Origin of the sequence: Hoeflea sp., from assembly GCF_039975035.1 — a bacterium.
Classification (GTDB): Bacteria; Pseudomonadota; Alphaproteobacteria; order Rhizobiales; family Rhizobiaceae; genus Hoeflea.
The window spans coordinates 1-44,445 of the sequence record NZ_JBDWHW010000130.1; the positions used below are offsets into that span (position 1 = coordinate 1).

At 59.9% G+C, this 44,445-nt stretch carries 37 protein-coding genes and 2 pseudogenes; 17 read left to right on the plus strand and 22 right to left on the minus strand.

The features are described from left to right. A pseudogene (locus ABJN75_RS11005) lies at positions 1-611 on the plus strand (hypothetical protein); the annotation flags it as partial. Positions 612-631: 20 nt separating this feature from the next. Here ABJN75_RS11005 and ABJN75_RS11010 read toward each other — a convergent pair. The 11 genes from ABJN75_RS11010 to ABJN75_RS11060 form a co-directional block, all read right to left on the minus strand. Continuing rightward, positions 632-1,471, minus strand: coding sequence for a fumarylacetoacetate hydrolase family protein (locus ABJN75_RS11010; protein ID WP_348439634.1), 840 nt, complete (start codon positions 1,469-1,471; stop codon positions 632-634). 31 nt (positions 1,472-1,502) lie between these two features. Next, complete coding sequence (locus ABJN75_RS11015) at positions 1,503-2,798, minus strand: L-fuconate dehydratase (protein ID WP_348439636.1); 1,296 nt, start codon at positions 2,796-2,798, stop codon at positions 1,503-1,505. A gap of 23 nt (positions 2,799-2,821) precedes the next feature. Next, positions 2,822-3,556, minus strand: coding sequence for an SDR family oxidoreductase (locus ABJN75_RS11020; protein WP_348439638.1), 735 nt, complete (start codon positions 3,554-3,556; stop codon positions 2,822-2,824). A 22-nt stretch (positions 3,557-3,578) separates the two neighbouring features. Continuing rightward, positions 3,579-4,025, minus strand: a complete 447-nt coding sequence (locus ABJN75_RS11025; RefSeq protein WP_348439640.1) for a MaoC/PaaZ C-terminal domain-containing protein — start codon at positions 4,023-4,025, stop codon at positions 3,579-3,581. A 2-nt stretch (positions 4,026-4,027) separates the two neighbouring features. After that, the gene (locus ABJN75_RS11030; RefSeq protein ID WP_348439642.1) at positions 4,028-5,095 is read right to left on the minus strand and encodes a Gfo/Idh/MocA family oxidoreductase; all 1,068 of its coding nucleotides are present in this window, start codon (positions 5,093-5,095) and stop codon (positions 4,028-4,030) included. A gap of 234 nt (positions 5,096-5,329) precedes the next feature. Then, on the minus strand, positions 5,330-5,659 hold the full coding sequence (locus ABJN75_RS11035) for an L-rhamnose mutarotase (protein WP_348439644.1): 330 nt from the start codon (positions 5,657-5,659) through the stop codon (positions 5,330-5,332). Positions 5,660-5,662: 3 nt separating this feature from the next. Next, the gene (locus ABJN75_RS11040) at positions 5,663-6,784 is read right to left on the minus strand and encodes a mandelate racemase/muconate lactonizing enzyme family protein (protein WP_348439645.1); all 1,122 of its coding nucleotides are present in this window, start codon (positions 6,782-6,784) and stop codon (positions 5,663-5,665) included. 2 nt (positions 6,785-6,786) lie between these two features. Continuing rightward, the gene (gene ugpC / locus ABJN75_RS11045; protein ID WP_348439646.1) at positions 6,787-7,884 is read right to left on the minus strand and encodes a sn-glycerol-3-phosphate ABC transporter ATP-binding protein UgpC; all 1,098 of its coding nucleotides are present in this window, start codon (positions 7,882-7,884) and stop codon (positions 6,787-6,789) included. Between the two features lie 2 nt (positions 7,885-7,886). Continuing rightward, entirely contained in the window at positions 7,887-8,753 is an 867-nt protein-coding gene (locus tag ABJN75_RS11050) for a carbohydrate ABC transporter permease (protein ID WP_348439647.1), read from the minus strand. A gap of 2 nt (positions 8,754-8,755) precedes the next feature. After that, complete coding sequence (locus ABJN75_RS11055; RefSeq protein ID WP_348439648.1) at positions 8,756-9,652, minus strand: sugar ABC transporter permease; 897 nt, start codon at positions 9,650-9,652, stop codon at positions 8,756-8,758. Between the two features lie 113 nt (positions 9,653-9,765). Continuing rightward, positions 9,766-11,082, minus strand: coding sequence for a sugar ABC transporter substrate-binding protein (locus tag ABJN75_RS11060; RefSeq protein WP_348439649.1), 1,317 nt, complete (start codon positions 11,080-11,082; stop codon positions 9,766-9,768). Positions 11,083-11,265: 183 nt separating this feature from the next. On the opposite strand from ABJN75_RS11060, the gene ABJN75_RS11065 reads away from it, so the two are divergent. Beyond that, positions 11,266-12,048, plus strand: a complete 783-nt coding sequence (locus ABJN75_RS11065) for an IclR family transcriptional regulator (protein WP_348439650.1) — start codon at positions 11,266-11,268, stop codon at positions 12,046-12,048. Positions 12,049-12,136: 88 nt separating this feature from the next. Further along, the gene (locus tag ABJN75_RS11070; RefSeq protein WP_348439651.1) at positions 12,137-12,976 is read left to right on the plus strand and encodes an amidohydrolase; all 840 of its coding nucleotides are present in this window, start codon (positions 12,137-12,139) and stop codon (positions 12,974-12,976) included. On the opposite strand, the gene ABJN75_RS11075 is transcribed toward ABJN75_RS11070, so the two are convergent. Genes ABJN75_RS11075 through ABJN75_RS11085 form a run of 3 tightly spaced genes read right to left on the minus strand, consistent with a single transcriptional unit; the run spans position 12,969 to position 15,819 of the window. Further along, positions 12,969-14,105 carry a carbohydrate ABC transporter substrate-binding protein gene (locus tag ABJN75_RS11075; RefSeq protein ID WP_348439652.1) on the minus strand — a complete coding sequence of 379 codons (1,137 nt, stop codon included), beginning with the start codon at positions 14,103-14,105 and terminating at the stop codon, positions 12,969-12,971. The genes ABJN75_RS11070 and ABJN75_RS11075 overlap by 8 nt on opposite strands. Beyond that, positions 14,102-15,262 (minus strand): CaiB/BaiF CoA-transferase family protein, encoded by a 1,161-nt coding sequence (locus ABJN75_RS11080; protein ID WP_348439653.1) that lies wholly within the window; start codon positions 15,260-15,262, stop codon positions 14,102-14,104. The genes ABJN75_RS11075 and ABJN75_RS11080 overlap by 4 nt, the downstream gene beginning before the upstream one ends. Continuing rightward, positions 15,259-15,819, minus strand: coding sequence for a MaoC family dehydratase (locus ABJN75_RS11085; protein ID WP_348439654.1), 561 nt, complete (start codon positions 15,817-15,819; stop codon positions 15,259-15,261). The genes ABJN75_RS11080 and ABJN75_RS11085 overlap by 4 nt, the downstream gene beginning before the upstream one ends. Positions 15,820-16,150: 331 nt before the next feature. Between ABJN75_RS11085 and ABJN75_RS11090 the strand changes: the two genes are divergently transcribed. The 3 genes from ABJN75_RS11090 to ABJN75_RS11100 are packed head-to-tail and all read left to right on the plus strand — an operon-like array spanning position 16,151 to position 17,369. After that, entirely contained in the window at positions 16,151-16,690 is a 540-nt protein-coding gene (locus ABJN75_RS11090; RefSeq protein WP_348439655.1) for an invasion associated locus B family protein, read from the plus strand. A gap of 5 nt (positions 16,691-16,695) precedes the next feature. Continuing rightward, complete coding sequence (locus ABJN75_RS11095; protein ID WP_348439656.1) at positions 16,696-17,079, plus strand: hypothetical protein; 384 nt, start codon at positions 16,696-16,698, stop codon at positions 17,077-17,079. 2 nt (positions 17,080-17,081) lie between these two features. Then, positions 17,082-17,369 carry a hypothetical protein gene (locus tag ABJN75_RS11100; RefSeq protein WP_348439657.1) on the plus strand — a complete coding sequence of 96 codons (288 nt, stop codon included), beginning with the start codon at positions 17,082-17,084 and terminating at the stop codon, positions 17,367-17,369. Between the two features lie 36 nt (positions 17,370-17,405). Here the strand turns inward: ABJN75_RS11100 and ABJN75_RS11105 are convergent, their stop codons facing one another. The 6 genes from ABJN75_RS11105 to ABJN75_RS11130 form a co-directional block, all read right to left on the minus strand. Then, on the minus strand, positions 17,406-17,960 hold the full coding sequence (locus ABJN75_RS11105; protein ID WP_348439658.1) for a GNAT family N-acetyltransferase: 555 nt from the start codon (positions 17,958-17,960) through the stop codon (positions 17,406-17,408). A gap of 10 nt (positions 17,961-17,970) precedes the next feature. Next, complete coding sequence (locus tag ABJN75_RS11110) at positions 17,971-19,248, minus strand: hypothetical protein (RefSeq protein WP_348439659.1); 1,278 nt, start codon at positions 19,246-19,248, stop codon at positions 17,971-17,973. 42 nt (positions 19,249-19,290) lie between these two features. After that, positions 19,291-19,812 (minus strand): tail fiber protein, encoded by a 522-nt coding sequence (locus ABJN75_RS11115; protein WP_348439660.1) that lies wholly within the window; start codon positions 19,810-19,812, stop codon positions 19,291-19,293. An 11-nt stretch (positions 19,813-19,823) separates the two neighbouring features. Then, on the minus strand, positions 19,824-20,345 hold the full coding sequence (locus ABJN75_RS11120) for a tail fiber protein (protein WP_348439661.1): 522 nt from the start codon (positions 20,343-20,345) through the stop codon (positions 19,824-19,826). A gap of 44 nt (positions 20,346-20,389) precedes the next feature. Beyond that, positions 20,390-20,908 carry a tail fiber protein gene (locus ABJN75_RS11125; RefSeq protein WP_348439662.1) on the minus strand — a complete coding sequence of 173 codons (519 nt, stop codon included), beginning with the start codon at positions 20,906-20,908 and terminating at the stop codon, positions 20,390-20,392. 367 nt (positions 20,909-21,275) lie between these two features. Continuing rightward, entirely contained in the window at positions 21,276-32,801 is an 11,526-nt protein-coding gene (locus ABJN75_RS11130; RefSeq protein ID WP_348439663.1) for an inverse autotransporter beta domain-containing protein, read from the minus strand. Positions 32,802-33,473: 672 nt separating this feature from the next. Between ABJN75_RS11130 and ABJN75_RS11135 the strand changes: the two genes are divergently transcribed. Further along, entirely contained in the window at positions 33,474-34,262 is a 789-nt protein-coding gene (locus ABJN75_RS11135; protein ID WP_348439664.1) for a MipA/OmpV family protein, read from the plus strand. A 92-nt stretch (positions 34,263-34,354) separates the two neighbouring features. Here ABJN75_RS11135 and ABJN75_RS11140 read toward each other — a convergent pair whose 3' ends face one another. Next, positions 34,355-34,603 (minus strand): hypothetical protein, encoded by a 249-nt coding sequence (locus ABJN75_RS11140; protein ID WP_348439665.1) that lies wholly within the window; start codon positions 34,601-34,603, stop codon positions 34,355-34,357. A 288-nt stretch (positions 34,604-34,891) separates the two neighbouring features. On the opposite strand from ABJN75_RS11140, the gene ABJN75_RS11145 reads away from it, so the two are divergent. Genes ABJN75_RS11145 through ABJN75_RS11165 form a run of 5 tightly spaced genes read left to right on the plus strand, consistent with a single transcriptional unit; the run spans position 34,892 to position 39,301 of the window. Then, positions 34,892-35,731 carry a phytanoyl-CoA dioxygenase family protein gene (locus ABJN75_RS11145; RefSeq protein WP_348439666.1) on the plus strand — a complete coding sequence of 280 codons (840 nt, stop codon included), beginning with the start codon at positions 34,892-34,894 and terminating at the stop codon, positions 35,729-35,731. Between the two features lie 2 nt (positions 35,732-35,733). After that, positions 35,734-36,882, plus strand: coding sequence for a methyltransferase domain-containing protein (locus ABJN75_RS11150; RefSeq protein WP_348439667.1), 1,149 nt, complete (start codon positions 35,734-35,736; stop codon positions 36,880-36,882). A 23-nt stretch (positions 36,883-36,905) separates the two neighbouring features. Further along, a complete protein-coding gene (locus ABJN75_RS11155; RefSeq protein ID WP_348439668.1) occupies positions 36,906-37,631 on the plus strand; it encodes a class I SAM-dependent methyltransferase in 726 nt (241 codons plus the stop codon). After that, a complete protein-coding gene (locus ABJN75_RS11160) occupies positions 37,624-38,634 on the plus strand; it encodes an ATP-grasp domain-containing protein (protein ID WP_348439669.1) in 1,011 nt (336 codons plus the stop codon). Before ABJN75_RS11155 ends, ABJN75_RS11160 begins: the two co-directional genes overlap by 8 nt. Next, positions 38,615-39,301 carry a metallophosphoesterase family protein gene (locus tag ABJN75_RS11165; RefSeq protein ID WP_348439670.1) on the plus strand — a complete coding sequence of 229 codons (687 nt, stop codon included), beginning with the start codon at positions 38,615-38,617 and terminating at the stop codon, positions 39,299-39,301. The genes ABJN75_RS11160 and ABJN75_RS11165 overlap by 20 nt, the downstream gene beginning before the upstream one ends. Before the next feature lie 25 nt (positions 39,302-39,326). Here the strand turns inward: ABJN75_RS11165 and ABJN75_RS11170 are convergent, their stop codons facing one another. After that, positions 39,327-39,761, minus strand: a complete 435-nt coding sequence (locus ABJN75_RS11170; protein ID WP_348439675.1) for an Lrp/AsnC family transcriptional regulator — start codon at positions 39,759-39,761, stop codon at positions 39,327-39,329. 261 nt (positions 39,762-40,022) lie between these two features. On the opposite strand from ABJN75_RS11170, the gene rocF reads away from it, so the two are divergent. The 5 genes and pseudogenes from rocF to ABJN75_RS11195 all read left to right on the plus strand — a co-directional run. Then, positions 40,023-40,946, plus strand: a complete 924-nt coding sequence (gene rocF, locus ABJN75_RS11175) for an arginase (RefSeq protein WP_348439671.1) — start codon at positions 40,023-40,025, stop codon at positions 40,944-40,946. 37 nt (positions 40,947-40,983) lie between these two features. Further along, entirely contained in the window at positions 40,984-42,036 is a 1,053-nt protein-coding gene (locus ABJN75_RS11180) for an ornithine cyclodeaminase (RefSeq protein WP_348439672.1), read from the plus strand. Positions 42,037-42,106: 70 nt separating this feature from the next. Beyond that, on the plus strand, positions 42,107-42,589 hold the full coding sequence (locus tag ABJN75_RS11185) for a YaiI/YqxD family protein (RefSeq protein WP_348439673.1): 483 nt from the start codon (positions 42,107-42,109) through the stop codon (positions 42,587-42,589). 229 nt (positions 42,590-42,818) lie between these two features. Beyond that, complete coding sequence (locus ABJN75_RS11190; RefSeq protein ID WP_348439674.1) at positions 42,819-43,754, plus strand: LysR family transcriptional regulator; 936 nt, start codon at positions 42,819-42,821, stop codon at positions 43,752-43,754. Between the two features lie 81 nt (positions 43,755-43,835). Next, positions 43,836-44,445: pseudogene (locus tag ABJN75_RS11195) on the plus strand (allantoicase); the annotation flags it as partial.

Genomic DNA, 44,445 nt, shown 5'->3' on the forward strand with positions numbered 1-44,445 from the left:
CGAAGAAAGACAACCGCTTCGCCAACCGCATCACACTCCACCACCACATCATCCATCGTCGTCCTCCTTCCAAATCAGAGGATCACGACAGATTCAGCTTATTACCCCTTTGTCACGCATTTCTTCACCCGATTGCCCTGCACCCGGAGGCCACAGGGCTTGAAAACATTTATCTGCGCGGATTACAAATGGGCTTGCGGCTGAAAGAGATTCGGGCGCTGATTCCCACCGTTTTAGATTTCTCCGAGCTCAAAGACGACATCGAAAAGCCGCTTGCCACCTATTCCACTGGCATGCGGTTGAGGCTTGCCGTGGCGGTGTCCACAATGATCGAGCCGGATATCCTGCTGCTCGATGAATGGATCGGCGCCGGCGACGCGGCTTTCAACGCCAAAGTCAAAGAGCGGATGATGAGCCTGGTTGAAGGTAGCCGAGGGTTGGTACTCGCCACCCACAATACAGGCCTGATGAAGTCGCTGTGCACCCACGGAATGGTGCTTGAGAAAGGCCGGTCGATCTTCATCGGCCCGGTTGACGATGCGCTTGCGTTTTACCGGGAAAAGGTGGCCAAAGCGCAACAGTCCCAGCCTCCCCGGAGCGGGAAGGCGTGAAGCTGTTGCGGAGATGAACCTCAGGCCTTGCCGACGCTCTGGCGTTGCTGGCCCAGGCCCTCGATGCCGAGTTCGATTGTCTCGCCGCCCTTGAGGTAGGTCTGCGGCTTCTGGCCCATGCCGACACCGGGGGGCGTGCCGGTCGAGATCACGTCGCCGGGCTGCAGGCTCATGAACTGGCTGACATAGCTCACCAGATACTGCACGCCGAAGACCATGGTCCTGGTGGAACCATCCTGATAGCGATGGCCATCGACTTCCAGCCACATCTTGAGATCTTGCGGATCCGCAATCTCGTCGCGCGTCACCAGCCAGGGACCGATCGGGCCGAAGGTGTCGCAGCCCTTGCCCTTGTCCCAGGTGCCGCTGCGCTCGATCTGGAATTCGCGTTCGGAGACATCATTGACGACGCAATAACCGGCGACATGGTCCATGGCATCGGCCTCGTCGATATAGACACCACCCTTGCCGATGATGACGCCGAGTTCGACCTCCCAATCGGTCTTGACCGATTTGCGCGGGATCAGCACGGTGTCGTTGGGGCCGCAGATGGCGCTGGTGGCCTTCATGAAGATGACCGGTTCGCTTGGCACTTCGGCGCCGGTTTCCGCGGCATGGTCGGAATAATTGAGTCCGATGCAGATAAATTTTCCAACCTGACCTACGCAGGGGCCGATCCTGCCGGCCGCAAGTTCGGGCAGGCTCTGAGGATCAATGGCGGCGATCTTGGCCAGGCTTTCGGGCAACAGCGCATCACCGGCAATATCGCCGACAACCGACGACAGGTCGCGGGGTTTGCCCGCGGCATCGAGAATGGCAGGTTTTTCCTGTCCGGGAGCGCCAATGCGAAGCAGTTTCATGTGGTCTTTTCCTCGTGTCTTGATTGGCCGGTCAGGCCGCTGCCGTGCGGGACGGCGTGAAAATATGCTGTTCAATTGATAGCGGTTTCATCTCGATTGAGAAACCCGCTTTTGCCGGAGGCATGTAGGCCGCGCCGCGGATCACGCACGGATCGATGAAATGCTCATGCAGGTGATCGACATACTCGATCACACGGCCCTCCATTGTGCCGGAGACGGCGACAAAGTCGATCATCGAAAGATGCTGGACATATTCGCACAGGCCAACGCCGCCGGCATGCGGCCACACCGGAAGCCGGTACTTCGCCGCCATCAGCAAAACCCCCAGCACCTCGTTGAGGCCGCCCATCCGGCAGGCGTCAATCTGCACCACGTCAATGGCACCGCCGGCAATCATCTGCTTGAAGATGATGCGGTTCTGACACATCTCGCCGGTGGCGACCTTGACCGGGGCAATCGCTTCACGGATACGCTTGTGACCGGCAATGTCGTCGGGACTGGTCGGCTCCTCGATGAAATAGGGATTGGCGAAGGCCAGTTTGCCGACCCAGTCGATGGCTTCGCCTACTTCCCAGACCTGATTGGCGTCAATCATCAGAACCCGGTCCGGTCCGAGTTCCTCGCGTGCAATGCGCAATCGCCGTAAGTCGTCGTCCAGATCGCGGCCGACCTTGAGCTTGAGATGATTGAACCCGGCATCCACCGCCTGCCGGCACAGCCGCCGCAGTTTGTCGTCAGGGTAGCCCAGCCAACCCGCCGATGTGGTGTAGCAGGGATAACCGCTTTCATCGAGCCGGGCGATCCGCTCCGCCTTGCCGGGTTCGGCCCGCTTCAGCATCGCAAGCGCCTCGTCGCGAGTGATCGCATCGGTAAGGTAGCGGAAATCGACAATACTGACGATCTCCTCGGGCGTCATCTCCGCGACCAGCCGCCAAACCGGTTTGCCCGCCTGTTTGGCGAGCAGGTCCCACACAGCGTTGACCACGGCGCCGGTCGCCAGATGGATCGCTCCCTTGTCGGGACCGATCCAGCGCAACTGGCTGTCCGACGTCACATGCCGCCAGAACCTTCCCGGATCGTCACGGATCCAGTCGAGATCGAGCCCGACGACCAGATGGCGCATCGCCTTGATCGCCGCACAGCAGATCTCGTTGCCACGTCCGATGGTAAACGTCAGGCCATGCCCTTCCAGCCCCGTCTCGCCGGTCTCAAGAACCACATAGGCCGCCGAATAATCCGGGTCAGCATTCATTGCGTCGGAGCCGTCGAGGCTTTGCGATGTCGGGAACCTGAGATCGTAGGTCTTGAGGCCGGTGATTGTGGTCACGGTGCTTTGTCCCGTTGCAAACGTCAGATCGACCAGCCGCCATCGATGGCGTAGGCCTGACCCGTGGTGAAGGTCGCGTTGGCGAGATGGACCGCGAGATCAGCGATCTCTTCGGGCTTGCCGATGCGGCCCATCGGCTGGCGCGCGACGAAGGCGGCGCGGGCGGTGTCGTAGTCTCCCTGCGCACGCATACGATCCTGCAGCGACGGGCTTTCGACCGTGCCGGGACAGATGGCGTTGCAGCGGATCCCCTGCCCGACATAATCAGCGGCAACGGATTTGGTCAGGCCGATGACCGCTGCCTTGGAGGTGGAATAGGCGAAGCGGTTGGGCACACCCGTGATCGAGCTTGCGACCGACGACATGTTGATGATCGCCCCGCCGCCGCGCTCCAGCATGGACGGCAACACCACGCGTATGGTGCGGATCATCGAGCGTACGTTGAGATCCATGGCGAAGTCGAAATCCTCGTCGCTCATTTCGAGGATCGTGCCTGCATGGACGAAGCCCGCGCCGTTGAACAGCACGTCGACCGGGCCAATCGCGGCCACGGCTGCGGCGATATCGGCGGCATCCAGCACATCGAGCCTGCGCGTCTTGATGCCCGCTTCACCGGATAATTCCGAAAGCGTCGTTTCATTGATGTCGGTGGCAAACACCCGCGCCCCGCGCGCCGCGAAGGCAAGTGCTGTGGCACGCCCGATGCCCTGGCCCGCGGCGGTTACGAGGACGGTTTTGTCTTTGACCCAGTCTGCCATTTTTCACTCCGTTCGGTTCCGCTCAGGCGGGTTTGCGCTCGACAATGTAGATGTGGTCGGCAACGAGCACGACCTCACCCTTCTGGTTGATCACCTCGGTGCGCTCGACCACCCGCCCCATTTCAGCCCGCTTCGGATCGTCTTGCTTGGAGGCAATGGTGGTGCGGGTGTGGATCGTGTCACCGATGAACACCGGTCTTACAAAACGCAGCCGGTCATAACCATAGGAAAACGCCACCGGGTTGATCACGCTGGCTGTCAGCCCGACGCCGATGGAGAATACCATGGTGCCGTGGGCGATGCGCTGGCCGAACCCTTGCGTCTTCATGAACTCGGCATCCATGTGATGGGGGAAGAAATCGCCGGTATGGCCGGCATGCACGACGAAATCCGTCTCGGTGATCGTCCGTCCATAGGTGACGCGCTCACTGCCGATCTCGTAATCTTCGAAATAGGTTGTCTGTTCCATTCTCAGGGTCTCTTTTGCAACTGCGTCGCGGGTGCTGCCGATGATTGGTAGGCGGCCTCGACCAGCGCCATGGTATTCCAGGCATCCTCGACCGAACTGACCAGTTCTGTGTCTTCTCCGGCGGCAAAGCGCTGCAGATTGGCCATCCGGCCAACGAAGGCATCGGGGAACCAGGCGCCTTTCAGCGGCACCGCGACCCAGCTGTCGCCACCTTTGGGGCGGATCTCGAGAATGTCCGGCTCGCCGCGCGGATAGTCGAGATTGACGCCCAATTGCAGATAGGCAGCCCCTTCGGTTCCGCAGATGCGGAATTCACAAGCCTGGTACTTGCGGCCAAAATCATGGTCGTGATTGATCGACAGTGCGCAACGCACCCGGTTGCCATAATCGAGAATGGCACTGGTGCGGGTCTGGGCCATCTCGTGGTTGGGATGACCGATGGATTTGGCGTGAACACCATCGGGGTCTCCAAGAACCTGTCGAATGAGATCAAGATAATGGATCGAGTGCATGGCAATCTCGATGCGCGGCAATCCCTTCAGGAATGGCCAGAGCTGCCAGGGCGTCGCCAGCGCCAGCCAGGCGTCGAAATCGACGACCTCGCCGAGCCAGCCCTGGGCGATCGCGTCCTTGAGAGCCAGCATCATCGGTGCGAAGCGCAGCTGGAAATTGACTGCGGCCTTGAGCTTCTTCTCGCGGCAGATGGTGAGGATTTCCGTTGCCGCTGAAAGATCGCTGCCCATCGGTTTCTGGATCAACACGGCCGCGCCATCGGGCAACTTGCGCAGGACACTGGCATGCACGTTGGGTGGCGTCGCCAGATCAAAAATCGCGTTCGGGACTGCGGCTGCTGCCTCGACTGAAGCATAGGCCGTCACGCCCCATTCGGCGGCCAGCTTTTCAGCTTTTAGACTGTCCGGATCATACAGGCCCGCCACCGGGAAACCCGCTTTCCGGTAAGCCGGGTAATGCGCGTCACCGACAATCGAGCCGGCGCCAAAGGTGACGATCGGCCTCGGATCTGTCGGTATTTGCCAGGATTGCTGCAGACTTGTGGGATCGAAGGTCATGGGTTGCATCTCCCAATCAGAGAGCAACACACATGCCCCCTCACCAACTTCGGCCGAGGGCTCGCCATGCTCGCCCGGCCTTCGTATCCTCTCCCACCAGGGGAGAGGTCATCCGAATGGCTATACCGCGGCTCTACCTCTCCCCTTGTGGGAGAGGATAGCAAGCCCGCATTCGATACAATCGAATGTCTGGGCGCGCTTGGTGAGGGGGAGAGGCTACCCGAATCAATATCCTCAGTCATGATGGAAAACCTCCTCCATCATCGCCCACCATTCGCCGTCTTTTCTGGTTTCGAGGGGTTGCTGGCAAGGCATGCAGAGATCCCACCATTCCTGCGTCTTCGGGTCCGCCGCCATTTTTGCGGCGTCGGCCGCAAAATCCGTGCCGTGATATTCCCAATAGCCAAACAACAGGTTTTCCGGCTCCCTGAGAAAGATCGAATAGTTGCGGATGTTGCATCTGGAGATCATGTCAAGAATTTCCGGCCAGGCGGCGGCGTGCAGCCGCTTGTACTCGGGGATCTTTTCCGGCTTCAGACCGATGACCGTTCCCATTCGCTGCATGGTTCAGCCCTCCGCTTTGGTGATCGTCGTGGTGAATTCCGGAATACTCTTGGCACGTAGAGCATCCCAGTCCCAATCGATGCCGATGCCCGGCTCAAGCGGCGCACAGGCATGACCGTTTTCGATCCGCATGCGGCTTGAGGTCAACTCGTCGAGCTGCGGGATGTATTCGACATATTTGCCATTGGGCACCGCGCAGACGAGGCTCACATGCAGTTCCATCAGGAAATGCGGGCAGACCGGAATATCAAAGGCTTCGGCAGCGTGGGCGACTTTCAGCCAAGGCGTGATGCCGCCGATGCGGCCGGCGTCAACCTGCACGATCGAGCAAGCGCCCTTCTGCATGTATTCGCGGAAATGCCGGATCGAGTAGAGCGATTCCCCGACCGCGACCGGCGTCGAGGTCGAGCGGGACAGACGCACGTGGCCATCGATGTCATCGGCGGGCAGCGGTTCCTCTATCCAGGCCAGATCAAGCTCGCGCAGCCGCTCGGCGCGGCGGATCGCTTCGTCAACGGTAAAGCCCTGATTGCAGTCGGTCATGATCTCGTAACCGTCGCTGACAGCCGCGCGCACAGCAGAGAGCCGGGCGTGATCTTCCGATCCATGCGGCCGGCCGATCTTGACCTTGGAACCGAGAAACCCCTGAGCTTTGGCCTGAACGGCATCATCCACCAGCGCTTCGGTTTCTATGTGCAGCCAGCCGCCCTCGGTGGTGTAGAGCGGGCATTTTTCCTTGGCGCCACCGGCCAGTTTCCACAGGGGCAGGCCTTGTTTGCGGGCGCGCAGGTCCCACAAGGCCGTATCGATGGAAGCGAGCGCTATTGCGGTGATTGCACCGATGGTGGTGGCATGGGTGGCGAATTCGAGTTCATGCCAGATTGCCTCGATCATGTCGGCATCGCGACCGATCAGCCGCGGCGCCAGGTGATCGTTGAGCAACCGCATTACCGAGGAACCGCCGGTGCCGATGGTGTAGCTGTAGCCGGTTCCGGTAGCGCCATCGGAATCGGTGATCGTGACAATGGGGGTTTCCTGGCTGATGAAGCTCTGGATCGCGTCGGTGCGTTTGACCTTGGGCTTGAGGTCAACCATGCGCATTTCGACTTTTTCGATACGCGCCATTTTCAGCCCCTCAGACTCTTTTCGGTGCCGGCGTCGAACAGATGCGACTGGCTGAGGTCGAAGCTCAATTCCACCTTGTCGCCCGAGCGCAATGGCTGCGGGTTGAGCATGCGCGAGATCCAGTCGTCGCCGGCAAATTCGGCGAACACCAGGGTTTCATTGCCGAGCGGCTCGGTCAGGGACACCGGAACCTCGACGGCGTGCACTTCCGCCGCTTCGCCGGAATGAATCCCGTGCCCGGTCGGATAAAGATCATCCGGACGCAGACCGAACACCACCTTCTGGCCTGCGGTGACGCGATCACGGAACTGACCCGGCAAGGGAAGCGTGTCGCCATTGGCAAATGTGAGCTTGCCGTCATCCACCGTTGCCTCGCGCAGGTTCATGGTTGGCGACCCGATGAAGCCGGCAACAAACCGCGATGCCGGGCGGCGGAAAACCTCTTCGGGAGGTCCGACCTGTTCGATATGGCCATCGCGCATGATGACAATCCGGTCGGCAAGCGTCATCGCCTCGACCTGGTCATGGGTCACATAGATCATCGTCGACTTGACCTTGGCGTGCAGTTTCTTGATTTCGGTGCGCATCTGCATGCGCAGTTTGGCATCCAGGTTCGACAGCGGTTCGTCAAACAGGAACACATCGGGGTGACGAACGATGGCCCGGCCCATGGCGACACGCTGGCGTTGCCCGCCGGAAAGTTGCGACGGGCGGCGTTCGAGAAGCTCTTCCAGACCCAGCGTCTTGGCTGCATCAGCCACCGCGCTGGCGATGTCGGCTTGCGACCGGCCGGCGATCTTGAGCGAGAAGCCCATGTTTTCGGCGACCGTCATGTGCGGATAGAGCGCATAGGACTGGAACACCATCGAAATATTGCGCTGGCGCGGCGGCAGTTCGTTGACGGCGCGGTCGCCAATATGAATGTGGCCGCCGCTGATGGCTTCGAGCCCGGCGATCATCCTGAGCGTGGTCGACTTGCCGCAGCCCGACGGGCCGACAAGCGCCACAAACTCGCGGTCCGCGACATCAAGGTTGATGGCGTGAACAACTTCGAGGCTGCCATATTTCTTGACCAGGTTTTTGAGTGAAACAGTAGCCATGACTATCCCTTGACGGCGCCGGATGTCAGACCGGACACGAGGTGTTTCTGGACAATAAAGGTGAGGGTGAGCGCCGGGATGATCATCACCACGGCGAGTGCGCACATGCCGCGCCAGTCGATGGTGAATTCGGCGGTGTAATCGAGCAGACCGACCGGCAACGTCTTGGAATTGGTCGACCGGGTGAGTTGCGAAGCGAGCGCGAATTCGTTCCAGGAAATCAGGAAGGCAAAGATACCGGCCGAGGCGATGCCGGAACGCGCCAAGGGGAACTCGACCTGCCAGAATGCCTGCCAGCGGGTGCAGCCGTCGATCTGGGCGGCTTCGGCGAGGTCGCGCGGAACCTGGCGGAAGAAGCCGTCGATGAGCCAGACCGTGAACGGCACATTGAGCGCCACATAGGCGAGGATCAGCCCGAAATGGGTATCGATGATGCCGAGCCGGGCAAAGACAAAGAACAGCGGCAGCGACAGCGCGATGCCGGGCACAGTGCGGGTAAGCATGAACCCGAGGAAGATCGCCGTCTTGCCGCGAAACTGATAGCGCGCGAAGGCATATCCACCGGCCAGTCCGATCGCCAGCGCGATGACGGTCGATGTCACCGAGATGATGATCGAATTGCGGAAATACTCCAGCACCGGAATGCCGCCCTGCCCGACGCCGGAGAACATCGCGATATAGGCGTCGAAGGAGAGGCTCTGCGGAATCCAGACCGGCGGCTTGGCCATGATCTCGACTGTCGGCCTCAGCGACGACAGCACGATCCAGAGTCCGGGGAGGCAGATGATCGTCATCGCGATGAACAGACCGATCAGGTGCCCGGCCTTGAGTAAGTTCTGCTTGAGGCGGTTTACCTGGTTCTCGTTCATGATTACCACTCCGCCCCGATTTGCTGACGGGCTTTCGCCAGTTGCCGGAAAAACAGCACCGTAAACAGGATCGACAGAAAGATGGCGACATAGGCCATCGCGTTGGCAAGCCCCATGCGGGCATCGGAATAGGCAGTGCGCGAAATCAGGGTCCACAGGATCTCGGTGCGCTTGGCCGGGCCGCCATCGGTCATGATCTTGACGATGTCGTAGGCGCGGGCGATGTCGAGCGAACGGATGGTCATGGCGATGTAGGCGAACGGCATGATGAAGGGCCATGTCACATAGCGGAAACTTTGCAACGGCGTGCAACCATCGACCTTGGCCGCCTCCAGCGGCTCCTTCGGCATCGCCATCAGACCGGCCAGGATGAAGATTGCAAACACCGAGGTCGACGACCAGACCTCGGCGATCATGATCGATGTGAAGGCGAGCTTGCTGTCAATGAGCCAGGGGATTGCCTGATCGGTCAGCCCGAGTGATTGCAGGGCATTGTTGACCAGGCCGATATTGTCGTTGAACATGAACTTGAACTGGAACCCGACCAGGATCGGCGAGAACATCATCGGGAACATCATGATGGTGCGCAGCAGCCGCTGGCCCCGTGTGGCTTTTTCGATCAGCAGTGCCAGGAACAGGCCCAGCACCATTTCGAGATTGAGGGCGACGGTCAACAACAGAACCGTGCGGCCGAACGCGGTCCAGAATTCCCTGTCGGCGAAAAGCCGCTGGTAATTGCGAAAGCCGATGAACGTATAAATCGTATCCGGTCGCGTCAGCCGGAATGGCGTGAAGCTCGAATAGAGCGACAGCATCAGCGGCACGACGACAACGGCCGCAAGCACGATAAAGGCCGGCAACAGCAGCAGAATATGCGGCGCAGGCTTCCAGCCTCTCATCGTATCCTCGCATCACTTCGGTTGGTATTGGGTACCACGCGCGCCCAACTCCGGCACGCTGGTATGACTGGATAGAGGGCGCAGTCCGGCCGCGCCCTCTCCGTTAGAGACTGTTACAGCTCTCCGGCGTCCTCGAGGATGGCGGTCGCCTTGGCGGCGGCGGCATCAAGCGCCTGCTGGGTTGTCTTGTCGCCGAGGATGGCGGCTTGCAGTTCAGGATAGACCGCGTTGGATATCTCGATCCAGGAGGCCGACTGAGGAACCGGATAGGCGCCCTTTGCAGCTTCCTGGAAGGCTTCGAGCACTTCCTTGCGATACGGATCATCCTTGGCCTGATCGATCACCCAGGTCCAAACCGCGTCGCGGGTCGGCAGCGGGCCGGCACCGGCTTCCAGCTTCTGGCTGTCCTCGTTGGTCAGGAACCAGACCAGCGATGCGGCCGCTTCCTTGTTGGCGCAGCTTTCCGTCACCGAGAAGCCGTGATGCCCGGACCAGCCGGTGCGTGCGCCCGACGAGCCCTTGGGCGGAGCCACGACACCGACATCGCCGGCCACCTTTGATGAGGCGGGATCGTTGAAGAAACCGGCCCAGCCCGGCCAATCCAGATTGAGCGCGATCGTGCCGGAAGCAAACCCCTGGCCGAGATCATCCCAGAGATAGTTGGTTGTGCCTGCCGGCACCGCCTTGGCCTTATAGAGGTTGACGAACCAGTCGAGAGCCCGCACACCGGCCTCCGAATTGATCGCGGGCTTGCCGTCGGCATCGAGATATTCGCCGCCTTCAGCGCGCAGCATCTCATAGAAGCGGCCATTGATGGCCTCTTCCTTGCCCGCATACTGGGTGCCGTAGAATTCAGGCGGGTTGGCGAAGAACTCGGCTTGATCGGTAACCTGCTGCCAGGTATCCGGCGGGGTCAGGTCGTAGCCGTATTTTTCCTTGAAACCGGTCTTGTTGGCTTCATCGGCATACAGGCTCTTCTGATAGTACATCGCGGAGACGTCGAACTGGGCGCGCGGCAGCATGACCAGTTTGCCACCGAGCGTGGACGCGGCGATGTTGGCATCGACGAACGCATCGATTTCTTCCTTGGGAAGCAGCGCGTTGAGATCCGTGTAGATGCCGGGATACTGCGGCGCGAAAGACGAATGGTTCGACCCCACGCACCAGCTGATCGCTCCAACCGCGATGTCCGACTTGATTTCCTTGTCGAGCTCGAAGTGGTTCTTTTTCGAAATGACGTTGACAGTGGCGCCGGTTGCCTTTTCCCATTCGCTGATGCGCGAATAGAGGTTCTCATATTGCTGCCCGCCGATGAGCTTGGCATCGATGGTTACGCCTTCGAACTTGCCAGGCAATTCCTGGGCAAGCGCCGAACCGCCGACGACCAATGCGACAACGCCGGCTGATACGCCGGCCAATAGCTTTTTCATGAGCCTCCTCCCGAGACGTTGAAACTGTGGGACACCGCCCCAAACCCTCACTGATGAGCGGTTCATTCATATACAAACATCATCTTTACCAGCGGTCAAGAGTTTACCTTTAAGCCCCGGAATGTTTCATTGTTATCTGAATGCGTCATGCGTATATAAATTTCGTCATTCACGGAGAAAAGCATGGAAGCCGAAGACGATCGCTACAGGGCGCCCGCGCTCGACAAGGGTCTCGACATTCTCGAGCTTCTTGCCGAAATCGATGGCGGACTGACCCAGGCCGAGATAGCCAAACGACTGGGCAGAAGCCCGAACCAGTTCTACCGCATGCTCGACCGTCTGGTGCGGCGCGGCTATGTCACCCGCATAGACGGCGACCGGTATTCGCTGACGCTGAAACTGTTCGGGTTGGCGCAATTGCATGTTCCGGTCCGCCGCCTGGTCTCCTACGCCACACCGTTCATGCGCGAACTTGCCGAGGCAACCCGGCAGGCCAATCAGCTGACCGTCTTCGACCGCGGTTCGGTGGTTGTGGTGGCGCAGCAGGAAGCGCCCGGTTACTGGGGCATCTCCATCCGCGTCGGCTCGCATATCAGCCTGTATGACACCGGGTCGGGGCATGCGTTGCTCGCCTTCCGGTCCCAGGAAGAGCGGCTGATGATGATCAACGAGTATTCCAGCAGTGGCGAACAACCGACACTGGCAAAGGAATTCTTCGAGCGCCTCGACCAGATCCGTGAACGCGGTTACGAGATGATGCCGAGCGCGCAGACTGCCGGCGTCTTCAACCTGTCGGCACCGATTCTGGGTCCGGACGGCCGCGCCATCGCAGCCCTGACCGTCCCCTATATCAGCCTGGTCAATGTCTCCCAGGCTCCCGATATCACCGAGACCCTGTCGATGCTGGCCAAGACCACGCGGCAATTGTCGGAACTGGCCGGCGCGGACACCCAGGAATCATCCTGAATTCTTATTTGAATAATCTATTTCCCTGTGGGAGTATCGATACGTACCCGGCTTGTGGGAAGCCGGCGCCCCGCAAGGAGGAAACCGCATGATCGTCGACACCCATTTGCATGTCATTGATCCGTCCGCACTTTCCTACCCCTGGCTCGCAAGCGTACCCGCGCTGGACAAGCCATGGTCGTACGAGAGCTACGCGCTCGAAGCCCGCCGCGCCGGGATCTCGCGGACGCTGCACATGGAGGTCGACGTCGCACCCGATCGCATCGAGGACGAGACCGCCTATGTGGGCAAACTTGCCGGACTGCCCGACAGTCTGGTTGCCGGCGCGATTGCATCCTGTCGCCCGGAGGCCGCTGACTTTCCATCCTATCTCGAAAGGCAACGGGACAATCCGCTGATCAAGGGTTTTCGCCGCGTGCTTCACGTCATGTCCGACGAGCTGTCCGAACAGATCCTGTTCCGCGAAAACATCAAGCGCATGTCAGGATATGGCCTGACCTTTGACCTTTGCGTGCTGCCGCACCAGTTGCCCTTGGCGATGGCCCTTGCCGACCTCGCGCCGGACGTGAGTTTCATTCTCGATCATTGTGGCGTTCCCGACATCAAGGGTGAAGCCCGGCAGCCATGGCAGGACCACATCAGCGAGCTTGCAAAACGCTCAAACGTCACCGCCAAGATCTCGGGCGTTGTCGCTTATGCCGATCCGGAGACCTGGATCGCGGAGACCCTGCGCCCGTGGATCGAGCACACGGTTTCGAGTTTCGGATGGGACCGGGTCGTCTGGGGCAGCGACTGGCCGGTCTGCACGCTGGGCGGCGGCCTGATGGCCTGGGTCGCGGCGACGCACGCCGTTCTTGACGGCGCAAGCGAGAGCGAAAAACGAAAACTGCTTTCCGGCAATGCCCGACGGATCTGGAAGCTCAGCTGAAACTTTCGGCAAACAGGCGGCTTATATCAGCGATCACCGGTGCGCCAGCCTCACCGGCTTGCAGGCCGGCATTGAGGCGCTGCGACGCATTTTCCTGGAATTCCATGTAGCCTTGGTGGCGGGGTCTGGTCCATGCGTTGTCGAGCGTTGCACGGGTATTGACGTAAAACCTGTTGGTCGCGGCATTGACGGCGTCATCCTCCCATCCGGCGGCATGGCCGGGCTGGCCACCGGCCCGGGCAAAGAGCCCGCGCTGGACTTCGCCGCTGGCGATCCAATAGGCAAAATCGATCGCCGCACCGGCTTGCTTGCTGAATGCCGAGACTGCAATGCCGGTGCCGCCCAACGCCGATCCTGACGGGCCAAGCTGACCGGCCACGGGGATATCGGCGAAAGCAATCCGTCTGTCCCTGAAGCCGGAGACACCGTAATTCACGTAGCCGTAGATCAACGGTGCACAGGCAATCTCGCTGTCGGTTCGGCTCATCCGGTCGAGAACGGCGATCGGGTCCATATCAAAACAATCCGGGGTGCACTGCGTGACCAGTTCCGACACAAGCGCATAGACCTTCACGCCGTGCGGCGTCGAAATCAGGTCACCGGGCCCTTGCGTCGTACATGGTGTGCCCAGATTGGCGGCGAGCGTGTAGAGGCACATCAGCGAATGCGGCGGACGCATGGGGAGCATCACCCTGCCCTGCTTCGCCAGATCCATCACGCTGCCCCAGCTTAGGGGCGCAGCGCCGAGCAGATCGGGACGCCAGGCCTGAACCTGTGCCGCGGCGTCGATCGGGAACGCCCATTGACGGCCTTCCCATGAGTAGCTCGGATAGGAGCCACCGATGCTGGCTGCGGCCAGGGCATCGCGTTCCCTCTCGCGTCCGGCAACATCGAGCGGCGTCAGACAGGCCTGCGCGGTGATCTCGCCGACATGGGGATGATCGATGACAATCAGGTCGTACTCACGCGCCAGTTGCTCGACCGGATAGGACTCGAAATCCTGCAGTGAGCGCTTGTCCCAGATTATCTCGACGCCGGTTTGTTCCTTCCACACCCGCGAACACGCCACCATGGGATCGTAGCCGCGAGGATGGCTCCAGGTCATGCCTTTCAAGACGATTGCGCTCACAGCCCGAACTCCGCCCGGATCGCCACGGAATTCTCGCCGACGCGCGGTGCGGCGCGGGTTGATTTCGGCCGCGCGCCATTGACCCTGATGGGCGAGCGCGTGGTCAGGATCGACACATCGTCCTCGCGCTCGACACGCTGCAGCATGTCGAGAACCTCAAAGCCCTCGCTTTGCATCAGATCATCCCAGTCGAGAACCCGCGAGCACCAGATATCGGCAGGTTCGAGGATCGCCAACCATTCATCGACCGGGCGGGCCTTGATGCAATCCGCAATCAGCCGCTTGATCTCGTCACGGGCGGTGAACCAGGATTTTGGGTCGGCACTGTAGGGCGCGAGCGCATCAAGCCCCAGCAGCTCCTGCAAGCGCGGGATCGGCGTCATCGCCAGAGCCAGGAAGCCGTCGCTTGCCTGGTAGACGCCGTAGGGCGCCGACAGGTAGGCATGGGCGCTGCGAAAGCCGGCGCGCCGGGGCATGCGGCGGCCATCATTGAGATAGGTCGTCAGCACTTCGAACTGGAAATCGACCAGCGCTTCAAGAAGGCTGGTCTCGACATGACTGCCCCGGCCGGAAATGCCGCGCTTGACCAGCGCCGCCAGGATGCCCTGGGCAATGGCTGCGCCGGCAAACATGTCGCCCACCGCAAGCCCCATCGGAACCGGGCCATCGCCGTCGTCACCGCTGAGCCACATCACGCCGGAGCGGGCCTGGGCCAGAAGATCCTGCCCGGGGCGCTTGACCCAGGGGCCTTCCTCGCCATAGCCGCTGATCGAGGCATAGACCAGCTTGGGATTGAGAGTGCGGACCGCTTCGTAGTCGAGCCCCAACCGTTCGATGACGCCGGGGCGGAAATTCTGCACCAGCACATCTGCCTTGGCGATCAGGTGCCGGAGAACGGCAAGGTCGGTTTCGTTCTTCAGATCAATCGCAAGGCTTTCCTTGCCGCGATTGATCGCATGGAAAATGGTCGAGTCGCCGCCAAATTCGGTATCGCTGAGATAGAGCGTGCGCGACAGATCGCCTGTGCCCGGACGCTCTATCTTGATCACGCGCGCGCCAAGATCCTGAAGCCGCAACGTGGCGTAGGGGCCGGACAGAAACTGGCTCATGTCAAGCACGAGAAGCCCGTCGAGCGGGAGGTCTTGATCGGTGGTCATGATGTCTTTTCTGTTTTTCCGGCGAAATCCGCCGGGGATTTGTATTTCACCGTCTGGAGGTGCTCGCAGTAGAGGACCAGTTCGCCTTCTGCCTTGAACACTTCATAGCTGGCGCGGATCAGGCCCATTTTTTGATAACGCGGCTTTTTGTCGAGATTGGTGCGCACCGTATAGATGGTGTCGCCGATGAACACCGGCTTGATGAAGCGCAGCTTGTCATAGCCATAGGAAAACGCGTTGACGCAATTGGTCGCCACCAGTCCGAGGCCGGCGGAGAACACGAAGGCGCCAGCCACCAGACACCGGCCGAACACGCCTTCGCTTTCGGCGAACATCTGGTCCTGAACATAAGGGTGAATGTCGACCACGAGGGTGTTGAACATGTGGCTTTCGCCCTCGGACATCGTGCGGCGCAGAGATCGGATCCTGTGGCCTGGCTGCCAATCCTCGTAAAACCAGTTTTCCGCATTCCAGACCGGCAGATCCGCATGCTCTTCAGGCATGTTGCGCGGATGCGTGCTCACGATCCCGACCGTGGGTTCGAACAAAGATCCCATAACTCCTCCCGCAATTCCTATTTGAATAATATATTCACATATGGATTATAGTGGCAAGGGTGGAATTTTTTCGAACCTCATGTGGAGCGTGCGAAGTTCATTGTCAGCGGCGACGGCAATTGTCGGCATGTCAGCCCGCGGCACCGGCCAGGAAGGCATTGGGCGAGCGCCCCAATCAGCGGGCACACCTCGTTTTGCGATCAGCGCCAAAACAGAATATGTTCCCTGCCGCATCCCGCAAGACGGGTCTAAGGCCTTGTCAGATATCACCGGCGATGCGATAAAACCTGAAGTCGATCACATTCGAATTCGTTGAACCGGGAGTTTTACCTTGACCTTTGCCACATTCATGGTGGGTGGCCGCTCGGCGGTCCTTGCAGCGGCCCTGGCGGTGACACTGTCGCCGGCATTTGCACAGACCACCGACAGACCCATGGCAACCGCCGAGACGTCGAAAAGCAACTGGGCGGTCAATTGCGGGGCGGGCGAAACCGCCGATGCGCCGCTTGTCTGCCAGATGATGCAAAATGTGGTGGTACAGGAATCCAACCAGAGGCTGCTGACTGTGGTAATCCGTCCGCAGAAAGACTCGCCAAACCACACCCTGACGCTTGCACTGCCGCATGGCGTTGATTTTATCAAAGGTGTGGAAGTGACCGTCGACGACAAGGAACCATTCACCGTTCCGGTTCAGACCAGCAATCCCCAGGGCGCCTTCTCAAACCTGCCGATCAGCGATCAATTGCTGGCTGATCTCAAGGTCGGCAAATCGATAGAATTCAAGTTTCAGTCCGTATCCGGACAGAGCTTCGCGGTACCGATCAATCTGATCGGATTTTCAACCGCTTATGAAAAACTGACTGCCAACTGAAAGTCATGACCGACAAAATCCAAGGCGATTACAAGGACCGCAGCTTTTTCAGCAAGAATGTCGCCCTGGATGGGTCCTCGTTTCGCGATTGCGTGTTTTCCAGTTGCACGATGATTTATTCCGGCGGAGAAGTCCCGGCCTTGTCGGGATGCCGGTTTGACGATTGCGGCTGGCAATTCACCGGTGATGCAGCAAACACGATCGCGTTTTTGTCCGGCATGTACCGGGGCGGCTTTGACCAGTTGATTGAAGCGACATTTCATGAGATCCGCCGCGGCGCCGTGATTGGCCAGCCCGTGGCGGCCAAACAGGAAACCCGGACAAGCTTTCCAACTGCCAGCCTTCTCAAGCCTTTGCGGATTTTTCGCGTCCCCAAACAGGAGCAGTGATCATGACTGTCGAGCTGACCGCCGAGCATTTCGAGGCGCTGGATGGCCAGACATTCACTGTCACTTCAATCGACCCGGCTCAGCCGCTTCGATTGATCGAAGTTCTGCGCAAGGGCAAAGGCGAGCGCATGGGCGGGTCATTCTCGCTGCTTTGGCAGTCCGACTCCGAGACCGTGTTGCCGCAGGGCAGCTATGTCATGGCCAACGACACGCTGGGCGAAATCGAACTGTTCATCGTCCCGGTCGGACAGGCCAGCGAAGGCATTCACTATGAAGCGGTTTTCACCTGAATGGCTACGTAAGCAGATCTTTACTCACAAAATGGCTTATGACAGCGTCGCCGGGGCGGATGGCTGCCACCTAAGCAGATCATAGACACCCTTGTCCTCGACCGTCTCGAACCCGAGACGTTTGTAAAGCCGCATGGCCGGATTTGCTTTCTCGACATGTATGCCGACAGCCTTGGCGCTGCGCACAGCCTCGTCAATGACATCGCGGAGCAATGCCGCCCCGATGCCGCGACCGCGCAGCTGCGGCATCAGCGCTATGTCGATGATGCGGTGTTCACTCGGCCAGTATTCCAGATACAGCCGCCCGGCGGGTTGACCGGCCAGTTCGATGATCAGCCACATGGCATCCGGATAGTGCTTGAGATAGTGGGAATGCTGGGCTTCAAACTGCATCTGCAGAAACGCGGCTTTCTGCTCCGCGCTCCAGGGCAATGGCGCCAGCTCATCCTCACGCGTGGAGGCGTACAGGCCGGCAAGGAATCCCATGTCTTCCGCCGTCATCACGCGGAATGCAAGCCCGAGAGCCGCGGCCCGCTCATAATGCGGGACCACGGGGCCGCTCACGCCGGGATCGGGGATGCCGGACGTCATTCGCGCCAGGCTAGCTTGTTTCGGGCGGCGTCAGATCGCGCACGATGCCATAGGTGAAGATGCCGTTGTCGGCCAGCATGGTCCAGCCGGCGGTCCAGGAGGTCGAATCCATCGTCACCTGGCTGATCATCTTGACGCCATTGATTTTGGTTTCGCCCTGGAAATAGGTCAGGCTTCCATCGGCGTTGTAGTCCATCGCAGTCAACCCGAAATCCGGCGCGACACCGATCTGCTGCCAACCGCTCCATTGCTGGAACAGCGCGTCGTACTGGTAATTGGCGTGAAGCCCCAGGTTTTCGTCAAGCGCCACAAGCACGATCTGGCCGTTGCCTGCGAAGGCCGAGGTAACATTGACGAGGGTTTTGCCGGTCATGCCCGGACGATACCACTCCGACCAACCCGGTCCGCCCGACGGCTGCTGGCGGATCTGCACCACGTCGGCCTGGCTGCCGACCATGAAGATGTTGATGGCGCCCTCGTTGTCGAGAACAGCTGTGGGTCTGGAGCCGGCAGTGCCGCTATCGGCGTTGTCGATGCGGGTCCAGCCGCTCCAGTCTGCTGTTGCCAACGAAGTGCCCTTGCTCTGGCTGATGACATAGACTTCAACAGCCTTCGGATTCTGCCCGGTGCCGATCAGGGTGATGCGGCCTGTGGCGTCGTTGCTAACCGTCAGACGCGAGATGGTCTGACCGGGCAACGCAATCCAGGCACTCCAGGGCGTATCCGGCGGCTCGGCTTCCTGCACATGCACGGTGATCGGTGTCGTCGATCCAGGAGGGGTGACCTGTTCTGTCTTGTCGACGATCTTCGGCGGATTCTGATAGATCCACCAGACATTGCCCCCGGAATCATCAACCCCGAAAATCTCGATCCGGCCATCGGCATCGCGGACCATCTCAAGCTGGACAAAACCGGCAAGACCTTCAGGCATGCCAAGGCTGATTGGTTCATTCCAGCGTTCCTCGCCACCGGCCCCCTGCGCTGCCTCGTCAATGTAATGCACCGCCAAAGGAGAGGACTTGGTCTGGGCGGCAAGCGCCACGCGTCCGTCGGTGGTCGATCCGGTAGCCAGCACGATATAGGATGTCTTGTTGATCGCCTCCCAGGTTCCGCTCCAGGGACCGTTCGGTTCGGTCTGCGCAGTCCAGAGCAGATTGTTTTGCTGGTTTGCGTCGATGCCGATCATCATAAGCCGCGACATTTCGGCAAACGGTGTGACCTCCGGATTTCGGGCCGGAAGAATCGCATTCTCGTGCAGATCGATTTCAACTCTTGCTGCATCGCTCATGATCAAGCTCCTTGTGGAAGGCTTCGCGCACACAGGCGCGCGTCAGCCGCGCGATGGATAGAGGCCCTGAAGCGCAATGATGAAATTCATCGTCAGATACGGCTGCATATTGTTGTGCGATTGCGAGCCGCCGGCGCTTGGCAGAGGAGCCATCGCTTCGTGACCGGTTGCCACGTTCGACTGGTACAATGCACCGCCACGCGACCGCGCCAACGCAACATTTGCGGCAAATGACCCTTGTTCGCCATTTTCTCCCGATGCGCGCATTGTATGAGTATGCTGTGGCAATTGCGCTTCGCTCAGCGTAACCATCTCCACTCCGCCGCGCTGCCCCAATCTCCGGGAAGTCAGGCCCGGCCCGCGGCCCGGGTGCATCGGCGCTCTGCCTTGCAGATTCGGCAAAGCGGTGGTCGAGCGGCCATCACCGCCATAGGTGGTGCCAACAAGCGAAAACAGAGCAGTGTTTTGCGACACCGGCAACAACTGACCATCGCAAAAGGCCCAGCCTCGCGGTGCAAAATTGCCGGCGAAGATGCGGATCTCGGCAATAAACGGTTCGGACATGTCTGACCTCCTTAATGCCGGCTCGGATAAATGCCGAACAGCGCGATGATGAAATGGACGCATAAAAAGGGCATCAAATTGCTGTGCGACCGGCTCCCGCCGATGTTCGTGATCGCAGACGCCGCCATATTTTCATCCAGTGGTTCGGTGAGGCTGAAGGGCTCAAGAATCGTGTTTGAGCCAAGCCTGTTGCCCGCCGGGTCTGGCAAGTCGCCATTTGCCGGGGTTCCCTGTGCCGGATGCGTGTGACTCGGCAACTGGTTGACGGTCAACGTCACCGCCTCGGCGCCGCCCTTTGCGCCAAGCCGTCGCTCCGACAATCCCGGGCCCTGTCCGGCATGGATCGGCAAGCGACCACGCATATCCGGCAAACTGAATGTGGTACGGCCATCGCCGCCATAAATCGTACCCAACAGCGAGAACAGCGCATCATTTTGCGACACCGCCAAAAGCTGGCCGTCGCAAAAGGCCCAGCCGCGCGGGGCGAAGTTGCCCGCAAACATACGGATTTCGCCAACAAAGGGTTCGGACATTAGAGCGGCCTCCCAAGCCTCTGGAGAAATTGCGCCCGCGCCGTTTAATCGCGCGATGGAAACAAACCTTGCAGCGCGATGCAAAAGTTCACAGCAATGTAAGGCTGCATATTCTCATGCGCCTGACCGCCACCAACGTTGGCCACCGTCCCGGAACGAAAATTTGCCAGTCCGGCGGACGATGCCGAATACGGGTTCCCTGCCTCCCTGGCGAGCAAGGCCCCGGTGGCGTTGACCGTATTGCCATCAACTGACCCCGCCTCCATCGAATGTGTGTGTTGCGGCATTTCAACGGCGCCGAGTGTGTGGGTTTCTTCGCCGCTTTTCTGGCCCAGACTATGATCAACACCGCCATTGGAGTTACCGGTATGAAGCGGCGTCCGGCCGCGCAAATCGGGCAGCGCGAAGCTCGTCCGCCCATCACCACCATAGGTCGTGCCCAGCAATGAGTACAGCGATTGATTTTGATTGATCGGCAAGATCTGACCATCGCAGAAAGCCCATCCACGTGGTGCAAAATTGAACCCCATCAAACGAACTTCGGCAAGGAATGGTTCGGACATAATTCTTTATCTCCCCGAAAGCCTATATAAATATCAGACATAACACTGAGTGCTGCGGGAGAATTTGACCATCTACAACTCACGAGCGAAACAATTGAGAAAATATATTTCTCAATTAATGCATCAATCAGAATTGGTGCCTGCGCCTATCGAACTCAGCGACACACATTACTGCTAGAAGTAATATCAATTTGATTTAATATTATCAGCTTTTCACAGGGTCGCAAGCAGAGATTAGAAAAAACCCGTAAAACGTGCAATTCCCGGACCCGAGGAAATCCAAGCGCTTTGCTCGATCAAAAGCGGAGAAGCTCAGTTCACCGCTGGATGGGTATGCAAGCAAAGCGTTGTCGCCAACCGGCCCGGCCTAAGGCAGCACGCATGCCGGCTGACTGTATGTGATAGCCCCTGTTTCGGTGACGTTATTGACAGCGAGACCATTTTCGGTGGCCAGATTGGCGGCAGATGCCTGGGTCACGTTATGGGTACCCGCGGTCTGGCGAACATGCATCACACTGGTCGTGGCGTTGAGCGGCGTGTCTCCGTGAATGTCACCCGAGAAGGTATTGCCGGTGACATTCGAGCAGACCACACCGCCGGCGACCGTGCTTTCGATCTGAAGTCCACGATCATCGAAGATATCCCGGATCAGGTTGTTGGTGATCGTGGCATTGGTCGTGCTGGCAGTTCCTCCGTTCGAAATCTGGATGCCTTCGAACCCGCTGAACGCGCCATCGCCCACACCCTGAACGGTGTTGTTGTCGATCAGGACATTGACCGTGCTGCCCCCCTCATTGTCGACGCGAATGCCGCTGCCAAATTGTGAGCCGGAGTTGGCTACATTTTCAAGCCCGATGACATTGTTGGTGATCGTTGCATTCAGGCGTCCGTCATTCGTCGCCAAGCCACCGTTTGTAAACAGGTTTATGCCATACGCGCGGACAGTGTGGATTGTGTTGCCAACCGTTCCGGCATCGGCGCCATCACGGATATTGACAGTCAGTTCCGGACCGACGCCCACGCCAGCAGTGTCCAGCGTGCCTGATATCGCGACATTCATGCCAGTGAAGGTACTGTCCTCAACTGTCAGCGTGCCGACATGGCCGCGACCGACATCGAGTTGAAGGCCGGTCCCCTGAAGACCATTATTGGAGAGCGCGGCGATGCCGTTGCCGAATTGGCTGGTGTTGACCGAAACATTTGTGGTGCCAGCGCCGTTAACCGACAGCCTGAGGCCGCCTGCGCCAACGCCATTGACCGTTTCGTCAAAAGTCGAACCGGTGACGGTCATGGTCAGGTTGCCGCCCGCAACCGTGCCGCCAGCGCCGGTATTGTCGACAGCAAAGAGATCACCCCCGCTATCCCGGCTGATCAGGTTGGTGATGTCCACCGTCCCTGTAAGGCCCTGGAACTGGATGTTGTCTTCACCCGAAGCGTTGCCGAAGTTCTGCACCGTGGTGTCGGTGATGGTCAGACCCGACACGGCCTGACCGGAAATCCCGACCTGACCGAGATTGTCGTTGACGCCGCCGGTCTCGCCGCCGTTGATGTCGAGATTGTTGAGCGACAGGGCTGTGACGCCGCTTAACTTGATTGCGGCGACATAGTCGGCAATATCTCCGCCAAATACGGCACTTCCAAACCCATTGCTGCTCGCAACATTGGTGAGATTCATGTTGCGCAGGTCAATATCACTGGCGTCGGTGATCTGAATCGCGTTGCCCGTGGTGTTCTGGATCGTGCCGCCCGAACCTACTGTGGTTCCGGTGCCGGTCACCGTGAAGCCGCCCGTCGTGCCTGTGGTATTGAGCACGATGCCGTTGACTGCGCCGTTGGCTGACACACTCGTAAACGTCACACCTGACGCGCCGATGGTGGTATTCTGAATATCCACCGCCGTGCCGGTGGTGGTGGACACACTGGCGGTTCCGCCGATCACCACCGTGCCGCCGCCATTGGCCTCGACACCCTTGCCGGTCGTAGCGGTGATGGTATTGGTGCCGGTGGAATTGAAGTTGACCGTGGCACCGCCCGAAACGTCGACGGTGTTGCCTGAGGTGGTGGAAAGCGCGGTGTTGGTGCCGGAGAACGTGACTGTGTGGGCTGCGCTGCTGTTGACTGACAGTGCTGAGCCATTGAGCGTGCTTGCGGCAACATTTCCACTGATTGTGGTTGATCCTCCCGCATTGCTGTCAAACAGATAACCCGAGCCGGCGCCGGTCAAGGTATGGACGCCTGAGAAGGTGTTGGTGCCGCTGACCTGATTGGTGACACGGATGCCGCCGCTGGCGGTTGTGATTGCCGATCCGATGGTGATGTTGGCGGAAAGGCGGTTCATGTTGACTGCATTTGCACCGGTATTCTGGATCGTCCCACCGGTTCCGGTGTCAAGCGCACCGCTGATTGTGCCGGTGGCGAGGCTGTTCTGGATGTAGACACCGTTGGCGTTGCCATTCATGCTGACGCTGGCGAATGTCGCGCCCAGATCAATGGTTGCGGCGCCGGAATTGGCGATGAAAATCGGGGTCCGGCTGCCACTGCTGATCGTGCCGGTGGTGACGTCGAAGTCGGTCCTCCCGGAGCCCGTTCCGCGCTGAACAAACGCCCCGCCACCGCTGGCATTGGAAATGTTCAAGGTGTTGGCGGTGAATGTCAGATTGCCGTCATTTCCGCCGTCGGAGTTGAGCAGATTCAGGCCCGCAGACGTGGAGTTGTTCAGCGCCGCAGTGCCGGTGACGGCAAATGCGCCATCCACATGCTGCAGCGATATGCCGTTTGTGCCGCCACCGGACGCAATGCTGGCGAATGTGGCGCCACCCGCGCCGATGGTCACGCCGTCCATGGACACCGCAGCTCCGCCGGTGGAAGCAATTGAATTGCCGGCACCGGTCACAGTGACCGTGCCGCCGCCGGTGGCCGTGAACCCCGTGCCGGTGGTGGTGTCAATGTCGAGCCCGCCACCGGTGAAATTGATGGTCGCGCCAGTGTTGCTCGTCAATGTGATGGCATCGTTGGCGCCGGTGTTGAATACCTTGCTGGCATTGGTGAAATTGAAGGTGCTGCCCGTCTGGTTTGAGATCACAATGCCGCTTCCGGTGTCATTGATCGCACCCGAAAGCGTGACGGTGCCGGTGCGGGCGGCGAGGGCCCGCAACACATTCCCGGAACTGTTGGTGATGCTCGCGCCAATGCTGACATCGCCAGAGCCTGATGTCACGCTAACAGCGATGCCGGTCGTGCCGGTCGTGGCGCCGATCGTACCGCCAATGATGTTCAACGTGCCATCACCGTTGGCATGGACACCATGATTGCCGCCATCAATATTGACGGTTGTGAATGTTGCGGTTCCTTCGAAAATCGTCCGGATCGCGAACACGCCAGCATTGTCGATCGTGGCGCTGGCAAAATTGATGGTTCCGCCGCTCCCGGCGAGGCTGATACCGTCGAAGGTTGCTCCGGCAATCGTGACAGCGCCACCGTTGAAGGTTCCCGAATCCAGGTCAAGTTCAACGGCATCTCCACCAAAGGTGCCGGTACTGGTGAGGCTGTCGAAATTTATTCCGGTTCCGGCACCGTTGACATTGAGCATATTCAGAATTTGGCCGGTCACCGTGTTGATGGTTTCCGTCCCGGCGTTGGCAATCTCCAGATTGAAAGTCGACGGCGCAAACACGTTTGCGTGGAATCCGGCGCCGCTATCGGTGTCGATATCGAGACCATTGCTGAAATTCACATTTGTTGTATCGGTTCCGGTCGCGTCAATATCCACGCCGCCGCCGGTGGTGGCCGCATTGTTGATCGTGGTCGTTCCGAAATTGAACGTGCCGGTGGAATTGTTGATCCGCAGGCCCGCACCGGTGGAGCCGGTGACATTGAGCGTGGTGATAGTCAGTGCGTTAGCGCCCGCGCCGCCGGATGCATCGCCGGCATCGATGAAGACGCCGTTGGTGCCGCCGGTTGCGGTGACCGTGCCGAAGGCCAGGTTCATGGTCAGCGGATCGAGGAACAGTGCCGTGCCATTGGTGGTGTCGACGCTGCCGCCGCTGTTGGTCAGGTTGAAGACCGTGTTGAAGCCATTGGTCTTGGTGTCGACCTCGAGCCCGGTGTTGCCATCGTTGAAGATATTGAGCGTGGTGAAGCCGAGATCGCCGGTCGGGTCGATGAAGGAGAGACCCTTGCCACTGACGCGCGCGCCAGCCGATTGACCAATGTTGAGCGTGCCGCCGGCAACTGCCGAGTCAAACCCGTCGGAATCGAAATCGACCGCGGTGAAGGTGATGCCGCCGGCGGTTCCATTGCCTGTGACCGTGTTGCCTGAAAAGCTGCGAATGCCGATGGAACTTGTTTGAGTCGTGACATTCTGGCCGGTGATTTCAACGGTCTGGCCCGCCGAACCGCTTTCGAAAGTGGTGTTGTCGATGCTCAGCAGCAGATTGTTGGCCGTGCCGGCGCCGGTCTCGTCGACATCGAGCGCCTGGCCGGTCGAGCGGATCTCGTTGGTGCCGGTCAGGTTGACGGTGAGAATGCCCGCGCCGGAGGAATTGATGTCGAGGCCGATGCCGGCCACGTCGCCGGTGTCGCCGACGCCGCCTGATCCCATGGTGATGTTCGACAGCGCCACCGTGCGTGAAATCGCGTCGGTGCCTTCGATGCGAATGCCCGCGCCGGTGATGTCGTTGCCGGCTCCGGTGGCCGAACCGCCAATGGTGACATTCGAGATAGACGCAATGGTGTCGTCGATGACGATGGCGCTGCCGCCGGTGTTGTCGATGGTGTTGGTTCCGGTCAGCGTGAACGAGCCGTCCGCGTCATTGTCAAGCAAATGAATGCCGTGTCCGGACGCGCCGGCCCCGGTGCCATTGATATCAATCCGGGTGATCGTCACCGTTGCGTCTGACTGATTGTAGGCAATGGCGGGTGAGCTAGCGAAGACATTGCCAGCGTCAATCACAGATGTGGTCGCGGTGGTGCCGATCGTAATGGTTCCGGTGGAATCGTCACCGATATGGATGCCGCCGCCCTGGGTGTTGAGCTCGATCCCGCCGGAGCCTGCACCCGTGCCAATGTTAATGACGCCCGCGGAGCCGTTGAATTGTATGCCGATCGCAGCCGAGTCGATGGCCACACCGCCGGCGCCGGTGCCCAGATTTATCGTCGAGGTGTGCCCGCCATTGCTAAGGATACCGCGCAGGTTGTTGCCGCCAGTGTTCGGCAGGTCGATGTCGACATTGGCAATATCCAGCGCCCCGGTCATGCCGATATTGGTCAGGTCGATGGCATGGCCGCCCGAGAAACCGCCGGAATCCACAACCGTCGCGCTGGTGATGGCCACGAAGCCCGCACCCGAGAGCGTGTCGAGGAGTATGCCGGAATTGCCGTCGCCGGCATTGGTCGAGGAGACGCTGTCGAAGGTCACACCAGCAGCACCAATCACCACAGTGTCGAGATCAAGGCCTTTTCCGGCGGCACTGGCAATGGTGTTGGTGCCCGTCGCCGTGCCGGTAAGAGTTCCGCCGGCGGTGCCATCGAGGCGCAAGCCGCTCGACATGGTCAGATTGGAAAAATCAAACGTCGACGCACCGGCCGTGGTGGCGATGTTGATGCCGTCGCCGCCAGTTCCGCCGCCAATGGTGCTGGAGCGAATAACGACATTCTCCGCGGCGCCAAGCGAGCCGTTGATGCCGTCGCCGGTTCCGCCATTGGCGATGATGACGCTCTGAATCGCCGACGTTCCGGTGAGCGCCACGGTGTTGTTGGCACCGGTCGTGATGATGGTTGCCAGACCGCCGCCCGCCAAGCCTGATCCGGTAATGGTGGTCGTCCCCCCAATCCCGGTGAACAGAAAACTTGCTGGCGCGCCGGCACTGAGACCGAGCCCCAGGGTGGTTGCGTCGATGGACTGACCGGATACCAGACCGATCAGCGCCTGATTGTCATCGAGCGTCAGCGTATTGATCGCGCCCTGCCCGACGCTGCTCAGATCGACCGAAGAACCGAGGACCGCGGAATTGTCGATTGCGACCAGCACATCGACCGATGCCGCAGCGGCTTGCGCGGCCGTACCGGGGTCCGCGAAGGTGCCTGCGCCAGAGGTGCCTTCCTCGTCGAAGACAAAAAAGGATGCGCCGCCGGAGATATTGGCGACGCCGCTGGCGTTGAAATCGATGTCGCGGAAATTGTAGCTGCCGTTGGCGGGCAGTGTTCCGTTGACCGCCGTCGTGGCGTGGATATCGGAAGCGACCAGGTCGCCAGTGGTTCCGTCGCCATCGCCAAGCACGAATGCCAGATCTGTCGCGCCATCCACCTGAACACCGACCGCCAGCATGTTGGCGGCGGTGCCGATGGTGACATTGGCGCCGCCATTGGTGTTGGTATCGCCAAGCTGGATGGTTCCCGTGCCGGTGGCTCCCGCAAGGTCTATGCCGATGGTGCCGGTGGCCGAAGTCGAGGTTATGTCAAAATCGTTTGCCGTGAAATTGGCGTTGATTGTTGCATTGGAGAAATCGATACCGGTCGCATTGTTACCGGTCAGGGCTATGTCAAGATCGGCGAAGCTAATGGTGGCACCGGTCGCGCCCAAAAGATAGATACCGGTCTGGCTTGCGCCGACAGCTATGCTGCTCGAACCGGTAACCGAAAAACTTCCGGACACGGTGCCAAATTGCAGGCCGACCAGCCCGCCCGACAGTGTCAGTGAATCCAGGGTGACATCAAGATCCACAGAAGCGCCCACGCTTCCAAAAGTTACATTCAGCGCATCTATGTTGCCGCCATCGGTTGCCAACGTCGCCGTAGCCTGGTTGCCCGCACTGTAAAGTCCCAGGTTCGAGGCGAAAACATTGTAACTGGAAAACCTCAGGGTGCCCTGGTTCGATACAGCAACCGCTCCAACACCTGGAATATTGTCGCTGAAGGACGCACCGTTTGAAACGCGTTCGGCGAGTGTGCCTGCGACAAAGGCCCCGCCCGAGACCTCCTGCAATCCCGCTGTGCCCAGATCGGAGTCGAAGACGACACCAACGAACTGCACGCCATTCTGGAAAAATGCCGGATTGAATGCGGTGGCGTCGCCGAACAGAGTGTTGTTGGAGAAATCAGTGACGGTGGTCATCGCGTTTGTCGATGTGACCATCACGCCCTGATCTTCGGTCTTGAAATTCGAGTTGGCAATCGAAATCACCAGGCTGTCGTCACCCTGGGTCAGCGAATTGATGCCGAATTCATCGCCGCCGGTTGTCGCGCTTGCGTCGTGGTTGATGGTAACGCCGGAGATTGCAACGTTCAGTGCCCGGGTGGCGCCGGCATCGTTCTGATCGATGTCGATGGTCGAGAAATCCGTCCCGGTCACAACAGTGTTGAACGTGCCGCCGTTGAGCGCGAAGGTGCCATCGGAATTGTCGATATCTATCGATGCTTTGGCAGTATTTGTGGCGTTGATTTCGTCAAATGTCAGATTTGCCGTGACGCTGTTGAGAACCAGCGCGGCCGCATTGCCTACCGTGATGCTTTCGACCCCGGCAGTCGCGGCAACGCTGATCGTGCCGCTGAGTGCTTCGAAGCCGGTGCCGTCGACCGAATTGATATCGAGGCCGCCGGTGAAATTGAATATGCCGCCGGCATTCGAATTGGCGATGGATACCCCGGTGCCGGCACCGCTGACATCGATATCGACGAGGCCGGCAAACGTGACAGTGCCGCCGGTGGTGGCATCAATGTTGATGGCTCCAGACGTGTTGGCACCGGTGCCGGTCACCGTGCCGCCAAAATTGACAATGCCTGCGCTGTTGGTCTGGATCGAGACCGCACCAGTGCCGCTGGTCACCGCGCCATTGATATCGACCTGGCCGGCGCCCGCGCCGCGGTTGGCGATCTGCACCGCATAGCCTGCGGTATCACTGATGCTGGCGCCGATCGTCACGGTGCCACTGCCATTGCCCGAAAGGGCCACACCATTGGCAATCGTGCCGCTGGTCACCACCACATTGGAAGTGCGAGCATTGCCGGAAACATCCAGCCCCGATGTCACGGCAGTCCCGGCAAGACTGACATTGGCCAAGGTGATTGCGCCACCCGTGGCGTCGTTGATGTCAACGCCGGTGCCGGTCGAGGTTGCCGCAGTCGTCGCCTGATCGAAATTGATGCCACCGGCGCCAACCGTGATGCCATCAAAGTTGATCGCCGTGCCGGTGCCGGTCGCCACAATCTGCTCGGTGCCCGCAGTGGCAGCCACCGAGACGGTTCCGCCACCGGTCGCGTTGAAGCCGGTGCCGGTGGTGGTGGTGATATCCAGCCCGCCGGTAAAATTGACATCGGAATTGACGATGTCGACGCCGTTGCCGGTGGTCGAGACCATTGTGTTGTCGAACGTCGAGGCAGCACCGGTCAGCGAATTGAGATCAATGCCCTGCCCGGCGACATTCTGCACAGTCAGTCCGGTCGAGGCGATCCCGGTCCCGCCGGTCGCGCTCAGGCCCGCTCCGGCCGCGGCATTCTCGATGACAAAATCCTGCAGATTGACCGTGCCCGAAGCTGTCAGCGTGTCGCCTGCGCCGCCGGTCCGGGTCAGGATCGCAGCGCCGTTTCCGGTCGGGTCGGTGACCGTAACGCCCGCACCCGGAACGCCGGAGAAATTGGCCGGGATTGCCAGACCGCTGGTGGCAAATGTGCGGCCATTGCCGAACGAGGCCATGGTCTGCCCGTCGGTCAAGCTGAAGCCGTCGGCATCATCAATCGCCGCGCCGTCATTGATCAGCACGAAGGTGGTGCCGGTAGCCGCAATGGCGTCGGCGGTGATCACATTGGCGCGGTTGTCGACATCCGAGCCGGATCCGTCGCCCGTCGCCGTGGCCGCCACGAAGACCAGGCCGGCGCCACCGCCAGAGGCAAAGTCCAGCGTGCCGGTGAAAGCCCCGACATCGTCGAAATCATAGGACCCGAGCGTGACCGCCGAACCGCCCGCAATCGCCATCGTGCCGGAAATCGACGAGCCGGTGTCGGTGGCAGCCTCGCCGTCGCCAAAGATGAAGGTGGCGTTGGTGGCCGCATCGAACTGAACCCCAACATTGACACCGGCAATCGTCGCGCTTGCGCCGGCAACATTGCTGTCGCCGAGCTGTATGGTTCCTGTTCCGGTCGTGCCCGACAGATTAACACCGGTTGTCGCGGCGATACTGGTGGAAGCCAGGTCGAAATCGGTGGCGGTCACATTGGCGTTGAGGATCGCACCGGAGAAATCGATGCCGGTGGTGTTGCCGGTCTGCAGCGCGATGTCGAGATCCGCAAAGCTGACCGCGCCGGACGTGGTTCCGGAGAAATCGACGCCCGCCGCGAAATTGGTCATGGTGATGGTGGTTGCGCCGTTAAAACCGATCACCGAACTGTTGCCGGTCAGCTGAATGGCGTTGCCGGTCGAGCCGGACACCGTTGTGGCGCCCGAGACCATGAACGCGCCGCCGCCGACACCGTCAATCGTGATGCCGGTCGTGGCGCTGCCGGTCGACGAGATGCTGTCAAACCCGATGCCGCCCGCGCCGATGCTCACGCCATCGAGATCAAGCGCCTGGCCGCCAGTCGACATGATGCTTTCGTCGCCCGCCGTCGCTGAAACCGAAACCGTGCCGCCGCCCGTCGCACTGAAACCCGTGCCGGTGGTGGTGTCGATGTTCAGCCCGCCGGTGAACGCAATATCCGCACCAGTATTGTCAACAAGATCGACGCCCGTGGCGGTCGAGGTGTTGGCGGTCACCAGGCCAGCGAATGTGATGGTTCCGCCGGTGTTGTTGGTGACCGAGACGGCTACTGCGGCGTTGTTCTGGGTGATCGTGCCGTTGTAATTCACTGTGGCGGCGCTGCCGTCCACATTGAAGGCCATTCCCGTGGGCGACAGGATCGCCGTATTGGCGCCGAAGCTGAAAGTACCGGCAGACCCGCCAAGAATATCGATGCCGGCATCGCCGCCATTGAGGTTGGACACGCCGTTGAAATTGTAGGTGCCGTCGGCGTTGTTGAACTGCAGGCCCGTCCCACTGGCCGCGCTGATCGTCGCTTCGCTGGTCAATGTGCCGGTGTGGCTGTTGAGCACTTCCACCGTGGCGCCCGCGCCCGACTGGGTCAGCGACGAATCCGCGTCAAACGCCGCATTGACGGAACCGCCATCGATGCTCAAGCCTGTGCCGCCGGCGCTCGTCAGATCGACATTGGCGAAACTGACGGTCCCCGTCAGGTTGGCAAGCGCGATACCGGTGGCCGCGCCACTGTCCAGAGCCGTATCGGATACAGCAATCGTGGCAGCGGAATTGGCGAAATTCAATCCGCCATTGTTGGTTTGAACATCGCTGATGGCAATCGTGCCGGTCATGCCGTCACCAGTGATGCCCGTCGCGGAATTGGTAATAAGCCCGGCGATCCGGGTGTCGGCGAAATGCCCGATGTTGATCCCGGTGACAATCGGCCGCCCGCCAAGACTGGTCAGAACCACGACGCTGCTGGCGGAATCGGAGAGAACAACCGTCGCGCTGCCGGTGTCGCCTGCGCCGATCACCTGCTGGCGGTTGTTGTTGAGTGTGAACACCGATCCGATGGCCCCGGCCACATCCACGGGCAGGAAGGTATCGCCGACGCCGGCCAGTCCCTGCGCGGTGACAAAGTCGCAGGCATTGGCCACACTCGTACAATCCGCTGCGCCTTGCGCGGAGTTGGCGACGTAGAACGCCTGCAGGCTTTCGCCGGATATCGCATCCGTCACCGCCGCCCCTGCATTGACGTTGTTCCCGGCAACAACCGGCGTGACGATGTCATCGTCGCGGTAAACCCGCCGCGTCATCAGCCGGTCAAGGCCGCTCAATTGCCGCTCTGCCTCGACCGTTTCGCTGGAGCCGCCGATCGGCATCCGCAAACGCACGATGCCGCTGGCCTCGGTGCCGCGAACCTTGTCGGTGCGGATCTCGCCGCCAATACTGAGCTTGGCGCCGTTCAGTCCGAATGGATCGTCGATCTCGACTTCGGCGCGGAAGCGCGGCCCCTCCACCAGCGTGTTTCCACGCTCGAACCGGAAATAGCCGGCATTGAGACGGATGGCGGCTTCGGAGAAATCAAGCTTGATGCCGGCTTCAACATCGAAGCCTGGCAATGCCCGCTCCACCAGATTGTTGCCCGAGTAGACAAAGTTCCTGCCGTTCAGGGTGACGCCCGAGCCGACAGTGCCGACCGTGTACTGTTTGTCGCCGGGCAGATAGGCATTGGCGCGGAATTCGAAGTTCTCGGTTATCAGTTCGGCGCCAAGCGTGCCCTGATAGAACATGTTGTCGTAGGCGGAGCGACGGGCATCGACAAAGCCGTAAACCCCGAAAATAGCATCCGTGCCGAAGAAACCGCCCGGCACGATCTGACGATATCCGAGGCCGAAATTCCCCTCCTGCACATCATTGGTCCAGGCCGATGTGCGCAGGTCGACAAACAACAGCGAATCGCTGTCTTGCGCCAAGGGTGCAAACAGGTTGATCTGGCCCATGGTGCGGCTGCCGCCGGGTGCGGCCGTGAACTCGATGTGGGGACGCCATTTCCTGTCGCCGGCGAGGCCATCGAGACCGGGAATGAACTTGCGCCCGTCCTTGCCGGGGCCGCTGGCGCCATAGGTCCGGTCGAGAATGACATTGAGATTGTGGTCAAGATCCTGCTGATTGATCGCATAGGTCGCATCGGCAGCCTCCAGCGTGGTTGCTTTCGAAGGCTTTGAAACGCGCGCGGCCTGGGGTTTGCCGGCAGGTTCATCGTCACTGCGGAGGTTTTTCCAGGGATCCCTGGAATCCGCAGCGGAGGCCAGTCCGGCCGTCAATGTCGCGAAAGTCGCCGTCAGACATGACGAGCACGCCAGCTTGTTTCGAAAATGAAACACCTATTCCCCCAGGGTAAACGCCGTCGCGTTCACAGCAGATATTAACAATTTCTTACCTAAGGAAATCATGGAACATATCTTGGGGTTGAATTCAACCTTCTGTTTCAACCTTCTCCTAATTGGTCAGCAAGAGTTGCAGATGAACCACACCAAATTTCAAAAAAAAGCCGATGAATTCAGAACCAAAATCGAAGATGCCCAACAACTTTCTTCATCTCACCAATAAAAATACTGAAATTTTTTCATCCATCTCGTAGATCCTAGACGATCGCCCCAACTATTTTATATGGATTATTCATATTTCGATCATTGCCCTGCTGATTCAGGAATGAATCGCCAGCCTATTCTCTCATCCGGCGTCGGATTTTGAAATAATCGCACAATTCCAATCATATCACCGGTCTCAGCGAAGCGGCTTGCCATCGCAGTTCCCCGGCTTTCGGGCAGAACGTAAAACCGGTCCGGTTGAACCAATCAAGGTTCAAAAAACACACCTCTCCCAACCATTCCCAACCATTCGGGACAAAGCTCTGCTGTACATGGCGCAGAGGTGCCGATACGGTTGCCTGCAATCAGATCAGCAGTCGTATCCTTCCCATCCGCGGCTTGTTAACCTTCACCAATTATGGTCAGCCCACGCCGCAAATCGCATCCGATCGCCAGGACCCGACAATGAACTTTTCTCCCAAAACAACCACGACCTGCTTGCTCGCTTCCGTCACGTTGTGCGGTGTCTTGCAGGCCAATGCCCAGGATCAGGCGGCAAGCGCTGCCCGGCCCGGCATCGTTTTCGAACTGGGGGCGGCCGGCAAGGTCACACCGAGTTATTTCGGATCCAGCAAGCTCATTTTGTCCCCGACGCCGCTGTTCCGGATGAAACGGCTGACCTTGCCAAACGGCTTCACCATCGGCGGCGGCAGCGAGGAAGGCTTTTCGCTGAGCCCTGCTCTGGAAGTGATCTCCGAGCGCTCGGTCAAGGATTCACCGGAACTTGCCGGTCTGAATACCATCGATACCGCGGTCGAACTCGGGGTGGCCGCCAAATACCAGATGGGGCATTTCCGCATCATGGGCGAGGTACGGCGGGGATTTGGCGGCCACGAAGGATTTCGCGGCAACCTGGGCGCCGATCTCATTGTCAATGCCGGAGACCAGTGGACGTCCCATGGCGGTCCGCGGCTGAGTTTTGCGGATTCGACCTTCACCAATACCTATTTCGGCATCAGTGCGGCGGAAGCCTCCGCGCGGTTCCCTGCCACCACAACAGGCAGCGGGCTGGTCAGCGCCGGTCTGGAAGCCGGAGTGCGCTATCAGGTGGATGAGGCATGGGCCGTCGAGGCTGGCGCTGGATGGTCGCGGCTGACAGGTGACGCGGCGCGATCGCCGATCACGGCGCAAGGGTCAAAAGACCAGTACAGCCTCTCCTTCGGCGTTATGCGCAAGTTCGACATCGCATTCTGAGGCCGGATCTTCACACCTGAACCCGGCGAAGCATTTCGAGCTCCGCCGGGCCGGTCAATGACGGCTCCGTCAACTTCGCGGACGGAAAGATCCTAAAGCGTGGCTCCCCCGCCATCCTCGATAGAGCGGGGATGGACGGCGAGATCCTCAAGTACGCGATCAAGCAGCTTGAGGTCGTCTCCGACCTCGTTGTCATCGACCATTGCGCTTTCGGTGGCAGCGCGCATCTCCGCGCGGGCCCCCTCGCGCATGCTTTCAAGCTGAGCAATTTTTTCGGACATCGGAAGTTTCGGATCATCGAGAATCGCTCTGATGTCCGCTTTCACATCATGATGGGCCATGGACCTTCTCCTTTTGGGAAGTTTGAAGTCGGGCGGCTGGCGGTCAGCAGCCACATGCCCGATCAACGCAACTCTCCGTCCATGGTTCCATTCAACGCTGGCCGACCCTTCCCTCGCGACCGTCACGGATTGCCCCGCGCAAGCCTAGCGGGATAGTCATATTCCAGAGTTTTCCTGATTCGGACTCGAAACCGGTCGCGATCTCGTTACGCAAGCGATGGAGCGGCGGGCGGAAGCGGAAAGACCATCGCATTGCCGGTTGGGTCCAGCGACAACCAGCGAGTCGACATGATGATCAGTCCCGACGATCGACATTTCTTCAACACCGAAGGCTATCTTCTGATCAGGAATTTCCATGATCTTGAAGCGGAGATCCTGCCGATCCAGCGCGATATTTACGAGATCATCGGTCTCGTGGCCCAGAGACACGGGATTGCGTTGTCGAGGGACGGCTTCAGTCCCGACAGCTTTGACGAAGGCTATTACACTTTGCTGGCGCACGACCGCAAATACGCCGGTGAGGTCTATGATCTGACCAAGCAGATCCCGTCATTTCTCCGCCTGATTTCAAACCAGCGCTCGGAAGAGTTGTTCAGGGAACTCAGAGGCACCGACCATGCCGGGATCGGCGCAGCTTCCTACGGAATCCGCATCGACAACCCGAACGAGGACAAGTTCCGCTCCCATTGGCATCAGGAATTCCTGTTCCAGCCGCAAAGCATGGACGGCATCGTATTCTGGACGCCGCTGGTGCCGGTTCGCGACGATATGGGTGCCGTGATCATTCTGCCGAAATCGCACAAGGACGGGCTTTGCGTTTACAGCAGGGGGACCGCCTATGCCGACAAGGCCGGAGCCTATCAGATCGGCATCCGCGACGAGGCCAAGGTTGTCGCGAAGTATCAGCAAATCGCGCCGCTGACCGGGCCGGCCGATCTGCTGATCATGGATTTCCTGACCATTCACGGGTCCGGCGAAAACCGGTCCGAGCGTTCCAGATGGTCGATCCAGAGCCGGTTCTTCAATTTCAGCGATCCGGTGGGCATGAAGATCGGCTGGAAAGCCTCGATAACCGCAGGCACCGAAGTTGAGACACTCTTCCCGGACAATTTTGTGAGTGATACCTGACCATGCTGCTGTGCAATGTCTGTTCCGCCGAACTCGGCTCTCCGGTTTACCATGGCGGTGAACACACCTCGATTACCACCATGAACAAGGTTGTCGCGGGACAGACCCGCATATTCCATTGCCGGACCTGCGATCACCTCCAGACCGAAGAACTGCCCGATCTCGAACGGTTTTACGCCGAGGAATATTCGATCAACGAATCCGGCGTGGATGACGACCAGCTTTACGAAATCAGGAACGGCAAGGAAATCTACCGCTCCGAACACCAGGCCGCCGTTGCGCTCGACAAGCTCGACCTGCAGGGTAACCCGAAGATCCTCGATTACGGGTGCGCCAAGGGAGCGACGTTGCGGCGGATCGTCCAGGCCAGCCCCACTGTCGAGCCATACCTGTTCGATGTCACCGACAAATACCAGTCCTATTGGCGCAATTTTCCCAAACCGGCGAAATCGGCCTCGCACAAACCGGATCCGGCCTGGGCGGGATCGCTGGATGTGGTGCTTTCCTTCTATGCGCTGGAACACATTCCCCGTCTGGCAGACGTGCTGGCGGAGATCCGGGCGCTCTTGCGTCCTGGCGGGATTTTCTATTTCATCGTCCCCAACCTTTACGCCAACTGGGCGGATTTCATTGTCGCCGACCATGTCAATCACTTCAGCCGCGGCTCGCTGACCGTGATGCTCGAACGGGCGGGTTTCAGCGATATCGAGATAGACGAGAGAGCGCATGCTTGCGCATTTGTGGTCACCTGCAAGGCCATTGCGGCTGGCTCACACACAGGGCAGGAGATCCCCGGATCGAAAGCCGCCATTGACCGGCTGACCGAGTTCTGGTCCACCGCACGCGAGCGTGTCGCGGAACAGGAACGCGCCCTTGCTGCCGATTCACGGATCGCGATCTACGGGGCCGGGATTTACGGCAATTTCATCCTGTCCTGCCTGTCGCAGCCAGAGCGTGTGGCATGTTTTCTCGACCAGAACCGGTTCCTGCATGGCTCTGATCTGAACGGGGTCAGGATCCTCAAGCCCGAGGACTGCCCGGAGGATACCGGCACTGTCTTCGTCGGTCTCAATCCGCTCAACGCTCGTCAGATCATCTCGTCTGTCGAGAGCCTGCAGTCGCGCAACCTGACCTTCTACTTCCTCGATTGAGGGCTCTTCCGGAGGAACTGCCAATGGAAAACCTGGACGCCGTCGCCGACAAGTATCTGGCCGACCCATCCGTCGAGATCGAAAACGATCTGATCATGAACTGGTATCCGAAGCGTATCGGCAACAGGATCGGGCATGCCGGTTCGGTTCTCGAACTGGGTTTGGGTCACGGCTACACCGTGCCCTATTTCACCAGGATGGCCGATCATCATGAGGTGGTCGAAGGATCGCAAAGGGTGATTGACCATTTCCGGTCCAGGAATCCCTGGTACAAGGGCACGCTGGTTCAGGATTATTTCGAGAGCTACACACCTGACCGGCGTTTTGATGTCATCGTGATGGGCTTCGTGCTCGAGCATGTCGAAGACCCCAGGGCGGTGCTTGAACGCTACCGGTCATTTCTCGCACCTGGCGGCAGGATCTATGTTGCGGTGCCAAACGCCAAGTCGCTCAACCGCAGGCTGGGAGTCGAAATGGGCATGATCGGCGATATCTACGAGCTCAACGCCACCGATCATCAACTTGGCCACAAACGCAATTACTGCCGCGACAGCTTGCGCGCCGATATCGAGGCGGCTGGATACCGCACCACGCTGGAAGAAGGGATCTATCTCAAACCCCTTCCCTTAAGCGTTCTCAAGACGCTGGATGACATGGAAGCCAATCTTCAGGCGATGCTGAAGGTTGGGGTGGATTTCCCCGATCTCTGCGTGGCGCTGCTGTTTGAACTCGAGGCCAGACTTGACTGAGACCCCACGCCGCTACACCGTCGCGGTCACCGGTGTCGGCGCGCTGATCGGTCAGGGCATCGCACGGTCGCTGCGTCCGGGCGGACGGGCGCGGAGTGTCGGCGTCGACCGCCGGATCACGCCGTTTTCGCGGACATTCTGTGACGCGGTGGCGGAAAAGCCCGCAGTTGATGAAGCGTCTGATGCCTATCTCGACTTCTGGCGCGACCTCATACGGCGGGAAGCGATCGATCTGGTGCTGCCGGGGCTCAGCGTCGACATGGAGTTCTTCGACAGGCACAGGGCGGCATTTGCCGACATGGGCGTCAAACTAGCACTCAACACTGAGCCGCTGATCGCGCTTTGCTCCGACAAGTTCGATTTTCATGCCGCCTACAGTGCCGCCGGTTTTGCCGCCATTCCGTCCGCACGTCCCCGAAGCTGGGAGGATGCGCTGAAGCAATTGGGGCCTGCGCCGCTCTTGCTCAAACCAAGACGTGGCGAAGGATCGGCCGGGATTGTGCGGCTCAACGACGCGATGGATTTTGACTACTGGACAAGGCGCAGTGGCGACAACTGGCTGCTGCAGACCATCATGGGAACGGATTTGGAAGAATACACTGTCGGTATTTATGGATTGGGCGATGGCGGCTTTGTCGGGCCGATCATTATGAGGCGCAAGCTGACGCGCTCCGGCCACACCGGAGAGGCAGAGGTTCTCGACCACCCCGCGCTTGCAGACCTGACAGGCCGCATCGTGCGCCACTTTCAACCGGCTGGGCCGACAAACCTTCAGTTCCGGATTGATGGCGGCACGCCTTATCTGCTGGAAATCAACCCGCGCTTTTCAAGCAGCTGTTCGCTTCGCGCGGCATTCGGCTTTGTCGAGGCGGAGATGTGCATCGACGACATGCTGGAAGGCAAGACGCCGGAACAGCCGTTGATCCGGTTTGGGACCGCCCATCGCTACAACGAGGATTACATCGGGGAGGATTTTGTCGGTCATGCTGGCGATCCTGTCTGACATTCACGCCAATCTGGCAGCGCTTGAAGCAGTGCTGGAAGACGCCCGCTCGCGCGGCTGCGACCGCTTTATCTGCCTGGGCGATGTCGTTGGCTACAACGCCGAGCCCGAGGAATGCTGCCAATTGCTGATCCGCAACGGCATTGCGAATATTCTGGGCAATCACGACAGCTACATCACCACCGGCGAAAACTGCACCCGATCGAAGGTGGTGGCCGCGATCATCGATGACCACCGCCAGCGGCTGTCGGATGAAAGCCTGGCCTGGCTTGGCCGCTCGGCGGCTCTGGTGCGCGACGGCGACATATTGATGATGCATGGCGGACCGGACGATCCGCTGGACCAGTATGTGCGGGAGGTCGACGCCGCGATTTTTCCGGACGGTGTCAATGTGCTGTTCGTGGGTCATACCCATGTGCAGTTTTCGCATCGTTTCGGCGAGAAACTGTTCTGCAATCCAGGCTCTGTCGGCCAGCCGCGCGATGGCGATCCGCGCGCGGCCTATGCGATCTGGCATGAACGGCAGTTGCAGCTTCACCGGGTCAGCTATGATATCGAGCGGACAATCTCGGTGATGACGGAGCGCGGCTATGAGCCGTTTCTGGCTCGCGGCCTGCCGTTGGGCGCACAGATCAACGGGCGGATCGATACAATCGTGGTGCGCTGACCGGCGGACAAGCCGCTGAAACCGCTCAAGCCCGCTTCAGCGGCCGCCGCGTCGACAGGAACAGGTTGGTCTCGCTTGAAGTGATGCCTTCGAACCGGCGAATGCGCACAAGCGTGTCGTCGAGTTCCTGCAGCGTTTCCGCCGCCAGTTCGATGATCAGGTCCCAGCGGCCATTGGTGGAGTGCACCACCTGCACCGCCGGCATCCCCTGCAACAGCGCAATGATCCGTTCCGTTCCCCTGCCCTCGATGCCGATCAGCGTCAGTCCACGCACCGGCGCCGCTGTCACGTCGGCGCGGGTGAGAACAGTGAAACCGGCGATCTCGCCGCTGGCCATCAGGCGTTCGATGCGGCTGCGCACGGTGGCTCGCGCCAGCTTCAGTTTCGCTGCGAGATCGGAAATCGAAGCGCGTCCATCGCGCCGCAATTCAGCAATCAGGCGCGTATCGATATCGTCCAAACCAGACATGCACTGTTACCAATCTGATGTATTGTGCTTTCGAATTGATCATAATTTGCCTGCATCAATATTCAAAGCGCCATTTTCACCCTCATCACAACCCTGGAATTGACCGAGAGGTCCGGTTTCGTCCCGGGCTGATTTGCCAAAATGGCAAACCGGGCTGACGCAACCGCCGTTTTGGTGCCGCAACCGGCGAATTTTCCACTTCAAACCGCCATCTGCCTCTGCGAGGAATCTCCTGAAAAGGGGCACAACATAATGAACAAGCACTGCATTCTGGTCGGCGCACCGGTCGACAGCGGCCAATCCAATCCCGGCTGCCTGATGGGGCCAGCCTCCTACCGGGTCGCAGGTCTGGCCGCGACGCTCGAGGAGCTTGGTTGCACGATCAGCGACCGCGGCGATGTGGCGCCGAGGCCGCCGGAAGTCGTTGGCTGCAACAATCCTGCAGTTCATTCACTCGGCGAAACCATTGCCTGGCAGGGCGCACTGGCCGATGCGGCGCGCGAGGCCATCGGTGCCGGGTTTCCGATCTTCCTGGGTGGCGATCACAGCCTTTCGCTCGGCACCGTAGCCGGTGTCGCCGCTCACGCCGCGCAGCAGGACCGGCCGCTGTTTGTGCTATGGCTTGACGCCCACAGCGACTTTCACACGCCGATGACGACAAGGTCGGGCAATCTGCACGGCACGCCCGTCTCCTACCTTGCCGGGCGGGACGGTTTCGACGCCTTCCCACCGTTTCCCGATCCTGTGCCGGTGGAGCAAATCTGCCTGTTCGGCATCCGCTCGGTCGACCCGGACGAACGCTCGGCGCTGCATGATCATGCGCTTACGCCGGTGGACATGCGCGAACTCGACGAGCGCGGTTTCGTTGCGCCACTCGCCGCATTCCTCAAGCGGGTGCAGGCAGCCAATGGTCTGCTGCATGTTTCGCTCGACGTTGATTTTCTCGATCCGGCGATCGCACCGGCGGTCGGCACCACCGTGCCCGGTGGCGCAACCTTCCGCGAAGCCCATCTGGTGATGGAAAGGCTGCACGAGTCCGGGCTTGTGAGTTCACTCGATCTGGTCGAACTCAATCCGTTTCTCGATGAGCGCGGCCGCACCGCACGGCTGATGGTCGACCTCACTGCAAGCCTGATGGGCCGCAAGGTTTTCGATCGCGTCAACAAAAGCATCTGAATTCGATACACCCATCCTTCTGACATGGAGACGACACATGACACCCCCTTCCCACCTCGCCTATGTCCCCTTCATCAGCGTCGAAAACATGATGCGGCTGGTGCATACCATCGGCATTGAAACAATGCTGAAGGAACTGGCTGATGCGATCGAGCATGATTTCACCCGCTGGCCGCTGTTCGACAAGACCCCACGGTTCGGCAGCCATTCCGATGTCGGGGTCATCGAATTGATGCCGACCTCGGATGGCGAGTTCTACGGCTTCAAATATGTCAACGGACATCCGACCAACACCAAACAGGGCCTGCAGACGGTCACCGCCTTCGGGCTTCTGGCTGACGTGGCATCGGGCTATCCGGTACTGCTGTCGGAAATGACCGTGCTGACGGCGCTCAGAACCGCTGCCACATCGGCGATGGCGACGCGGCATCTGGCACCGAAGGGCTCGAAAGTGATGGCAATCATCGGCAATGGCGCCCAATCCGAATTCCAGGCTCTGGCGCTCAAGGCGGTAATCGGCATCGAAGAGGTTCGGCTTTTTGATATTGATCCTGGCGCAACCGCGAAATGCGCCCGCAATCTGGCTGGCGCGGGCCTCAAGGTGACGTCCTGCAAATCATCCCAGGAGGCCATGGAGGGCGCGCAGATCGTCACCACCTGCACCGCCGACAAGCAATTCGCCACGATCCTGACCGACAACATGATCGGTGACGGCGTGCACATCAACGCCATTGGCGGCGACTGTCCCGGCAAGACCGAACTGCACAAGGACATTCTTCTCAGATCGGAGATCTTCGTCGAGTATCCACCGCAGACGCGGATCGAGGGCGAAATCCAGCAGATGCCCGCCGACCATCCGGTGACCGAACTCTGGCAGGTGATCAGCGGCGAGGCGAAAGGACGGAGCTCAGACTCGCAGATTACCCTGTTTGACGGCGTCGGCTTTGCCATCGAGGATTTTTCGGCGCTGAAATATGTGCATGAGCGGGCGCTCAAGACCGGACATTTCGTTCAACTCGACATGATCGCCGATCCGGATGACCCGCGCGACCTGTTCGGCATGCTGGCGCGCGCAGGTGAAGCAGGCTGAACTCCACGATCACAGCCTATCCCGCCCTGCCGGCCTTGGCGAATTGGCCGGCAGCGGTTAAAGCAGCGTCATGGAACCTGCCGCACCCGACACCCTGCCGATCCGCCTGCTTGTTGACGCCGATGCCTGCCCGGTGCGCGAGGAATGCGTCAAGGTGGCGCTTCGGCACGATGTCAGGGTCACCTTCGTCTCCAACAGCTTCTTCCGGATCGAGGCCGACCCGCTGGTGGAGCGTGAGATCGTGCCGGGCAATTTCGATGCCGCCGATGACCGCATTGTCGAATACGTGACAAGACGGGCCGTGGTGGTGACCGCCGACATCCTGCTGGCCGAGCGCTGCCTGAAGGCCGAGGCCGCGGCGGTGATGAGCCACACCGGCAAGCCCTTCACCCATGATTCCATCGGCATGGCAGTGGCGACACGCTCAATCATGGCCGATCTGCGGGCTGGTGGCGCGCAAGTCGGCGGACCTGCCCCGTTTTCCCGCCAGGACCGGTCCCGGTTCCTCTCGGCGCTGGATCTGGCCCTGGTCCGGCTGAAGCGCCACGGCTGAGCGGGCTTGCCAGACCGATTTTCGCTGCACACAAGGCAATCGGCCCGGCTTATCGTTTTTTCTGGACAATCCGCACACCGCGCGATCAACTGTCCCCGCTACAGTGCCGCGCATCCGATCAGATGCGCAAAGGTCGCTGTAACACTTTGAAATGATGCATGTAGGTTATCGTTCAGACGACTACGTTTGAATGATAACCTGCAGGCATTGACTGACGGGGGAACAGATCATGGCCTATGTGGACATGCTCAAGACATTTGTGCGCGTCTATGAACTGGGCAGCATGTCGGCGGCCGCGCGGGACCTCAGGGTTTCGGCGGCGGTTTCCTCGAGCCGTATTTCGGATCTCGAAAAAAGCCTCGGCGTGCGGCTGTTCAACCGGACCACCCGCAGCCTGCGCGCCACGGCGCATGGCGAATTGTTCTACAAGGGTGCAATCAAGATCCTCGACACCATCCGCGAGGTGGAAGGCGGGATTGCGGAAATCACAGCGCAGCCCAAGGGCACCTTGTTCATCTCCGCGCCGCTGGCGCTCGGCAAGAAGCTGGTGGCGCCGCTGATCCCGGCCTTCAAGTCCGAATATCCCGATATCAGCGTACGGTTGAGGCTGTCGGATCGCAAGGTCGACATCGCCCAGGAGGGGCTCGATGCTGCTTTTGTGCTAGGCCCGCTGCCGGATTCGGACATGCGGGTTCGGGCAATCCACGAGTTCGAAAGGGTGCTGGTGGCCTCGCCCGGCTACATCAGGACACATGGCAATCCGGCTAGCGGCGACGAGATCATCGCGAACAAGCACAAATGCCTGCTGTTGCGTTATCCCGGCGCCACCGAGTTCTACTGGAACCTTGTCGTCGACGGCGAGACCCGCGGCTTTCATCCGGAAGGTTCGCTGGAGAGCGATGATGGCGATGTGCTGACAGCCTGGGCGTTGGCCGATTGCGGCATCGTCAACAAGACCCGCTATGACGTGGCCAACCATCTGGATGCGGGCACGCTGGTGCAGGTTGCCGCCGCCACACCACCGACACCGCAGCCGTTTTCCTGTCTGTATCCGCACAAACGGCTGCAGGACCCCAAGGTAAAACTGTTCGTCGATCACGTGATCAAGGGAACCCGCGCGGAGATAGACCGGATGGCGGCTTCGACATCTTCAGGAAAAATTTGAAACCGGAACCGATTTTCTTTGCATACAATGATGTGAATTCCGGCCGCACGGGTCCGGACGGATCTTGCCAGGAGCCCTATCATGAATGAGCAATTGTCGGCGCAACTTCCCGGTTTTGTACGCAATGCCGTCAACCTTGCCTCTGCCGGGCTGGGCGCCCGGGCTGTGTTTGTCACCGACGAGTTCTTTGCACCGCTCGAGCGCATGCTGGCCGATCAGCCGGCGGTCTTCATCGCCGACAAGTTTGATGACAACGGCAAATGGATGGACGGCTGGGAAAGCCGTCGCAAGCGGGTCCTGGGCCATGATTTCGCGGTCATCCGCCTGGCAACCGCCGGCCGGATCGACGGCTTCGATGTCGACACGTCGCATTTCACCGGCAACTATCCTCCCGCGGCCCGCATCGAGGCCTGCAACGTGGCAGGCGAACCAGATGAGGCAACCACTTGGACCGAGGTTCTGTCGACCACGCCGCTGGGGCCGGACGCGCACCATTACCTGGCTTCGCACTCGTGTGAAATCTTCACCCATGTGCGGCTGCATATTTATCCCGACGGCGGGGTGGCGCGGCTCCGGGTCTACGGCCAGCCGTTTCTTGACCGCTCGAAGGTTGGCGAGGGCGACATAGAACTCTCTGCCGCGCTCAATGGCGGGCGCATCATCGGGTTCTCGGACGCCCATTACGGCTCCT

Bases quoted from the DNA above. Each gene is read 5' to 3' on its own strand.
- ABJN75_RS11025 (WP_348439640.1), bottom strand. From the start codon at position 4,025: ATGGAACAGACAACCTATTTCGAAGATTACGAGATCGGCAGTGAGCGC.
- ABJN75_RS11190 (WP_348439674.1), top strand. From the start codon at position 42,819: ATGGCCTATGTGGACATGCTCAAGACATTTGTGCGCGTCTATGAACTG.
- ABJN75_RS11040 (WP_348439645.1), bottom strand. From the start codon at position 6,784: ATGGCGCGTATCGAAAAAGTCGAAATGCGCATGGTTGACCTCAAGCCC.
- ABJN75_RS11155 (WP_348439668.1), top strand. From the start codon at position 36,906: ATGGAAAACCTGGACGCCGTCGCCGACAAGTATCTGGCCGACCCATCC.
- ABJN75_RS11185 (WP_348439673.1), top strand. From the start codon at position 42,107: ATGGAACCTGCCGCACCCGACACCCTGCCGATCCGCCTGCTTGTTGAC.
- ABJN75_RS11065 (WP_348439650.1), top strand. From the start codon at position 11,266: ATGGAAGCCGAAGACGATCGCTACAGGGCGCCCGCGCTCGACAAGGGT.
- ABJN75_RS11105 (WP_348439658.1), bottom strand. From the start codon at position 17,960: ATGACGTCCGGCATCCCCGATCCCGGCGTGAGCGGCCCCGTGGTCCCG.
- ABJN75_RS11055 (WP_348439648.1), bottom strand. From the start codon at position 9,652: ATGAGAGGCTGGAAGCCTGCGCCGCATATTCTGCTGCTGTTGCCGGCC.
- ABJN75_RS11110 (WP_348439659.1), bottom strand. From the start codon at position 19,248: ATGAGCGATGCAGCAAGAGTTGAAATCGATCTGCACGAGAATGCGATT.
- ABJN75_RS11085 (WP_348439654.1), bottom strand. From the start codon at position 15,819: ATGGGATCTTTGTTCGAACCCACGGTCGGGATCGTGAGCACGCATCCG.
- ABJN75_RS11095 (WP_348439656.1), top strand. From the start codon at position 16,696: ATGACCGACAAAATCCAAGGCGATTACAAGGACCGCAGCTTTTTCAGC.
- rocF (WP_348439671.1), top strand. From the start codon at position 40,023: ATGAACAAGCACTGCATTCTGGTCGGCGCACCGGTCGACAGCGGCCAA.
- ABJN75_RS11140 (WP_348439665.1), bottom strand. From the start codon at position 34,603: ATGGCCCATCATGATGTGAAAGCGGACATCAGAGCGATTCTCGATGAT.
- ABJN75_RS11035 (WP_348439644.1), bottom strand. From the start codon at position 5,659: ATGCAGCGAATGGGAACGGTCATCGGTCTGAAGCCGGAAAAGATCCCC.
- ABJN75_RS11010 (WP_348439634.1), bottom strand. From the start codon at position 1,471: ATGAAACTGCTTCGCATTGGCGCTCCCGGACAGGAAAAACCTGCCATT.
- ABJN75_RS11070 (WP_348439651.1), top strand. From the start codon at position 12,137: ATGATCGTCGACACCCATTTGCATGTCATTGATCCGTCCGCACTTTCC.
- ABJN75_RS11120 (WP_348439661.1), bottom strand. From the start codon at position 20,345: ATGTCCGAACCCTTTGTTGGCGAAATCCGTATGTTTGCGGGCAACTTC.
- ABJN75_RS11165 (WP_348439670.1), top strand. From the start codon at position 38,615: ATGCTGGCGATCCTGTCTGACATTCACGCCAATCTGGCAGCGCTTGAA.
- ABJN75_RS11060 (WP_348439649.1), bottom strand. From the start codon at position 11,082: ATGAAAAAGCTATTGGCCGGCGTATCAGCCGGCGTTGTCGCATTGGTC.
- ABJN75_RS11135 (WP_348439664.1), top strand. From the start codon at position 33,474: ATGAACTTTTCTCCCAAAACAACCACGACCTGCTTGCTCGCTTCCGTC.
- ABJN75_RS11125 (WP_348439662.1), bottom strand. From the start codon at position 20,908: ATGTCCGAACCATTCCTTGCCGAAGTTCGTTTGATGGGGTTCAATTTT.
- ABJN75_RS11115 (WP_348439660.1), bottom strand. From the start codon at position 19,812: ATGTCCGAACCGTTTATTGCCGAGATCCGCATCTTCGCCGGCAATTTT.
- ABJN75_RS11050 (WP_348439647.1), bottom strand. From the start codon at position 8,753: ATGAACGAGAACCAGGTAAACCGCCTCAAGCAGAACTTACTCAAGGCC.
- ABJN75_RS11145 (WP_348439666.1), top strand. From the start codon at position 34,892: ATGATGATCAGTCCCGACGATCGACATTTCTTCAACACCGAAGGCTAT.
- ugpC (WP_348439646.1), bottom strand. From the start codon at position 7,884: ATGGCTACTGTTTCACTCAAAAACCTGGTCAAGAAATATGGCAGCCTC.
- ABJN75_RS11180 (WP_348439672.1), top strand. From the start codon at position 40,984: ATGACACCCCCTTCCCACCTCGCCTATGTCCCCTTCATCAGCGTCGAA.
- ABJN75_RS11080 (WP_348439653.1), bottom strand. From the start codon at position 15,262: ATGACCACCGATCAAGACCTCCCGCTCGACGGGCTTCTCGTGCTTGAC.
- ABJN75_RS11150 (WP_348439667.1), top strand. From the start codon at position 35,734: ATGCTGCTGTGCAATGTCTGTTCCGCCGAACTCGGCTCTCCGGTTTAC.
- ABJN75_RS11100 (WP_348439657.1), top strand. From the start codon at position 17,082: ATGACTGTCGAGCTGACCGCCGAGCATTTCGAGGCGCTGGATGGCCAG.
- ABJN75_RS11030 (WP_348439642.1), bottom strand. From the start codon at position 5,095: ATGACCTTCGATCCCACAAGTCTGCAGCAATCCTGGCAAATACCGACA.
- ABJN75_RS11020 (WP_348439638.1), bottom strand. From the start codon at position 3,556: ATGGCAGACTGGGTCAAAGACAAAACCGTCCTCGTAACCGCCGCGGGC.